This is a genomic window from Arthrobacter sp. E44, from assembly GCF_041877125.1.
GTDB lineage: Bacteria > Actinomycetota > Actinomycetes > Actinomycetales > Micrococcaceae > Arthrobacter.
Map to the genome: position 1 here is coordinate 1 of NZ_JBHDJA010000028.1, position 44,180 is coordinate 44,180.

Sequence of the window (44,180 nt, forward strand, 5' to 3'; positions counted from 1 at the left end):
GCCGGGCATTACGGTGGGACATGAAGACCTCTTAGTCGTTGGCTGTGTGTGGTAACCACCAACCTAAGAGGTCTTCACCTATTCACGATGTAACCAACGTCCTGACTCAGTACAACTAGACGCGGATCCGGTACCCGCGCTTGACCACGGTCTCAATAAGCCTGCCGTCCGGCAGCGACGAACGCAGCCTGCTCACCGTCATGTCCAGCGCGTGCACGGATCCCCGGAGTTCCAGCAGGTCGGAGAGCGATTCACGGGACAGGACTGCGCCGCCTGCACCCAGCAGGGCGCGCAGGAGCAGCAGGGGAGCGGGCGCCAGTTCCACCTGCTGGCCGTCGATGCGGAGGCAGCGGCCGCGGAGCTCGATGTTTCCGGAGCGCGTCTCCAGCCGGCGGACGTGGTTCAGCGCAAGGTGCTCGCACACCAGGCGGATGAGGGCGCCCATGCGGAAACGTTCGGGGATCAGCGGTGTGATGCCGGCGTCCAGGAGCGGCTGCGCGGTCACGGGACCCACCACGGCGGTGGTGACGTTCAGTTTCAGGCTCTCCACCAACTGCTTATACAGGCCCATCTCGTGCGCGGTGCTCCACATGGCATCGACAGCGGGGGCGCTGGTGAAGGTCAGGACGTCGAGGTTTCCGCTGCAGGCAGCCTCGATCAAGCGGGGCAGCCGGTCCTCGCCGTCGGGTTTCACCCAGCGGTACGGCGTGACGGTCAGGACCGTGGCGCCGGACATCCGCAGCCGCTCGATCTGCCGCACGTCGGTGTAGCCGTGCAGCTGCATGGCGACAGTCTTGCCGCGGACGCCTTCAGCAAGCAGCATGTCCACCAGGGTGGCGGTGGTTTCGTCGCTGCTGATGCCGACGTCGGCAAGGCCGGCTGCCCGCACGGCACCGCGGGCTTTGGGTCCCCGGACGAACATGCGGCAGTTCCCGAGGGTTTCCAACAGTTCGTCGCCGATGCCAAAGGAGTCCGCGGCCTCGCACCACCGGCGCATTCCGTAAGCGGTGGTGGCGATACAGAGGTCCGGCTTGGCTGCGATGATGGCCCGGGTGTCTTCTATGAGGCGCATGTCCTCCTGGACGGGAGCGATCTTCAGCGCCGGCGCGTGCAGGACTTCGGCGCCGCGGCGTTCCAGGGCCTCAATGAGGTCCCGGGACCGCCGGTCAGAGGTGACGCCGATACGGAACCCCTCCAGCGGCGACTCGGCGGCATCCGGAGCAGCTTCTGCCTGCGTTGGTTCGGCCTGCGTCTGTTCAACCGGTGCAAGTGCAGTCATGGGGGTCAATCCTTTCATGATCCCAGCAGCGAAGCCGCCAACCTGTCCAGGTCGGCGGCGGCGCCGGCGTGCCCGCGGTTGGCCTCAGCCACCCGCACCACCTCGCCGATGACAAGCACTGCAGGGTTGCTGCAGCCGGCAGCAGCGGAGGTGATGGTGCCCAGGTCCGCGACAGTTGTGCGCTGGCCGGGCCGGTAGCCCCGTTCCACGACGGCCATGGGCATGTCCGGCCGCATGCCGGCGCGGCGGAGGCCTGCCGCCAGCTGGTGGAGGGTGCCGATGCCCATAAGCACCACTATTGTGCCGCCCAGGCCAGCCAGGTGCAGGTGCTCCTTCTCGGTGAGCGGGGCATGCCCGGAAACCACGGTGAACAGATGGCTGACTTCCCGGTGGGTCACCGGGATACCTGCCGCGGCGGGCACCGAGATGGCGCTGGTGACGCCGGACACTACCTGGACCTTGACGCCCGCGGCCACGCAGGCGGCCACTTCCTCGCCGCCGCGGCCAAAGACGTAGGGGTCGCCGCCCTTGAGGCGCACCACGTTGTTGCCGGCCAGCGCGCTTTCCACCATCAGTTTTTCGATGTCCGCCTGGCTGACCTTGTGGTGACCCGGCTTCTTGCCGACGTCGACAAGCTCGGCGGAGGTCAGCAGCGGCAGCTCCTGGTACGGGGCCAGGCGGTCATAGAAAACGACGTCGGCGTCCCGGAGCGCCTTGACGGCCGCCACGGTGAGCAGGTCAGGGGTTCCGGGGCCACCGCCCACCAGGGTGACATTGCCTCCGGGCCCTGCGGCGGGCTCCGCGGCAACGGGGACGCCGGCTTCCCGGCAGCGGCCCAACAATGTGCCCCAGCCGGGCTGTCCGTCCGCGACCGCTGCAACCAGGAACAACTGTTCCGGCAGCCGGGTAAGGGCGGCGCTGTGCGGGGTCTCCAGGCGGTGCACGACGGCGCCCGCGGCTTTGTAGCGGCGCACTGCCTGCCGCGCTGCAGTGGCGGTGCCGGCCACCAGGACGTCCCGGCCGGTGAGGTCGATGCTGAGCTGCATGGTTATGCCTCTTTTTCGGTATTGTCCGTGGTTGACGTGCGGACCGGGATGGCGGCTCCGATCAGGACCTTTCCCTTTTCCTCGGGGGTGGCAGGGCGCATCTGGCCGCGCTCGTCCGGGACGAAGGTGATGGAGTCGTCCTTCTGGTCCGGTGCGTTGACGAAGGAGCGGAAGCGGCGCAACCGCTCGGGGTCCTTCAGGGTGTCCGCCCATTCGTCCACGTAGGTGTCCACGTGCCTGGCCATGGCGGACTCAAGGTCGGCGGCGATCCCCAGGGTGTCCTTGACCACCACGTCCTCAACGTGCTTGATGCCGCCGTCGAGCTCCTCCTGCCACCGGGCCGTGCGCTGCAGGCGGTCGGCGGTGCGGATGTAGTACATGAAGTAGCGGTCGATGTACTTGATGAGGGTCTCGTCGTCCAGGTCCTTGGCCAGGAGCTGGGCGTGGGCCGGGGTGGCGCCGCCGTTGCCGCCGACGTACAGGTTCCAGCCGTCGGCCGTGGCGATCACCCCGACGTCCTTGCCGCGGGCCTCGGCGCATTCGCGGGCGCAGCCGGAGACGCCCATTTTGAGCTTGTGGGGGCTGCGCAGGCCGCGGTAGCGCAGTTCCAGCTTGATGGCCATGGCCACCGAATCCTGCACGCCGAAGCGGCACCAGGTGGACCCGACGCAGGACTTAACAGTGCGCAGGCTCTTGCCGTAGGCCTGGCCGGATTCGAAGCCGGCATCCACCAGTTCCTTCCAGATTTCCGGGAGCTGCTCCAGCCGGGCACCGAACATGTCGATCCGCTGGCCGCCGGTGATCTTGGTGTACAGGCCGTACTTCTCGGCGACGGCAGCGATGACGCCCAGCTTCTTCGGGGTGATCTCACCGCCGGCAATGCGCGGGACCACCGAGTAGGTCCCGTCCTTCTGCATGTTGGCCAGGGCACGGTCGTTGGTGTCCTGCAGCGTGCCGCGGCCGGCGTCCAGGACGTAGGCGCTGTTCTGGCTGGCGAGGATGTTCGCGATGGTGGGCTTGCAGATGTCGCAGCCGGCGCCGGTACCGTACTTGGCCATGATCTCCTCGAAGGAGGTCAGTTCCAGGACCCGGATGGCGTCGAACAGCTCTTGGCGGGACAACTCGATGTGCTCGCACAGGGCCTTGGACACCTCGACGCCGGACTTGGTCAGCTCGGTTTCCAGCAGTTTCTTCAGCATTGGCACGCAGGAACCGCACTGGGTTCCGGCGCGGGTGCAGCCCTTGAGTTCGCCGAGTTCCTGGACCGGCGCATTCCCCTCACACGCTCCGCAGCCGTTGATGGTGTCCCGGATGGTCCCGGCGGTGACGTTATTGCAGGAGCAGAGGGTGGCGTCGTCGGGGAGTTCGGTTTCGGGAGCTTCTCCGCCGCCTGCCGCGGAGAGGAAAGCGCCGGGCTCGGCGGGAAGTTCACGGCCCAGGAGCGGACGCAGGCTCATGTACGGTGAGGCGTCACCCACGAAGATGCCGCCCAGCAGGGTCTTGGCGTCGTCAGTGGTGACGATCTTCTGGTACACACCGCGGGCGGGGTCTGCGTAGACGATCTCCAAAGCGTGTTCGGTCCGGGCGAAGGCGTCCCCGAAGCTGGCCACGTCCACACCGGAAAGCTTCAGCTTGGTGGCGGTGTCGAAGCCCGGGAACGTGGCGTCGCCGCCGTGCAGCCGGTCGGCGACGATCTCGGCCATGGTGTTGGCGGGGGCCACCAGGCCCAGGCACATGCCGCCGAAGTTGGCCACCTCGCCGATGGCCCAGATGCCGGGGACCTCGGTGGCGCAGAAATCGTTGATCGCCACGCCGCCCCGCGGGCCCAGGCTGAACAGCTGCTCCTCGCCCTCGGCCGCGCGGAAGAGCTCGTCGCGGGGCCTGACGCCCACGGCGACAATCACGAGGTCTGCCGGGATGACGCGTTCGTCAGCCATCAGCACGTCGGTGACCTGGCCGTCGTCGTCCGTCAAAATTTCGCTGGGGAACACGCCGCCGTGCACTTCGAAGCCCTTGGCCTCGATCAGGCGGCCAAGGGCCTGCCCGGCGCCCTCGTCCAGCTGGGTGTTCATGAGCCAGGGTGCACCGTTGATGACCACGGGAGTGGCGCCGAGCTGCTCCGTGCCGGCGGCCGACTCGAGGCCCAGGAGGCCACCGCCGATGGTCACGGCGTTGATTTTGCGGCCCAGCTTTTCGGTGAGCTCTGCGATGGCCTTGTTGATGGCCCAGACGTCCTCGAGTGTCCGGTAGACGTGCGCGTGCTGGGCGCCCGGGATGGGCAGGCGGACAGCGTCCGAACCCGTGGCCACCACCAGCTCGTCGTAGACGTAGGAGTTCCCCGCCGCGGTTTCCACCGTCTTCGCCGCGGCGTTGATCTTCACCACGCGTTCGCCGGTCTTTAGGACCAGCGAACCGTGCTCCCACATCCCGGCCGTTCCCAGGGTGAGGTCCACGCCGGTATCGGTGAGGGCCTTGGAGAGCGCCACCCGGTCGTAGGGGAGGTGGGCTTCCTCGGTGAGGACCGTGACATGCCAGCCGTCGAGGCCCCGGGCATGCATGGCGTCCGCAAAACGGTGGGCCGCGGGGCCGCCGCCGGCGACGACGATGCGGCGCGGAGTCTCTGTGCTTGAAGTCTGTTCGGTCACTGTGGGCCTTTCGCATGGGCCGCAGACGGTGCTCTGCAGCTTGTGCCTCCAGCCTAGGAAGGGGCAGTTTCGCCTCAGTTTCCCAATTGTTTCGTCAACTTAACTTCTGCATCACGGATGCATTTCCACCCGGGTTAGGTCTCTTTTACGCGCCGGACATATGTACCGCACCCCTATGAAACACCTGGACCTTAGCGTGGGACACGGCCGCAAAAGCAGCCGCTGCAAGGACAACAGGCACAGGGAAAGGAGCCGGACATGACGGCAACACTGGAACTTGGGGCGCTCGCCGCCGAATCAGACCTCGCTGGATTTGAGACCGGCTGGCACCGTGTCTGCGCGGTTGAGGACCTCGAACCGGCGTGGGGCGAGGCCGCCTTGGTTGCAGGGCGCCAGGTGGCGCTTTTCCGCACCGGCCCGGAGGAAGTCTTCGCCGTGGCCCATGAGGATCCGGCCACCGGAGCCCACGTCATGGCCCGTGGCATCCTGGGCTCCAAGGGTGCCAGGCCCACCATCGCCTCGCCGCTGCACAAGGAGGTCTATGACTTGGAGACAGGGGAGTGCTTCACCAGTCCCGGCCTGCGGCTCGCAGCGTACCCCACCCGCGTCACCAACGGCTTCGTCGAGGTGGGTCTCCAGTAATTCGCCGGAGCCGGAAAAGGGGCGCCGGGACTCTGAACAGTCCGGCGCCCCTTTCGTGCTTAGTGACCTGTTAAAGCCCCAGCGCTTCGCTGACGTCGTGCAGGACCTCGTCCAGGGAAGCCCGGGCCGCCTGGCGTGCGGCCGGCAGCTCCGCGGCGGATCCAACCTGGTGGATGACCTCCAGGTAGCACTTGAGCTTGGGCTCCGTACCGCTGGGCCGGATGATGACCCGGGTCAGGTTCCGGGTGATGTAGAGCAGGCCCTCGGTGGGCGGCAGCTGGGCGGTGCCCTCGGCAAGGTCGGTGAAGACCTCCACCGCTGACTGGCCGAAAGATTCCGGCGGCGAAACGCGCAGGCGGTTCATCATGGCGTCCAGCAGCCCCAGGTCCGCAACCCTGATGCTGAGCTGGTCGCTGGCGTGCAGGCCGTGCTGGAGGTACAGCTCATCCAGGGTGTCGAAGACCGTCTTGCCTGCGGCTTTGGCGGTGGCGGCGAGTTCGGCGATCAGGACCGCGGCGGAGATGCCGTCTTTGTCCTTCACCAAGTCCGGCGCCACGCAGTATCCCAGTGCCTCTTCGTACCCGTAGACCAGGCCGGGAACGCGGGAGATCCATTTGAATCCGGTCAGTGTTTCCTGGTGCGCGAAGCCGGCAGCATTGGCGATGCGGGCCAGCAGTCGGGAGGAAACAATCGAATTGGCAAAGACGCCCCGGCCGTCGGCTTCGTCGCCGGGGGCGCCGTCCGCGAGCCGGGCCACCATGTGCGCGCCCAGCAGTGATCCCACTTCATCGCCGCGGAGCATCCGCCAGGCGCCGGTGTCAGGATCTTTCGCCGCTACTGCAGCCCTGTCGGCATCGGGGTCATTGGCGATGACCAGGTCGGCATCCAGCCGCGCGGCCGCTTCCAGGGCGAGGTCCAGCGCCCCGGGTTCCTCCGGGTTGGGGAAACTGACGGTGGGAAAATCAGGGTCCGGCTCCGCCTGCTCGGCCACCACGGTGACATCCGTGAAACCTGCCGCCTTCAGGACGTCCAGCGCAGTGCCGCCGCCCACACCATGCAGCGGGGTCAGGACGATCTTCAGGTCGCGTGCGGGGAAGCGCTCCGCCATGGCGAGTGCCGCCGTCGTCCGTTCGTACCCGGCGGCCAGCGAGCCGTCCAGGACCGTCCACCCGTCCGCTGCCAGTGCAATTGATTCCAGCGGTCTCACCGCGCTGATGCGCGCAGCGATTTCGGCGTCGTAAGGGGCCACGATCTGGGCACCGTCACCGTCCGCGGCCACGGCATGCCGGCCCAGGTACACCTTGTACCCGTTGTCCTGCGGGGGGTTGTGGCTGGCGGTGACCATGACGCCGCCGTCACAGTCCAGCGCGCGGACCGCGTAGGCCAGCAGGGGAGTGGGGAGGGCGGCCGGCAGCAGAAACGTCTCGATACCGGCCGCGGTGAAGATCGCGGCCGTCTCCTCCGCAAAGACATCGGAGTTATGCCGGGCGTCATAGCCGACGACGGCGCGCGGCCGGGTGCCGGCCGCCGCCTTTGCCACGGCGTCCACCAGGAAAGCGGCGAGTCCCGCCGCGGCGCGGCGCACCACCACCCGGTTCATCCGGTTGGGCCCGGGTCCCAGGGCGGCGCGCAGGCCGGCGGTGCCGAACTGCAGCGTGCCGCGGAAGCTGTCTTCCAGTTCCTGCCGGGCCGCCGGATCGCCGTCGTCGGCAAGGCGGACAAGCTCCAGGAGGGACGCCTTGGTTACGGGGTCCGGGTCCTGGGCAGCCCATTCGCGGGCCTCGGCGAGCAGGCGGAGTTCGGCATCGGCAGTGGTCATGGGCACAACGCTATCGTCATTGCACCCCGCCGTGATGCACCCGGGTGCGTGGTCCTGCTAGAGCCGGGCGATGATGTCGGCCAACAGCCTTGAGATGCGGGGACCCGCAGCCTCGCCGGATTCAAGGACTTCCTGGTGGCTCAGCGGCTGGGGGCTGATGCCCGCGGCGAGGTTGGTGACCAGCGAAATGCCGAATACTTCCATGCCGGCGTGCCGGCCGGCGATGGCCTCCAGCGCCGTGGACATGCCGATCAGGTCGGCGCCGATGCGCTTGGCGTACTGCACTTCCGCCGGGGTCTCATAGTGCGGGCCGGGGAACTGCGCGTAGACGCCTTCGTCCAAGGTGGGATCCACTTCGCGGGCAAGTCCGCGGATCCTTGGTGAGTAGAGGTCCGTCAGGTCCACGAACGTGGCCCCTTCCAGCGGTGAGGCCGCGGTGAGGTTGATGTGGTCCCGGATCAGGACCGGCGTGCCGGGTGCCCAGGCCTCGTTGAGCCCGCCACAGCCGTTGGTGAGGACCAGGGTGCTGCACCCGGCGGCTGCCGCGGTGCGGACGCCATGCACCACGGCGCGAACGCCCTTGCCTTCGTAATAGTGGGTGCGGGCGCCCAGGACCAGGGCGCGCTTGCCGCCCTTGGTCAGCACGGAGCGGATGGTGCCCACGTGGCCCTCGACGGCAGGGGAGTGAAAGCCGGGGACTTCCTCGGCGGACAGGGTGGCGGTGGTCTCGCCGATCAGGTCAGCGGCCTCGCCCCAGCCGGAGCCGAGGACCAGTGCGGTGTCGTGGCGGTCCACGCCGGTCTCCTCGGCGATGTAGTCGGCGGCGGCGCGGGCGGCGGCGAACGGGTCCGTGTTCAGGAAGTCTGTTGTACTCACCAGTACAAGTTATCCTGCCGCCCCTGTTACCCCTGTCACTGCGGCCCGCAGGATGCCCTGTTTTCTTGGTGGTCAGGCGGTAAATGGGCGAGAATGGATGACTGTGACTACGCACCCAGATTTCAGTTCCCCCCGGATCGCAATCCTGGGAGGTGGTCCCGGCGGATACGAAGCCGCCATGGTGGCCGCCTCGCTTGGAGCGACGGTCACCATCGTTGAGCGCGCGGGCCTGGGCGGCTCCGCCGTGCTGACGGACGTGGTTCCGTCCAAGACCCTCATTGCCACGGCGGACCTGATGACGCGCGTTGCCGAGGCCGGCGAGCTGGGCGTGAAGTTCGACGTCGACGGCGGCGACTTTGTGCCCGTGATGCGCGCCGACCTCAAGCACATCAACGACCGCCTCCTTAACCTGGCCCGCACCCAGTCGCAGGACATCCGCGACGGCCTCGAAAAGCAGGGCGTCCGCATCATCGCCGGTTCCGGTCGCCTCCTGGACAGCCACACCATCGAGGTCCTCACCGTTGATGGCACCGAGACGATCGAAGCGGACACCGTCCTGCTGGCTGTGGGGGCGCACCCGCGCGAACTGGAAACGGCCCGCCCGGACGGGGAACGGATCCTGAACTGGACCCAGATCTACAACCTGGATGAACTGCCCGAGGAGCTCATCGTGGTGGGCTCCGGCGTAACCGGCGCCGAATTCGCGTCCGCCTACAACGGCCTCGGCTCCAAAGTCACCCTGGTCTCCAGCCGCGACCGCGTGCTGCCGGGCTCGGACGTGGACGCCGCAGTGGTCCTTGAGGAAGTGTTTGAACGCCGCGGCGTCCGGGTCCTGTCCCGCTCCCGTGCCCAGTCCGTCGAGCGCACGGACGACGGCGTGGTGGTCACGCTCTCGGACGGCACCAAGGTGACCGGCAGCCACTGCCTGCTGTGCCTGGGCTCCATCCCAAACACCGCCGGCATCGGCCTGGAGGAGGCCGGGGTGGCGGTCAGCGACAGCGGCCACATCAAGGTGGACGGCGTGTCCCGCACCACGGCCCCCAACATCTACGCCGCCGGTGACTGCACCGGTGTCCTGCCGCTGGCCTCGGTGGCCGCCATGCAGGGGCGCATCGCGGTGGCGCACTTCATGGGCGACGGCGTCACCCCGCTCAAGCTCCACCAGGTAGCGTCCAACATCTTCACCTCGCCCGAAATCGCGAACGTTGGCGTGTCCGAGGCAGAGATCGAATCCGGCAAGTACCAGGCCGACATCATCAAGCTCTCCCTGCGAAGCAACGCCCGCGCCAAGATGCGCAACGCCAAGGATGGGTTCGTGAAGATCTTCGCGCGGAAGGGCTCGGGCACCGTGATCGGCGGTGTGGTGGTGGGACCCAACGCGTCCGAACTGATCTTCCCCATTTCCATTGCGGTGAAGCAGAAACTGCACGTGGACGACGTCGCCAGCACCTTCACGGTGTACCCGTCGCTGACCGGGTCCATCTCCGAGGCAGCCCGCCGACTGCACGTCCACATGTAAATCTTCCCGGCCACGGGCGGGGCTGGACCCCTCCGGCGCCACCTGCCTAGACTCGAACCAGGCGCGGCCGGGAATTTCCATGAAGTTCCCGGCCGTTCCTGTACCAGCCGTCGACGCAAGGAGGGGCCCATGGAACTGCAGGACATCAAGTGGAACGAGCAGGCGCGGGAAAAGATCCTGCTGGATGCCGACCGGGCACTGCAGGAAGCGGTCCGGGAGGCGGCTTCATCGCTGTCCGGATCCGGTAAGGACAAGGTGTACGAATTCCTGTTCGAGAAGCTGAAGGGCCAGTTCGTGGACTTCCAGCTGGGCCCGGACCTCACCAAGTACGCGGAGGCCGTGGCCGCCGGGGAAGTCGAATAAGGGGAACGGCTCAGTTGCCCGCTGCCGGTCCTGCTTCCGTTTGCAGGACCGGCAGCGGCTTTCCTGGCCACGGTCTGAGGCGCTTCCGGTGAACCGGCAGCGCCAGCTTAAAACGGATACGGGGCGATGTCCGGGCGCATGGTAAGCCACTGGATTTCGGTGAAGGACTCCATGTTGGCGTGGTGGCCGCCGATCCGTGAGCCGTTGCCCGAATCTTTCATGCCGCCGAATGGCGAATTGGCTTCGTCCGACACGGTCTGCTCGTTGATGTGGACCTTGCCGGAGTCCAGCTGGTCGGCAATGGTCATGGCCATGCCGACGTCGCCCAGGATGCCGATGGACAGGCCGTATTCGCTGTCGTTGGCCAGGGCCACTGCCTCCTCCACGGTGGAGAAGCTGGTTACCGGGGCCACGGGACCAAAGATTTCATCCTTCCAGGCCGGACTGTCCTGCTTGAGGTCCACCAGTACGGTGGGCTGGTAGAAGCGTCCATCGTGGGTACCGCCGGCCGCCACGCGGGCGCCGCCCTTCACTGCCTCCTGGACAATGCCGTCCACGCGGTGCAGCTGCCGCTCATCGATGACCGGTCCCAGCGCCACGGTGCCGCTCTTTGGGTCACCGACCGGAAGGTGGGCGGCCTTTTCCGACAGTGCGGCAACGTAGTCGTCGTAGATGTCCTCGTGCACGATATGACGGCCCGCGGCCATGCAGATCTGGCCCTGGTGCATGAACGATCCGAACGCGGCGGCCGACGCGGCCTTGGCCAGGTCCGCACCCGGCAGCACGATCAGTGCGTTGTTGCCGCCAAGCTCCAGGTGGGCACGCTTGAGCAGGCGTCCGGCGGTCTCGCCGATCTTCCGCCCGGCCGCCGTCGAACCCGTAAAGGCGATGACGCGAACTTCCGGCGCCTCCACCACGGCCGCACCGATGTCCGCGCCGCCGGGCAGCAGCGACAGCAGCCCCGGCGGGAGGCCGGCCTCCTCGAAGATCCGCATGAGGGTGACGCCGCCGCAGACAGCGGTCCGGGGATCCGGTTTGAGCAGCACGGCGTTCCCCAGCGCCAGGGCAGGGGCGACGGCGCGGATGGAGAGGATCAGCGGGAAGTTGAACGGCGCGATCACGGAGACGACGCCCACCGGGCGGCGCCTGGCAAAGGACCAGCGGTTCTCGTTGGAGGTGAGCACATCCCCGGCCGGCAGCGAGGGCAGCGCCGAGGCGTCGTAGCATTCGTTCGCGGCAATGTGGGTTTCCAGCCCTGCCTTGGGCGCAATGCCGCCGGATTCCCGGACGATCCAGTCCTGGACCTCCGCGGTGTGCTCCTCCCAGAGCTGCCCGGCGCGGCGCAGCACGGCGGCGCGCTCCTCCGGGTTGCGCGCGGCCCAGTCCTTTTGGGCCTTCGCCGCCACTGTGGCAGCTTCCCGGACGTCCTCCACGGAGGCGACCCCGTAGTTGCCCAGCTGGGCGCCGGTGGCCGGTTCAACGCTGGTTCCGGTTCCGCCGCCGCCCTTGCGCCAGCCGTTGAGGTAGATGTTGCCGTCCCAGGGGGCGGAATCGAGGAGGGACATCAGTGTCCTTTCGTCGTGAACTGCCGCGACTCAATGTCACGGACGGGCGGATGCCGGAACACCCCCCAATCAATGGTGGTGCCTTTACCTTCGCCGCCATGTTCATGCGCCGTCAACTATGGTTCCCTGACCGGGCTTTGCGGGGTTAGGGCAAGGCTGGGTGGGGCCACGGCCGCCGGGTTCCCTGACCGAGCTTGCGAGGTTAGGGCAAGGCTGGGTGGGGCCACGGCCGCCGGGTTCCCTGACCGAGCTTGCGAGGTTAGGGCAAGGCTGGGGAGAAGTGCCGTTCGATAAGGCCCTTGAGGTCCTCGTGGCAGCCGCCGCAGCCGGTGCCCGCGCGCGTTGCCTTCGAAACCTCCGCAACAGTGGCACAGCCATCGGAGACCGCAGCCGTAATGGCAGCCCCGCTCACGCCGGCACACCGGCACACGGTTCCGGCGGGATCCGCCGGGCCGGCGCCCGGCAGCTGGTCCGGACCGTCCAGGCGGAGGAGCAGCGACCGGTCCGCGGGCAGTTCAGCCCCACGTTCAAAGAGCCCCACCAGCTCGGCAGCCGTCCTCGGCATGCCCACTGCCACCAGTCCTTCCAGGACGCCCCCACGCGTGGTCATTTTGACGTACCGGCCGTGCTCCGGATCTGCCCACTGCGAGACCTGCAGGCGGGGCCGGCCGGTGGCTGCCCCGGCCGTGAGAATCTCCTCGTCCCAGGGATCGGCGGAGTTGTCGCCGGCCACGGCCATGTTCATTCCACGGGCCTTCAAGACCACCACGCCGGGCTGCTCCGGCGGCAGGGCGGGCAGCAGCTCGGCTTCCGCGGCTGCCCCTTCGGCCAGCAGGGTGAGGTAGCCGGCCAGCCACTCTGCCTGCCGCCAGCCCGGCCCCACCAGCCCCGACGGACCCTTGGCATTGCGGCACCCCGCGCAGCCCGGGTCCGGGCAGCGGACCTCGGCGCAGTCGCCGATGGCGAAAATGTACGGTTCGTGGTGCGCCCGCAACCGGTGGTCCACCAGGATGCCGGTGCCGGTGGACAGCCCGCATCCTTCGGCCAGTTCGGTCCGGGGACGGACACCGCACGAAATGACCAGGAGGTCGCCGTCAATCGCGGACCCGTCATCGAGCAGCAAAGCCGAGAAGCCGCCGTCGGGCCCGTTGTGCTCCACCCCCGTGGAACGTGCGTTGCCGGCCACCCGTACGCCGCAACGCCGCAGCCCCGCGGCAAGGACCGCTCCGCCGCCGCGGTCGATGCTCCGGCCCAGCGGGTGCGGGCCGTTGTGGACCACCGTCACGGTGGCGCCCTCCTCCGCGGCGGCCAACGCCGTTTCCAGCCCCAGCACCCCGCCGCCCAGCACCACCACCCGCTTGCCGCCGTCCACCGCCTTCCGCAGCACACCGGCGTCGCTCAGGTCCCGCAGCGCCGTAACGCCCGCGGGAAGGACCGGGGTAGCGGGATCCGGGTTGATGCCGGTGAGGTTGGGGATCACCGGGCGGGACCCGGTGGCGAAGACCAGCCGGTCGTAGTGGACCACGAACCCGTCCGAGAGCAGGACCTGCTGCCGCGCCCGGTCCACGCGCTTCACCCGCAGGCCCAGGCGGACGTCCACGCCCTCCTCGGCCAGCCCGGCCGCGTCAGCAAGTGCCAGGGCGTCTGCAGTGGTCCGGCCGACCCCGAGATCCGCCACGAGCACGCGGTTGTAGGCGGCATCGGCTTCCGCGCCCACCACGGTGAGCCGGATCCGGCCTCCGCGCACGGCGGGCAGCAGCTCATCCACCAGCCTGGCGGCTACGGGGCCGAATCCCACGATGACAATCTGCTCGCTCATGAGGCCTCCGTCGTTTGCAGCATGCGGGCGGAATCGGGTGCGGGCACCGGCCGGACCCACACGGTGTTGAACTTGAATTCGGGCATTCCGGAGACGGGATCGGTGGCCGCTTCGGTCAGCCGGTTGGCGCTTTCGGAACCCGGAAAATGGAAGGGCAGGAAAACCGTCTCGGGGCGGATTGCCGTGCTCAGCTCCGCCCGGCACACCACCTCGCCGCGGCTGTTGGCCACGGAGACCAATGATCCCTCGGCGATGGCCATCGCTTCCGCTGCCGCGGGGTGGAGCTGCACTTTCGCCTCGGGCTGGGCGGCGAGGAGCTCCGCCACGCGCCGCGTCTGGGCACCGGACTGGTAGTGCTCCAGGAGCCGGCCGGTGATGAGGGTCATTTCCTTTGCAGCGGGGCCGGGGCTGACAGCAGGCGTACGACGGCGGCGCGGCGCCACCGGGACCAGCTGCGCCTTGCCGTCGGGGTGCGAAAAGCGGTCGGTGAACAGCCGCGGCGTTCCGGAACTGCCGGCCGGGTACGGCCAGTATGCGGGCTCCCCGCGGTCCAGCATGGCGTAGTCGATGCCTGAATAATCAGCGAGGCCACCGGCGGAGGCGAGCCGCAGCTCCTCGAAGACCGTCTCCGGGTCCTCGCTGTAGGTGGAGGGTGCGTCCAACCGCTCGGCCAGGCGGGCCATGATCCACATTTCGCTGCGGGCGCCGGGGGGCGGGGAGACGGCGCGACGGCGGCGCAGCACGCGTCCTTCCAAGTTGGTCAGGGTGCCGTCCTCTTCGGCCCACTGCAGCACGGGCAGGATCAGGTCCGCTTCCGCGGCCGTTTCGGACAGGAAGAAGTCGCAGACCACCAGGAAGTCCAGGCTGCGCAGCCCAGCGATCACGGCATTCGCATCGGGTGCCGCCACCGCAATATTGGAGGCATGGACGAAGAGGCACCGGACGCCGTCGGGCTTTCCCAATGACTTCAGCAGCTGCACGGCCGGCAGGCCGGGGCCGGGGATCAGGTCCTCGGGGACACCCCAGACGGAGGCGACGTGCGCGCGGGCGGCAGGGTCGGTGATTTTGCGGTAGCCCGGAAGCTGGTCCGCCTTCTGGCCGTGTTCGCGGCCGCCCTGGCCATTGCCCTGGCCGGTGAGGGTGCCGTAGCCGCTGCGGGCGGACCCGGGCAGGCCCAGCAGGAGGCTGAGGTTGATGGCGGCGGTGGCGGTGTCGGTGCCGTCGACATGCTGTTCCACCCCGCGGCCCGTGAGGATGTAGCTCCCGCGCGCCCGGGCTCCGGCCGCAAGCATGCGGGCCGTCTGCCGGATCAGCTCCGCCGGGACGCCGGTAATCGACTGGACGCGTTCGGGCCAGAAGGCGTTGACACTGCGGGCCACGGCGCTGTAGCCGGAAGTGCGCTCCTGGACGTAGGCGCTGTCCACGAGGTTCTCGTGGATGACCACGTGGGAGAGGCCGAGCAGCAGGGTGAGGTCGGTGCCGGCCAGCGGCTGGAGGTGGAGTCCGCCGCCATCTGCCGTGAAGGCTGCGGTGGCGGATCGGCGCGGATCAACCACGATCAAGCCGCCGGCGTCGCGGGCGCCCTTGAGGTGCTGCACGAACGGCGGCATGGTCTCGGCAACGTTCGAACCGAGCAGCAGGATGGTGCTGGCGGTGTCCAGCGCCTCGACCGGGAAAGGCAGGCCGCGGTCCACGCCGAAGGCCCGCATCCCGGCAGCCGCAGCGGAGGACATGCAGAACCTGCCGTTGTAGTCGATGCGGGACGTGCCGAGGGCCAGCCGGGCGAACTTTCCCAGCATGTAGGCCTTCTCGTTGGTGAGTCCACCGCCGCCGAACACGCCCACGGCGTCCGCACCGTACCGGGCGCAGGCGTCCTTCACTGCCCGGGCCGCGAGGTCCAGGGCTTGGTCCCAGCCGATGGGGCGGTGCGCGCCGTCGGGACCCTTCAGCAGGGGCTCAGTGATCCTGCCCGCGTGGTTCAGTAGCGATGGCGAGGTCCAGCCCTTGCGGCACAGGCCGCCGCGGTTGGTGGGGAAGTCCCGGCCGGCAACCTCCAGGGCGGGTGCAGGGTTGGATGCAGGTCCGGGCGTGGAACCGGGTGCCGGCGCGGAGCCCGGCCCCGGCTGGGCAGCCGTTGCCAGGCCTGCGGTGGGCGTGAGCGTCATGGCGCACTGCAGGGCGCAGTAGGGGCAGTGCGTGTCGGCGCTTGCGGGCATGCTAGATGTGTCCCATCGCGTTCCGGCCTGCCTTGCGGATGTAGCAGGCCCAGCAGACCACCAGCATCAGGACATACGCGCCGACGAACCCGTAGAAGGCGGGGGTGTAGGAACCGCTGGCGCTGCTGGAGGCGTTCAGGACCTGGGGGATGACGAAGCCGCCGTAGGCCCCGATAGCGGAGATCAGGCCGAGGGCAGAGGACGCCAGCCGCTGCGTGGCCACGGAGCTTGCGCCCTTGCGCGCGGCCCGGCTGGAGGTGGCGAAGATGACCGGAATCATCCGGTAGGTGGCGCCGTTGCCGAAGCCGCTGGCAGTGAACAGCATCAGGAACAGGACCAGGAAGAGCAGGAAGTTCTTCAGCGGCAGCGTCCAGACCATGGTCAGCGTGATTACGGCCATGGCGGCGAAGGCCGAAACGGTCATCCGGGCTCCGCCCATGCGGTCCGCCATGCGTCCGCCGTAGGGGCGGGCCAGCGAGCCCACCAGGGGGCCCAGGAAGGCGAGAGAGAGGGCCACGGTTCCCACGCCGATGGTGGAGAACCCGGGGAAGTAGTCCTTGATCAGCTTGGGGAACACGCCGGCGAAGCCGATGAAGGAACCAAACGTCCCGATGTACAGCAGCGCCATGATCCACAGGTGCGGTTCCTTGAGCGCCGCCACCGATCCGGCCACGTCGCCCTTGGCGCTGGTGAGGTTGTTCATGTATTTGAAGGCCCCAAAGGCTGCCAGCAGGATGAAGGGAACCCACATCCAGCCGGCCATGGGAAGGTTCACGGTGCCGGCGGCCAGCAGGGTGATCACAATGGGAACGGCAAGCTGTGCGACGGCGGCACCGAGGTTTCCGCCCGCGGCGTTCAGGCCCAGCGCCCAGCCCTTTTCCCGGGCCGGGTAGAAGAAGGTGATGTTGGCCATGGAGCTGGCAAAGTTTCCGCCGCCGAAGCCGGCCAGGGCCGCCACAAGGAGCATGACGCCGAATGGGGTCTCCGGGTTGGAGACGCAGAGGGCCAGCCCGGTGGAGGGGATCAGGAGCAGCAGGGCGGACACAATGGTCCAGTTCCGGCCCCCGAAGCGGGGGACCATGAACGTGTAGGGAATGCGGAGCGTGGCGCCCACCAGGCTGGGCATGGAGATGAGCCAAAAGATCTCCGACGTGGAGAAGGTGAAGCCGGCGGCGGGAAGCTGGACCACCACGATGGACCAGAGCTGCCAGACCACGAAGCCCAGGAACTCGGCGAAGATGGACCAGTTCAGGTTCCGGCGTGCGATGGCGCGGCCCGCGGTTTCCCACTGCTCCTTGTTCTCCGCATCCCAGTTGGCGATCCAGCGGCCGGGGCGGAATTCAAGGGCAGGTGAGTCTGTGGCGCGGGCAGGGCCGGGCTGTACGCCGGTTTCGACAGTGCGGTCAACAGTCACGGTTTACCTCCTTCGGGGATGGGGTTTCCTCAAACCTAGGGATGGCTCGTTTCGTGGACAGTCGATGTGTGTTAACGCGCTGTGACTTTTGCCTATCCGGCACAGTCAGGGGGCGTGAGGCGCCGGGGAACAGCCGGATTGTGAGACAGACAACACCCGTCCGGATGCTGGACGTTTCGTCCATTGACTGGACGGAGGCAAGTAAGATCGAACTCTAACTATTCGAGCCGGGTGGCGGTCCTGCCTGTGCCCGGCCGGTCTCACGAAAGTGCTTACCTATGTCATCCACCGATACCACCGCGCTGCCAGGTGCACAGCAGCCGGTGAACTCCCGCGGCCGCGTCATCGTGGCCAGCCTGATCGGCACCACAGTGGAGTTTTACGACTTCTACGTCTACGCCACCGCCGCCGTCCTCGTCTTCCCGAAGCTCTTCTTCCCCAGCGCGAACGAAACCACGCAGCTGCTGAGCTCCTTTGCCGTGTTTGGCGTGGCCTTCATCGCCCGCCCCCTCGGCTCCATCATCTTCGGGCACTTCGGTGACAAGTTCGGCCGCAAGGGCACGCTGGTGGCTTCGCTGCTGACCATGGGTATCGCCACGTTCCTCATCGGCTGCCTTCCCACCGCGCTGGTTCCGGGCTGGGAGTTCCTGGCGCCGGCCCTGCTGGTGGTCATGCGCTTCGCCCAGGGCCTGGCGCTCGGCGGCGAATGGAGCGGGGCCGCGCTGCTGGCCACCGAAAATGCTCCCGCCAACAAGCGCGCCATCTACGGCACCTTCCCGCAGCTCGGCGCCCCGATCGGCTTCATCATCGCCAACGTCATCTTCCTGGTGGCAAGCTACACCCTGGCGCCGGAGGCCTTCGCGGCATGGGGCTGGCGCGTGCCGTTCCTGCTCAGCGCCGTCATGGTCATCATCGGCCTGTACGTCCGCCTCAAGCTGATCGAAACCCCGGCCTTCACCAAGGTCCTGGAGTCCAACGAGGTCGCCAAGCTGCCGCTGGGCCGCGTCTTCAAGACCAGCTGGCGCCAGCTGATCCTGGGTACCTTCATCATGCTGGCCACCTACGTGCTCTTCTACCTGATGACAACGTTCACGCTCACCTACGGCACCAAGCCAACCCTGGAAGGCGCCAAGGCCGCAGCCGAAAAGGCCGGCAAACCGATGAGCGAAGCCGCCGCCGCCGCGTTCGTCCCCGGCCTTGGCTACAGCCGCAACGACTTCCTCTGGATGCTGATTGCCGGCGTCGTCTTCTTCGGCATCTTCACCCTTGTCTCCGGACCGCTGGCGGAAAAGTTCGGCCGCCGCAAGATGCTCCTCGCAGTCACTGCCGGGATCTTCGTCTTCGGCCTGTTGTTCGTTCCGCTGTTCAGCGGCGGCTTCGTGGGCACCATGGGCCTGCTGATCCTCGGGTTCTCGCTCATGGGCCTCACCTTCGGCCCGATGGGGGCGCTGCTGCCCGAACTGTTCCCCACCAACGTGCGGTACACCGGATCCGCCATCAGCTACAACTTCTCCAGCATCCTGGGTGCAGCAGTGGCGCCGTTCATCGCGGTGGCCCTCTGGGAAGCTGCCAAGGGCAGCCCGGTCCTGGTCGGGGTCTACCTGACCTCGATGGCGGTGCTCACCTTGATCGCGCTGTTCCTCACCCGCGAAACCCGGGACGTGGACTACGAGAACAACGTGGCCTGACGCCCTGGTGCAGTCCGGCCCGGTTAGTGGCTGAGATGCCCGGCCCCGCCCCCGCAATAACGGGGTTGGTGCCGGGCATCTGCCTTAAGTGCCGGAGGTAACCGGGCAGGAACGCACGACGGCGGGGCTGCCGCGGCTTGGGTGGTTGGGGCTCAGCGGGCGTAGCGGGCCACGAAGTTCTTCAGCACGGCCATGGGCTCGGTGACGGTGAACTGCCGTGCCGCCGCCATGAGCTCGTCTGCCGACTCCGGCGGGAAGTAGCCGGCATGCCGGTAGATGTCGATCCGGGTCACCAGCCCGTCGGTGTCCAGCTCCGGATGGAACTGGGTGGCGTAAAGATTGGTCTTGACGCGGAACATGTGGACGGGGCAGGAGGCCGCCCGCGCCAGCAGCACAGCGTGCGGGGGCAGCGAGCTGACGGCTTCCTTGTGTCCGGTCAGCGCCGTGAAGGTTTGGGGCATGCCCTGCAGGATGGGGTCCTGCAGTCCCTCCTCAGTCAGTTCCACCTGCACCGCGCCCAGCGGCTCGCCGTAGGTCCGGTCGATCACGGCGCCCTGGTGGCTCCCGAGCGTGCCGACCCCGTAGCAGGCGCCGAGGAACGGGAAGTCAAGGTCCACCAGCTGGTCCAGGAGCGCTGCCAACTCCTGCTCCACGCGGTGCTGGACGGCGCTTTTGTGCTCCGGCGGGTCGCTGGAGGTGAAGGGGCTGCCGCCGACGATCACGCCGGAGTACTTTGAAAGGTCCAGCGAGGGCAGGGGAGCGGCTTCGAGCCGGACGCGGACCAGCTCCCGTTCTTCAAGTCCGCCGTACCTCAGGTAGGCGGCGTACTCGTCCTCCGCGGCGGCATCCTCCGCACGGGAGGCAAGGAGCAGGAAAGGCAGCATGAGTAAAGTCTGCATCCTGGCGGCTGCACCTGCCAGCACCACGCCTGCCGGCCCCAGGACTGCAACCGCCGGGTCGGGCTGTTTGCGGGTCAGGCTATGGGCCGGCTCAGGTTAGGTGCGGGCTCAGGCCGGCGGTTGCGTCAGCGACCGGCGGGACTGGGGCCGGGCCGCCGGGTCCGCGTGGCGGTGCAGCAGCTTCCAGTAGCCCTCCTCGCGGCGGAAGATGCTGGTCACGCGCAGGGCGAACTCCTCCGTGGCTGCAGCCCCGTCAAGCCGTGCCCGGAAATGCTCTGTCTCCACCAGGTAGGCAGTGTCGCGCGCCGTGTAGGAGGTCACGGTGTCGAAGCCCAGCATCTCGCCGTCGCGGAACTGGCGTGCCGCCTGGTCCAACCGGGCTTCCACCTGGGCCCAGCCGCGGGCGATCCCGCCGAACGGGTTGGCCAGCGTGACGTCATCCAGCCGGGAGTACAGTTCCTTGATTGGAGCCGCATTGCCGCGGGTGATCTCGGGAACCGCTTGGTGGTAGCGGTCCACTTCTTCCTGGAAACTTGGTGCGAGCATGGCTGTCGGGCCGCCTTCTAGTCCTCGATGGTGGCGATGATGGCGCCCGCGGACACCGTCTCGCCGGCCGTTGCGGTCAGGCCCGTGATGGTGCCGGAACGGTGTGCGGTGAGCGGCTGCTCCATCTTCATGGCCTCGAGGACCACCACCAGGTCGCCTTCGGACACCACGTCGCCGTGGGCCACAGCCACCTTCACAATGGTTCCCTGCATGGGGGAGGTCAGCGCATTGCCGGTGGCGGCGGCGGGCCCTGCAGAGCGGGAGCGCTTCTTGGACTTGCCCGGCTTGCCCGCAGCTGCTGCGGTTCCCGGCGTGCCCAGGGACGCGGGAAGGACCACCTCAAGGCGCTTGCCGCCTACCTCCACCACCACGCGCTGGCGGTCTTCGCCGGAGCCTTCGCCGTCAGCGGTCCCCTCAGGGGTCCATGCGGGCAGGTTGTTGCTGAATTCGGTTTCGATCCACCGGGTGTGGACCTTGAAGGGTCCTTCGGCGGGTGCGAACGCAGGGTCCGAGACGACAGCGAGGTCGAACGGGATGACGGTGGGGATGCCCTCCACCACCATCTCCTCCAGGGCGCGGCGGGCACGCTGCAGGGCCTGCGGGCGGCTGGCGCCGGTGATGATGAGCTTGGACAGCATGGAGTCGAAGTTTCCGCTGATCACGTCGCCCTGCTCCACGCCTGAGTCCACGCGGACACCAGGGCCGGTGGGGTTTTTCAGAACGCGGAGGGTGCCGGGGGCGGGCAGGAAGTTCCGGCCCGGATCCTCGCCGGTGATGCGGAATTCGATGGAGTGGCCGCGCACCTCGGGGTCGCCGTAGCCCAGTTCCTCGCCGCGGGCCAGCCGGAACTGCTCGCGGACCAGGTCGATGCCGGTCACTTCCTCGGAGACGCAGTGCTCCACCTGGAGGCGGGTGTTGACCTCAAGGAAGGAAATGGTTCCATCCTGGCCAACCAGGAATTCGCAGGTGCCTGCGCCCAGGTAGCCGGCCTCTTTCAGGATGGCCTTGGAGGATTCGTACAGCTTGCGGTTCTGGTCCTCAGTGAGGAACGGGGCCGGGGCCTCCTCCACGAGTTTCTGGTTGCGCCGCTGGAGCGAGCAGTCGCGGGTGGACACCACCACGACGTTGCCGTGGGAATCGGCCAGGCACTGGGTCTCCACGTGGCGCGGGGCGTCCAGGAAGCGCTCGATGAAGCATTCGCCGCGCCCGAAGGCTGCCGTGGCCTCGCGGACGGCGGACTCGTACAGTTCGGGGATTTCTTCCCGGGTACGGGCCACCTTGATGCCGCGCCCGCCGCCGCCGAAGGCGGCCTTGATGGCCACGGGCAGGCCGTGCTGGTCAACGAAGTCCAGGACCTCCTGCGCGGACTCAACGGGATCGGCCGTGCCGGGCACCAGCGGTGCGCCGACCTTTTCGGCGATGTGCCGGGCCTGGACTTTGTCGCCCAGGGCGGAGATCGCCTCGGGGGAGGGGCCGATCCAGGTGATGCCGGCCTCGATCACCCGGGCGGCGAACTGGGCGTTTTCGGCCAGGAAGCCGTAGCCGGGGTGGATGGCGTCGGCGCCGGACTGGCGGGCGGCCTCGATGATCTTGTCCATCACCAGGTAGGACTCGGCGGCGGTGGTGCCGCCCAGGGCGTAGGCCTCGTCAGCGAGCCGGACATGCAGGGCATCGCGGTCCGGGTCAGCGTAGACGGCGACGGAGGCGAGGCCCTCGTCCCGGGCCGCCCGGATGATGCGCACGGCGATTTCGCCGCGGTTGGCGATCAGCACCTTTGTGAGGCTCGGCTGCGTGGTTCCTGCGGACTGCTCCAAATTTGCTGACAAGGCGTCTCCTTCTTTCCTTCAGGGAGCCTAGCGCGGTTTTGAGGGTTCCGCCGATATTACTTGCGGAATCCGCGTGTAAAGCAGCCTTCCTTTGTAGGGAAGCTACAAGGGGGTCCGAAAACCGCCGGTCTTAGCGCGGCGGCCAGAGGTCCGTGATCCGCACATTGGCGGCAGCGAGCAGTCCGCGCAGGGTGGAGACGGAAAGGCCGACGACGGCGTGCGGGTCGCCGTCGACCTTCCGGATAAAGGCCCCGCCCAGGCCGTCGATGGTGAAGGAACCCGCGCAGTGCAGCGGCTCACCGGTGGCGATGTAGGCGTCGATCTCTGCCGGTTCCATGTCCAGGAAGGAAACCTCGGCGGAGGCGACCGCCCCGAGCGTGGCGCCCGAGCCGCGGCCGCCGCTGCCGTCGTCGTCCGTGTCCCTGCAGTCCACCAGCCAGTGGCCCGTGTGCAGCACGCCGGCCCTGCCGCTCATCCGCAGCATCCGTTCGCGTGCGACGTCGGCGGTGTAGGGCTTGCCGTGAGCCTCGCCGTCGAACTCGAAGACGGAGTCGCAGCCAAGGACCAGCGCACCTTCCACCTCCGGCAGCGACGCGACGGCCTCGGCCTTGGCCCGGGCCAGCAGCAGCGCGGTGTCATGCGGGTCGGTGACGCCGTACCGTTCCTGGACGGCGGCTTCGTCGACGTCGGACACCAGCACGGTGTGCCGGATACCGGCCTCGGCCAGGAGCTTGGTGCGGGCGGGGGACTGGGAGGCGAGGATCAGATGGAGCACGGCTTCAGCCTAGTGGACCAGCTCGCCGGCAACCGGTGCAGCCTGGCCGCGGTTGAGCTTGGCGCCCTCCACGTCCACGTCCGGCAGGATCCGGTCCAGCCAGCGGGGCAGCCACCAGGACCTGGCGCCCAGCAGGTACATCACGGCCGGCACGATGGTCATGCGGACCACGAAGGCGTCGAACAGGACGCCGAAGGCCATGGCAAAGCCCAGCGGCCGGACCATAGTGAGGTGGCTGAAGATGAAGCCGGAGAACACGCTCACCATGATGATCGCCGCGGCTGTAACCACAGCTGCCGCGTGCCGGAAGCCCACACGGACTGCCTCCTTGGCGGATGATCCGTGCATGTAGGCCTCGCGCATCCCGGAAGCGATGAACACCTGGTAGTCCATGGCCAGACCAAACAGCACGCCAATCAGGATGATGGGCAGGAAGCTCAGCACGGCACCCGGGTTGGCCACGTCGAAGACGTTCCCCAGCCAGCCCCACTGGTACACCGCCACCACGGCGCCGAAGGCGGCGGACAGGGACAGCAGGAAGCCGCCCGTGGCCAGCAGCGGAACCACGATGGAGCGGAACACCAGCAGCAGCAGGACCAGGGAAAGCCCGACGACGATCGCCAGGTAAGGCGGCAGGGCCTCACCAAGCTTCGTGGAGACGTCCACGTTGCCGGCGGTCTGCCCGGTCAGTCCCATGGCGACGTCGTAGTCGGCCTTGATGTCGCCGTTGAGCCCGCGCAGTTCGGAAACCACCTTGACCGTACTGGCGCTGGCCGGGCCCTCCTTGGGGATGACCTGGAACACGGCGGTGCGGCGGTCTTCGCTGAGCGCCACCGGCACGGCGGCCACCACGTTGTCCACGGCGCGGAGCTTGTCCGCGATGTCGTACTGCAGCTTCTGCGCCTGGGTTGCGTCCAGGTTTGCGGGGAACTCGCCCACCGCCACGATGGGTCCGGTGACGCCTTCGCCGAAGCTGCGCGCGGTCAGGTCGTAGGCCTGGTAGGCCTCGGACTCCACGGGTTCGGAGCCGCCGTCGGGCAGGGCCAGCTGCAGCTGGGTAGCCGGCAGGGCGAGGGTGCCCAGCAGGAGGACGCCGGCAATAAGCGCCACCCACGGGTGCTTGGTGACCAAGCCGCCCCAACCGTGGGTGCTGAGTTCGCGGTCGAGCGCAAGGTCGCTGGCTTCGTGGCCCGGTTCAGCGTTGTGGGCCTCCGACTTGGCCCAGGCCCGCTTGGAGATGATGCGCCGGCCGATCAGGGACAGCATGGCGGGGGTCAGGGTGATGGCGACCAGGACCGCAACGGCCACGGTTCCGGCTGCTGAAAGGCCCATGACGGTGAGGAACGGCAGGCCGGGAACCACCAGGGCTGCGAGGGCGATGATCACCGTGAGGCCGGCGAAGACCACCGCGTTGCCGGATGTGCCGTTGGCCCGGGCCACGGACTCTTCAGGGTCCATGCCAGCCAGGAGCTGGGTCCGGTGCCGGTTGACGATGAACAGGGAGTAGTCGATGCCCACGGCGAGGCCCAGCATGAGGGCCAGCATGGGGGAGATGGAGCTCATGTCGAACAGGCCCGAGAGCGCGAACGTAATGCCGACACCCACGCCGACGCCCATGATGGCCATCAACAGCGGAAGCCCGGCGGCAATCAGCGTTCCCAGCATGAGGATGAGGACCAATGCGGCCACTGCGATGCCGACGATTTCCGCGGTACCGAAGAGGGCCGAGATGTCCTCGGTGATCTCCTTGCTCGCGAATGCCGTCACACCGGCCGAGGAGGTTTCGTGGGCGATCTGCTGCACCTGCTTGCGGACCGTTGGGGCCAGTCCGTTGATGGACGTGTTGAACTGCACCTGGGCCACGGCCGCCTTGTTGTCCTCGGAAACGAAGCGGATCGCGGAGGCTGCCTGGGCCTGGCGCTTGCCGAGTTCCAGCTTGGCCTTATTGGCCTCCAGTTCCTGGGTGCCGGCGTCGAGCTTGGCCTGCCCGGCCGCCAGCGCCGCCTTCTGCTGGCCCAGCTGGGCCTCAATCAGTGCTGCCGGCGCTCCCGCCGCGGTGAGCTGCTGCTCGGCGGCCGCAAGCTGCGCCTTGCCGGCCTCCAGCTGTGTCCGGGAGGCGTCAAGCTGGGCCTGGCCGGCGGCCAGCTGCTGTTCGCCGTCGGTGATGGCCTTGCCGGCCTGGTCCACCTGGGCCTGGGTAGCGAACGGATCCACCGTGCCGCGGACTTCGGGGAGGGTCTGGAGCTTCTTCAGTGCGTCCGTTACGGCCGCCCGGCTCTCCGCTGTGAAGCCGCCGTCGGGCGCTTCGAAGACGATGGTGGCGCTGCCGCCGGACGCCGAGGGCAGCTCCTGCTTGAGCTTGTCCGCGATCCGCTGGGTTTCGGTTCCGGGAATCTGGAAGTTGTTGGACAGGGTGCCGTGGAAGGCCGCGGCCGAACCGCCCACGGCCACCAGCACGGCAAGCCAAAGCGAGATGACAAGCCAGCGCCGGCGGTAGGAGAACTTGCCGAGGCGGTAGAGGAGGAGTGCCATGCGGGAGAGCCGATCTGATCAGGAGGAACGGGTTGCGGATGGGAAAGCAGAGGTGTTGAAGCCTGCGCCCAGCAGGGCCATGGAGTCGATGAGCAGCTGGCGGAGCTCGTCCAGCGAAGCGGGGGATAAGTCCGGGCCGCGGCGGCTGAACCAGACCTCCATGGCTGCCTTGCCGCAGGAGATGATGGAGCCGGCCAAGGCGTGGACGTACAGCTCGTCCTGTCCGCCGGGGGTACCGGCGAGGCGTTCCCGGGCGACCGTGAAGACCTGGGTCCGGCAGTAGTCCCATGCCTCGAGTTCGGGGTAGGACATCAGCGGGCTTTGCTGCGTCAGCGTGAACAGTTCCGCCAGCGGTGCTATGGCCTTGGGGTCGGCCAGGGCCACCAGTGCGGCCTGCGCCGACTCGAGCATGGGTTCCTCTGCCGGGCGGAGGCGCAGAATCTGTATGGCCTTGTCCAGGAAGCCGTGGACGATGGACGCCAGGGCGGCGTCGGTGCTGCTGAAGTAGTTGAAGAAGGTGCGGCGTGAAATGCCCGCGGCGTCGGCGATGTCCTCCACCGTAAAGTTGCCGGGGCCCTTGGAACGAAGAAGTCCCAGCGCGGCGTCCGTGATGGCCTGGCGCGTGGCTGCCTTGTTGAGCTCCCGGCGCGATGGGGTAGCCGGCTCAGCGCCTGGCGAAGAAAGGGGTATTGCCACAGCCCTTACACTACGTGCAACTTTGCACTGCATGCAAGTTGTGAGACTCCCGAGGGCTGGGGGTCCAACCGGATTCACAGGAGAACGAAAGGTTCCGAACAGCCGCTCCTGATCCTTCCCAGTGAAGCTTGGTGTGTCTCGCCAAGAGGTGTACCACCAGCAGCCGTCACGCGACGGCGAATCAGGAGACAAAAGATGAAACGCACGAAGAAGATGACCCTGGGCCTGTCAGCGGCAGCGCTGGCGCTCGGTGCCGGAATCGGCGTTGCCGGGATGGCCTCTGCCACCACTACGACGCCCACTCCCACGCCCAGCTCGAGTTCCAGCGCTTCGGCCGACGGAAGCACCGGCGCTGCCCAGGACGGGATGGGCAGGCACGGCGGCCGCGGCGGTCACGGCTTGGAGCAGGCCTCCACGCTGGCAGCGAAGCTCGGCGTGGACGAAGCCAAGGTGAAGGAAGCCCTGAAAACCTTCCGCGAGGCCAACAAGCCCAGCACGCCGCCGGCTGAGGGGCAAAAGCCGGATGCGGCTGCCCGCGAGGCTGCGCTCGCCAAGTCCCTTGCCACATCGCTGGGCATTGATGAGGCGAAGGTGACAGCGGCCCTCCAGGAGATCCGCAGCGAGGAGCAGTCCGAGCATGCCGCTGAGCTCAAGAGCCGGCTGGACAAGGCGGTCACGGACGGGAAGCTGACACAGGCCGAGGCGGACGCGGTGACCAAGGCTGTCCAGAGCGGAGTAATCGGGGGCGGCGGCCGCTAACCCAGCGTGCTGCGGAGTCCTTAACCCAAAAAGAGCGTCCCCGGGTAATCTCCCGGGGACGCTCTTCTATATCTGGTGCCCGTTACGCCTTTGCATCCTGCAGTTCGCGGGGTGCGGTGTCAGCAGTGGTGCCGTCGGTCGCGGTGGCCACGGCGTCGCTGTCGTCCACAAACGGCGTGCCGTTGCGGGGCGCGTTGTACAGCGACTCATCCAGGATGCCCTGTCGCTTGGCCACGATGGTGGGGACCAGCGCCTGGCCTGCAACGTTCACAGCGGTGCGGCCCATGTCCAGGATCGGGTCGATGGCGAGCAGGAGTCCGACGCCGGCCAGCGGCAGTCCCAGCGTGGAGAGCGTGAGGGTGAGCATCACCACGGCGCCGGTGGTGCCGGCGGTTGCCGCGGATCCGAGGACCGAGACCAGGGCGATCAGCAGGTACTGGCTGAAGTCCAGGTGGATGCCGAAGAACTGGGCCACGAAGATGGCCGACACGGCAGGGTAGATGGCCGCGCAGCCATCCATCTTGGTGGTGGCGCCCAGCGGCACGGCGAAGGAAGCGTAGGCGCGGGGGACGCCCAGGCTGCGCTCGGTCACGCGCTGGGTGAGCGGCAGGGTTCCCACGGAGGAGCGGGATACGAAGGCCAGCTGGACGGCGGGCCATACGCCGGAGAAGTACTGCCTGATGGACAGGCCGTGGCTGCGGATCAGGATGGGGTAGACCACGAACAGCACCAGGACCAGGCCTGCGTAGATGGCCACGGTGAACTTGCCGAGCGAGCCGATGGTGTCCCAGCCATAGACGGCGACGGCGTTGCCGATCAGGCCGATGGTGCCCAGCGGTGCGATGCGGATGATCCACCAAAGGACTTTCTGGATGACGGCGAGGGCCGAGGCATTCAGCTTCAGGAAGGGCTCTGCAGCCTTGCCCACCTTGAGGGCGGCGACGCCCACGGCGATGGCGATGACCAGGATCTGCAGGACGTTGAAGCTGACGGAGGTGGTGACGGCGCCGGAATCGCCGACGGTGGAGCTGGCACCCAGGCCCAGGAAGTTCTTGGGGAAGAGGCCCACGAGGAAGGCCCACCAGTCACCGGACTTGCCGGTGTACTTGGCGTCCCCGCTGATGCCGGTGTTGGCTCCGGGCTGCAGCAGGACGCCCAGGCCCATGCCGATCAGCACTGCGATCAGGGACGTGATGGCGAACCACAGCAGCGTGTTCCATGCCAGCCTGGCCGCGTTCGATACCTGGCGCAGGTTGGAGATGGAGCTGACCACGGCGGTGAAGATCAGCGGAACGACGGCGGTCTGCAGCAGGGACACGTAGCTTGAGCCGATGGTCTGCAGTGTGGCGCCGAGCGCGTTGGGGTTGGCCTTGGTGCTGCCGGTGTATTTGGCCAGCAGTCCGAGGCCGAGGCCCACGATAAGGGCGGCGATAATCTGGAAGCCGAACGAGCCCGCCCATTTGGGCAGCTGGAATCCGGTCTTCCCTGCGGGAGATGGGGTGCTTGTCTGAGTGCTCACCAGAACAAGCTAGACCCCATCCAATACCACGTCGAACCAACATTGAGAAATGTTACGTGCATGATTTGCGCCGAGATCTGGAAAAACCGCGAGAACGTAAGGCAGACAGTCGCATTTGTTACTTATTCCCAGCGCCGGTGTGCTTAACATCTCGCTGGTTCCGCGGGCAAAAGGCCCGCTGCCTTCCGGCAGCTTGCTCCCCACCGGCTCCCTAACCTCGCAAACTCGGCCAGGGAACCCTGCCGGCGTGGGCCCAGGCGTGAGGAACGAGCAGCGCGCAGAGGATGTCGCCCTTCCGCCCCTGGAGGGGCGAGCTAGGACAGCAGCGCCCGGCGAAGGGTATCGAGTCCAACGGAGCCGATGTTGAGGGCCTTGGTGTGGAACTCCTTGAGGTCGAACCCGGGCCGTGATTCCAGTTCGGTGCGGATCTGTTCCCAGAGGCGCTGGCCCACTTTGTAGGAGGGGGCCTGGCCAGGCCAGCCGAGGTAGCGGGTGAACTCGAAGTTCAGTTGGCCCTCGCTGATGGGGAGGTTTTCCTTGAGGAAGTCGTAGCCCTTGTCGGCGGTCCAGGTGCCGGAGCCCCAGCGTTCGGGGATTTCCAGTTCGAGGTGCACGCCGATGTCGAAGACCACCCGGGCTGCACGCATGCGCTGCATGTCCAGCATGCCCATGTGGTCGCCCGGGTCTTTCAGGTAACCGAGTTCCTGCATGAGCTTTTCGGCGTAGAGGGCCCAGCCTTCGCCGTGGCCGGAGGTCCAGCAGACGTTGCGACGCCACTTGTTCAGCAGTTCGCGGCGGTAGGTGGCAGTGGCCACCTGGAGGTGGTGGCCGGGGACGCCCTCGTGGTACACGGTGGTGGTTTCAGCCCAGGTGGTGAACGTGTCCTCGCCGGCGGGGACGGACCACCACATGCGGCCGGGGCGGCTGAAGTCGTCGGAGGGGCCGGTGTAGTAGATGCCGCCTTCGTCGGTGGGGGCGATCCTGCACTCGAGCTTCTTCATGACGTCCGGGATGTCGAAGTGCACGCCGGCGAGTTCGGCCACGGCTTTGTCGGAGAGGCCCTGCATCCATTCCCGCAGTGCCTCGGTGCCTTTCAGTTGGCGGGCGGGATCGTTGTTGAGGATTTCCTTGGCTTCGGAGATGGTGGCGCCTGCCTTGATGGTTGCCGCAACCTGTTCCTGCTCGGCGATGAGGCGGTCCAGTTCCTGCACGCCCCACGCGTAGGTTTCCTCCAGGTCCACCTCGGCGCCCAGGAACGAACGGGAAGCCAGGGCGTAGCGGCCCCTGCCTACGGCGTCCTTCTCGGGAGCAGCGGGGAGCAGTTCGGTGCGCAGGAATTCCGCCAGTCCGGTGTAGGCACGCCGGGCGGCGTCAGCGCCGGCGTCGAGCTTGTCCTGCAGGGCTGCGGGCAATGGCCCGGCAGAGGTGGAGGCCTGCGCCGCCAGCTTGGCGAAGAAGCCGTCTGCCGCGGCGTACTTCGCCACCTGCTCGATGACGATCCGCACCTGGCGTGCAGCTGCCACCCTGCCGGCGTCCTTGGCCAGGCGCAGGGATTCGGTGTAGCCGCTGATGGCCGCAGGCACGTTGTGCGCGCGCCCGGCAATGTGTTCCCAGTCCTGCTCGGTGTCGGTGGGCATGAGGTCGAAAATGGCCCTGATGTCCTGGGCCGGGGAGGCGATGTTGTTCAGCTCCGCGTACTCCCACCCGGAGGCGTGGATAAGGAGCTGCAGGCCCAGCCGCTCCCGCATGGCGTCCAAGGTGACGGCGTCCACGTCGTCCTCAGGCTCCAGGCCTTCCAACGCGGCCAGGGCATCACGTGCCGCCTCTGCGAAACCTGCGATGCCGGCGGGGGAGAAGTCCTGGTACTCCGTCTCATGTCCGGGCAGGCCAAGGGTGGTGGCAAACGTCGGGTTGAGCCTGATGAGGGTGTCTGTGTAGTTGTCCGCGACGGCGTCGATCCGGGTATGCGGGCGCGCGGCGGAAGAGGTGTCTGTAGTCACACCCAGAGCCTAACGGGGCAAGGTGGGCAACGTCAGCATGCCCCGCCGGGGTCGGCGCTCCTGTCAGCCCTGGCTGCGCTTCCAGGCGCCCGGCCCGGGCGTGGGGGCGAGGCGGAGCTGCTGCCGGCGCACCCAGTGGCGCACGCTGGGGCTCTTGCGGGGAGCAGGGCTCTCGCCACCCAGGGAGAGCACGACGGCGGTCAGCGCGGCCAGTTCCTCGGCGTTCGGCTGTCCTTTGACAACAGAGAGCAGGGGAGCGGCTTGGGCATCATGGGTGTCGGCTGGGCCTGCGCCCGCAGGGCTTTCAGTGGGCGTCACAGCGGGATGTTCCCGTGCTTCTTGGCGGGGAGGCTGGCCCGTTTGTCGCGCAGGGCACGCAATCCCTTGATGATCTGGATGCGGGTGTCCGAGGGGGCGATGACCGCATCCACGTAGCCGAGTTCGGCAGCCTGGTAGGGGTTGAGGAGTTCTTCCTCGTACTGGCGGATCACTTCGGCCCGGCGGGCCTCAACATCGCCGCCGTCCTGGGCGACGGCTGCCAGATCGCGCCGGTACAGGATGTTCACCGCGCCCTGCGCACCCATGACGCCGATCTGCGCCGTGGGCCAGGCCAGGTTCAGGTCCGCGCCAAGCTTCTTGGAACCCATGACAATGTAGGCGCCGCCGTAGGCCTTGCGGGTGATGACGGTGAGCTTGGGGACGGTGGCCTCGGCGTAGGCGTAGAGGAGCTTGGCCCCGCGGCGGATAATGCCCTGGAACTCCTGGTCCTTGCCGGGAAGGAACCCGGGAACGTCCACCAGGGTGATGATCGGGATGTTGAAGGCGTCGCAGTGGCGGACAAAGCGGGCGGCCTTTTCGGAGGCGGCGATGTCCAGGGTGCCGGCGAACTGCAGCGGCTGGTTGGCCACGATGCCAACGGTGTGCCCCTCCACCCGGCCGTAGCCGATCATCACGTTGGGGGCGTACAAGGCCTGCATCTCGAGGAAGTGCCCGTCGTCGACGATCTGTTCCACCACGGCGCGCATGTCGTAGGGCTGGTTGGCAGAATCCGGGACCAGCGCATCCAAGGCGAGGTCGTCGTCGTCAATTTCCAACTCCTGCTGGTGTCCCAGCACGGGCGCCTCGGACAGGTTGTTGGAGGGCAGGAAGTCCAGCAGTTCGCGCACGAACTCGATGGCGTCGGTTTCGTCCGAGGCCAGGTAGGTGGAGGTTCCGGTGGTGGCATTGTGCTGCCGCGCTCCACCCAGGGTTTCCATGTCCACGTCCTCGCCGGTGACAGTCTTGATGACGTCCGGGCCGGTGATGAACATGTGCGAGGTCTTGTCCACCATCACCACATAGTCGGTGAGGGCGGGGGAATAGGCCGCGCCGCCGGCGGAGGGGCCCATGATGAGCGAGATCTGCGGCACCACGCCGCTGGCATGGACGTTGTTGCGGAAGATGTCGGCGAACATGGCCAGCGAGGCAACGCCTTCCTGGATGCGGGCGCCGCCGCCGTCCAGGATGCCGACGACGGGGCAACCGTTCCGGAGCGCGAACTCCTGGACCTTGACGATCTTTTCGCCGTTGACCTGGCTGAGTGATCCGCCGTAGACGGTGAAGTCCTGGCTGTAGACGGCAACCAGCCGTCCATCCACGGTGCCGTAGCCGGAGACCAGGCCGTCGCCCAGCGGCTTCTTCTTCTCCATGCCGAAGGCGGTGGAGCGGTGGACAGCCAGGGCGTCGAACTCGACAAATGAGTCCTCGTCCAGCAGGAGGGCAATGCGCTCACGGGCGGTGTTCTTGCCCCGCGCGTGCTGCTTTTCGATGGCTTCGGGGCCGGAGGGCTGTTCGGCGCGCGCCTGGCGGTCGCGGAAATCGGCAATCTTCCCCGCGGTCGTTGTCAGATCGTGGCTCATCAAGTGTCTCCGGCTCTGTAGCAGGTCAATTCCGTTGGCTGGTACGTCGGGCTGCGCGGCGCTTTAAGTAGCATCCACACAAAAGACGAACCCTGCTGGCAAGTCTAGTGACGCTTTGGACGCCCACGGCTGTAGGGAACCTACAATTTTCTGCCGTTCCAGCCGCCTCCCATCAATGTTACTCACCGGTAACTTAGTTGGGCTACAGTGGTGCCATGACCCCAAGCGACGATGCTTTGCATGCTCCCGACAGCCCCTACCGGGCGGCAGGTTCCCTGGCCGGACGGACCATCCTGATTTCCGGCGGCAGCCGCGGGATCGGGCTCGCCATAGCCAAAAGGGCGGCGCGCGACGGCGCCAACATCGTGCTCCTGGCCAAGACGGGGGAGCCGCATCCCAAGCTGGAGGGTACGGTCTACACCGCTGCCGAGGAACTGGTGGCCGCGGGTGGCCAGGCTCTGCCACTGGTGGGTGACGTGCGCAGGGATGACGACGTGGCCGGCGCGGTGGATGCCGCGATGGAGCGGTTTGGCGGCATCGACGTCGTCATCAACAATGCGTCAGCCATCGACCTGTCCACTACGGACGCCGTCGACATGAAGAAGTACGACCTGATGCAGGACATCAACGTCCGCGGCACCTTCCTGCTGTCAAAACTGGCCCTGCCGGCGCTGCGGGCCTCGGAGCAGGGGCACATCCTCACGCTCTCCCCGCCGCTGAACCTGCACCCCTCCTGGGCGGGCAAACACCTCGCCTACACCATGGCCAAATACGGGATGAGCCTGACCACCCTGGGCCTCGCCGAGGAGTTGAAGGCGGACGGGATCCGGGTCAACTCCCTGTGGCCCTGCACCCTGATCGACACCGCTGCCATCCGCAACATGCCCCACGGCGAAAGCATGGTCCTGGCCGCGCGGGGCCCGCAGATCATGGCCGACGCCGCCCATGCGGTCCTCACCGGCGCCAACCTCGGTGCCGGCACGCCGCCGTCGGGCAACTTCTACACGGACGAGCAGGTCCTGGCTGCTGCCGGCGTGGCGGACTTCCGCCCCTACAGCCTGGGGGCGCCCGAGGACCAGCTGGTTCCCGACATCTTCCTGTAGCGGCGCCACCGGCGCGGTGTTCCGCTCGGTAGGATTTAGGTATGGACGACGCACACGCACCGGGCACCCCCCTGAACCGAGGGGACCTGGCCGACCAGCGCTTCCTGTCCGCCACGGGGATACCCCGGATCGATGTGGTGGACTCCACCGGTTCCACCAATGCTGACCTCCTGCGCGGTGCCACGGTGGATCCCGCGGCCTGGCCGGACCTCTCCGTCCTCACCGCCGAGTACCAGACTGCCGCCAGGGGCCGGCTGGACCGGCACTGGGAAGCTCCGCCGCTGAGTTCGGTGTCCGTCTCGATAGTCCTGCGCCCGGTCAACGCGGACGGACGGCCGCTGCCTACCCAGAGCTACTCCTGGCTCTCTTTGATCGCGGCCCTCGCGCTGCGGGAGACACTTTTGGAAACCGCCGGCATCCCGGCCGAGCTCAAATGGCCCAACGACGTCCTGGTGCGCGGCAGGAAGATCGCCGGCATCCTGGCACAGCTCGGACCGATGGCGGACGGCAACGTGCCCCCCGTCATCCTGGGCACCGGCCTGAACGTCACCCTGCGCGAAAGCGAACTTCCCGTTCCCACCGCCACCTCCGTGGCCCTCGAAGGTGCCGGCACCACAGACCGCACAGCCCTGCTGAAGAGCTACCTGTCCCACTTTGCGGTCCTTTACCGCAGTTTCTGCAATGCCGACGGCGACCCCACAGCGGGCATGGCGGGTGGGCCCTCGTTGCACAAAAGGGTGGAGGCCGTCATGGTCACGCTGGGCAAGCAGGTGCGCGCCCAGCTTCCCGGCGACCACGAAATTATTGGACACGCCTCCCGGCTGGACGACTACGGCTCGCTGCTGGTGGTGGACCGCGACGGGCGCGAGCACGTGGTGACGGCGGGAGACGTGGTGCACCTGCGGCCCTGGACAGCGCCGGACGCGCCCAACCAAGGCGGTTATGCGTAAAACCCTCGTTCCCGGGGAGCAGGTCATCGTCACAACCCGTCCGCAGCCGAGGAGGCTGGCCGGGGCTGCGGTGGCCTTCGTGCTGGCCCCGGCGCTGGCTGCCTACGCAAGCGCCTGGATCATCCGCGGCGGCGCGGCACGCCTGGCGCCAGCGATCGGCCGGCAATGGACGCCGTGGCTCGTCACCGCCTGCGTCCTCGCGGCTGCAGCGGTATGGCTGGGCTACTGCCTGCCGCGCCTGCTCCGCTGGCAGGGCACCCGCTACACCCTGACCAGCCAGCGGATGGTGGCCCGGTACGGCCTGCTGAACCGGAGGGACCAGCAGGTGAACCTCGCATCGGTCCGTAACCTGACGGTCCACGAATCGGTGCTGCAGCGATTGGTGCGCTCCGGGAATATATCCTTGGAAACCGGGTACCAGGGCGTGGTGACCTTTCGTGACGTGCCCGAGGTTGCAAGGTTCCGTGACTTTATCCTCGATGCCATCGGGGAATTGCCGGATGAAAGCGGGGCCCAGCCGGGCGGCGCCACGTATTACCCCGCCGGTGCGTTTCCGGAGGATATGAGAGAAGGTGGACGGGATGACCGATGAGGACCAGCAGGAACGCGTCGACAGCATCGCACCCGGCACCGCCGGCTTTGATCCTGCCCCTTTTGGATCCGCCGCTTTTCGGCCTGCCGCTTCTGATACCGGCGCGGACTCCTCCGCCGACCCGTCGGGGTCCGAAACCTTTTCCGACCCCGTGATGCCCGCCGTCGACCGGCACCCGCCCACCGGCGCGATGTCCGCCGAGCGCCTTGCCATGAAGGCCCTCGAGGCCCGCCTCCTGGGCGGGGAACGCAAGCTGCGCCGTCGTGAAGTTGCGGCCGGCGCCGGCCTTTCACTCCTCTCGGCCCGCAAACTCTGGCGCGCCCTGGGCTTCCCGAATCTCGGCGACGAGGACGTTGCCTTCACCGAGCGCGACCAAGCGGCCCTGTCCACCGTGGTGGACCTGGTCCGCACCGGCAAGCTGACCGAGGAAGCGGCCATCTCGATCACCCGCTCGATCGGGCAGATGACCGACCGCATGGTGGTCTGGCAGATCGAGGCCCTGGTTGAGGACATGGTCCACGAGCAGGGCGTCACGGATGCCGTGGCCCGAAAACGGCTGGTCAATGAGCTCCCCGCGTTGGTTGACCCGCTCGAGGAAGTCCTGGTGTACTCCTGGCGCCGACAGCTCAACGCCGCCGTCCAGCGTCTCGCCCTCCGGGCTGAAGCAGGCTTACAGGCGAGCGAAGAAGGCCGGGAAGGCGACGAGGATGACGCGCCGCTGCCCCTGGCCCGCGCCGTGGGTTTCGCGGACCTGGTTTCTTACACCAGCCTGTCCCGCCGGATGAACGAAAAGACACTCGCACGGCTGGTCCAGCGCTTTGAAAACAAGTGCGCCGAGATCATCTCCGTGGGCGGCGGACGGCTGGTCAAGACAGTGGGCGATGAAGTCCTCTATATCGCCGAAACCCCTGCGGCCGGCGCCGAGATTTCCCTGGCGCTCGCCGAGGCCTTCACCGAGGATGAGATTCTCCCGGAAGCCCGGGTGGCCATGGTGTGGGGCAGGATCCTGTCCCGCCTCGGTGACATTTATGGTCCCACCGTCAACCTCGCAGCACGCTTGACTACCCTCGCCGATCCCGGCACCGTCCTGGTGGACTCCATGACCGCCTCTGCCCTGGAGCACGATGAGCGCTTCGTCCTGATCCCGCAGGACCCCGAAAACGTCCGCGGGTTCGGCGAGATCAACCCGGTACGCCTCACGCGCGGCCGCGGCAAGGGCTTGGTGTTGGACTAAGCCCTGGTGAATCCGGGGCGCGGCGTCTTGGTTCCGGCGTCCTTGTCACTGTTTATCCACTTGTTGGTGAATTAGCGGTACTGTTGTGCTGCCCGGCGTCCATGGAAGCCGGGTCCGGCTGTGAGCCAGAAATCTGGGGGAGATTCTACGAATGAAACGCCGCGGACAAACGCGCGCCCAAAGCACTGCTGCCGGCCTGCCCAAGCGCCGGTTTTCGCGCCCCCGGTGGTTCCCTGGTACTGCGTTTGGTGCTGTGGTGGCTGTTGTGGTGACGGGTGCTGTGTTGTATCCGGGGTTTAAGACCACTGAGGTGGAGTTGAATGACGGTGGCGTGTGGGTGGTGTCGAAGTCGAAGAATGCTGTGGGGCGGTTGAATTATCCGTCGCGGGTGTTGGATGGGGCGGTGACGCCGGCGTCGACGACGTTTGATGTGTTGCAGCATGCCGGTGAGGTGTTTGTTGATGATGAGACTGGTTCGACGTTGAATCAGGTGTCGCCGGCGAATATGCGTCTTGGTGGGGATAAGCAGTTGCCGGGGGCGGCTGATGTGAGTTTTGGTGCGCGGACGATTTCGGTGACGGATGCTGCGTCGGGGAAGGTGTGGGCGGTGTCGCCGTCCACGGTGAATGGTTTTGATAAGGAAGCGTCCGAGCCGGTGATGGTGGGTTCGGAGGGGATTGTGTCGGCGGTGGGTGCCGATGACCGGATTTATTCTGCGGATCCGAAGACCGGGATGGTGACGGTGACGGGGGTGGATGCCAGTGGGGCGGTGACGTCGTCGGAGTCCAGTGCCTGGGATGGTCTTAAGGGTGCGGGGGATTTGCAGATGACGGTGGTGGGGGACCGGCCGGTGGTGTTGGATGCTGCGGCGGGGAACCTGTTTTTGCCTGGTGGTAAGAAGTTGGCGTTGGAGAATGCGCGGGAGGCGAGGCTGCAGCAGGCCGGGCCGGGCAGTGATGTTGTGGCGGTGGCGACGCGGTCGGCGTTGTTGGAGCAGCCGTTGGGTGGGGGGACTGCGAGGACGGTGACCTTCGATGGTGAGGGTGTTCCGGCTGCTCCGGTGCAGTTGGGTGGTTGTGTGCATGCGGCGTGGTCGGGGGCGAATAAGTATGTCCGGGATTGCGTCAATGATGGGGACGATAAGAAGGTGGACGTGCCTAAGGCGAGTGCGTCGCCGTCGTATGTTTTCCGGGTGAACCGGGATCTGGTGGTCCTCAATGATGTGAATTCGGGCAATGTGTGGCTGGTGAACCAGAACATGCAGCTGGTCAACAACTGGGACGACGTCATCCCGCCCAAGGAAACCTCCGATGACGCGGACAAGGACTCCGCCGACGAAGTCCAGCAGACGGTCCTGCCGGACCGCACCAAACCCAACAATGCCCCGGTGGCCAAACCGGACCAATTCGGCATCCGTGCCGGCAAGACAACCATCCTGCCGGTGCTGGACAACGACTCCGACCCCGACGGCGACGTCCTCACCGTCGGCACCCCGGAAGGGGTGAAGGCGGGTGCCGTGTCGCCCATCTACGGCTCGACAGGCCTGCAGATCGCCGTACCCGCTGACAAAACAGGCAGCGAGACCTTCAAGTACACGGTGGACGACGGCCGGGGCCTTTCCGCGTCGGCGGACATCACCCTCAACATTGTCCCGCCCGGCACCAACACGGCGCCGCGGCAGAAACCGAACCGGAACACCACGCTGGTGGTCCAATCGGGCAAGGCCGTCACGCAAAATATCCTTCCGGACTGGATGGACCCTGACGGCGACGACCTGTTCGCCGTCTCCGTGTCCAGCAGCGACCCCCTGGACCAGGCCCGCATCCGCCCCGACGGCCAGCTCACCTTCCAGGATTCCGGCTCCGGTCCCGGCCGGAAGGTCCTGACCGTTTCGGTCTCGGACGGACAATCCACAGCGGAGGGGAAGATCACTGTGGATGTCAGGAGCCCCGGCGCCCTGCCGCCCATCGCCAACGCCGACCACGTGGTGGCAGTAGCAGGCAGCGACACCGTCATCACGCCGCTGAAGAACGATTCGGACCCCCAGGGTGGGACCCTGCGGCTGGCGCAGGCCAGCCCCGACGCTGAATCCACTGCCACCCTCAACCCGGACCAGCAGACCTTCACCTTCAACTCCCGCACCCTCGGGGCGCACTACGTCAGCTACCTGGCGACCAACGGTCCCGCCAGCGCACAGCAATTGGTGCGCGTGGATGTGGTGCCGGGCACCGACGAGGGAGCGCCCGTTGCCGTCCGCGATACCGCACTGCTGCCCACCGGCGGCGACGTCCTGGTAGACGTCCTTGGCAACGACTTCGACCCGTCGGGCGGGGTCCTGGTGGTGCAATCCGTGACCGCCGACGCTGGACTGCCGGTGAGCGTCGCGGTGCTTGACCACTCCGTGGTGAGGATCACCGACATCCGCGCCGAAGGCCAATTGACCGTGCGGTACACCGTGTCCAACGGCCGCTCCTCCGCCATCGGCGAGATTGCCGTGCTGATGGTCCCTGCCCCGGCCAAGCTCCAGGCACCCCAGGCAAAGCCGGACGAGGCCACGGTCCGGATCAACGACGTCGTCACCATCCCTGTCCTGGCCAACGATTCCGACCCCAACGGCTCCAAGCTCACCCTGCTGCCCGATCTTGCCCAGCAGCCTGACGCTGCCGACGGGCGCATGTTCGTGGCGGGCGACCAGCTACGGTTCATCGCCGGGCCCGAGGCAAAAACCGTCTATGCCATCTACAAGGTGCAGAACGCATCCGGGCAGGTGGACTCCCAGCAGGTCACCATCCGCATCCGCGCCCGCGACGATGACCGGAACACCCGGCCCGAGCCGCGCAACCTGACCGCCCGCGTCGTGGCAGGAATGACGGTCAAAGTACCCGTGCCCCTGGACGGCATCGACGCCGACGGCGACTCCGTCCAGCTCATCGGCATCGACAAGGCACCGGCCATGGGAACAGCCGTGGTGCGGGACGGCTACCTGGAATTCACCGCCGCGGGCGATGCTGCGGGCACCGACAGCTTCACCTACCGGGTCCGCGACCGGATCGGTGCCGAGAACACCGGCACCGTCATTGTCGGCATCGCCCCGCTGGAAGCCAACAACCAGAGACCCATTGCCGTGGACGACGCCGTCGACGTCCGGCCCGGCCGCAAAGTGGCCGTGGAGGCCCTGGCCAATGATTCAGACCCCGACGGCGATCCCCTCAGCCTGGTTTCCGACGGTTTCGAGGCCGCACCCGAACTTCAGGTCGAGGCAACGGACGGCGCCAAGGTGCTTTTCACCGCTCCCGCGGCCGCCGGCAACGAAAGCATCAGCTACCGCATCCAGGACGACAAGAAGGCCTCCGCCAGTGCGGTGATCCGCATCCGGACCAGCCCGGACGCGGAGCTCAAACGGCCCGTGGCCAAGGATGACCGGGTCACGGTGGCCGAAACCCTTGGCAAGACCGCAGTGGATGTACCCGTCCTGAAGAACGACTCCGATGCCGACGGCGTGGCCGCAGACCTTAATATCAGCCTGCCCGACGGCAACCCCAATGCCCGCGTGGGCGGCTCCGGCAACCTCGTGGTGACGCTGACCGCGGAGGACCAGCTGATCCCCTACACCGTGACCGACGTGGACGGCCTCACCTCCACGGCCCTCATGTGGATCCCCGGCCAGGGTGCGCAGTACCCCACCCTGGCCAAAACGGAGCCGGTCGAAGTCATGTCCGGCAAGGACATCACCCTGGACCTCGCCGAATACGTCCGGGTCCGCAACGGCCGCACCGCCAGGGTCACCGTGGCTGATTCGGTGCGGGTCCAGGGCGGATCGCCGGAGGGCGTCATCCAGTCCGACGGCAAGGCCCTGCGTTACACCGCGAAAGCCGATTATGTGGGCCCCGGCTCCATCACGTTCGAGGTGACGGACGGCTCCGGACCGGACGATGGCGATGGCCTGAAAGCCACGCTGGTAATCATGACCAAGGTGATCCCGGACCCCAACGCCAACCACCCGCCCACCTTCAGCGGCACTTCGGTGGACGTTCCGAAAGCCGAACAGGCAACGGTTGACCTGGCCGGGCTGGCCAAGGATGTGGATGAACGGGACAAGGACAACCTCCGCTTCGAACTGGACGGGACGCTTCCGGCCGGGTTCAAGGCAAAGGTCGACGGCGCCACGCTCGCCATCACTGCCGACGGTTCCCTTGGGATCGGCGTCACTGGAAATATCCAGGTGAAGGTCACCGACGGCAGGTCACCCGCCGTGGGCGCCACCATCACCGCCCGCCACGTCGCCTCCAACCGGCCCCTGCCCGTGGCCAACGATGACGTGGTGGACAAAGCCAACGCGGGGAAGACGGAACAGGTCAACGTCCTGGCCAACGACTTCAATCCGTTCCCGGACACACCCCTGCGGATCATTGGCGCCACCGTGGAGACCGGAGCCGCGGCCGGACAGCCGGCGGTGGCAGGCGACAGCATCACCGTTACCCCGGCTGACGGGGACAAGGGCGTCATGGTGGTCCGCTACACCGTGGGGGACAAAACGGGCGACCTGTCACGCCAGGTCGACGGGCGCCTGCGGCTCACCGTCCGCGGCAAGCCCGATGCGCCTTCGGCGCCCAGCGCCACTGACGTCCGCAGCCGCACCGCCGTGCTCAAGTGGGCGCCGCCCTCGGACAACGGCGCCCCCATCACCGGGTACACGGTCCGCTCGAACAACGGTTTCGAACAGAAGTGCCCCACCACCACCTGCACGTTGAGCGGACTCACCAACAACGTGAAGTACGTGTTCACGGTGCTGGCCACCAACGAGGTGGGGGATTCCGCTGCTTCCCCGCAGTCCAACGAAATCCGGCCTGACGAAAAGCCGTCCCCGCCGGAGGCGCCCACGGTCAAGGCCGGAGACAAGACCATGGCCATCACCTGGCCCGCTGCCAAGACAGAGGGCTCGCCGGTGAAGCACTACAACCTGGAGATTTCACCGCCGCCGGCCAGTGGGGTTGCCGTCAAGAACGAGGTAGCCGGGCTGAACTACACCTGGACCGGCCTCACCAACGGTGTGAAGTACAAAGTGCGCGCGCAGGCTGTCAACGAACTCGGCCCGTCCGACTGGGGGACCTACTCCGCAGAAGACAACCCGGCCGGCCTGCCCGCCGCACCTGCCGCACCGTCGTCCGCCGTCGCATCCTCCGTGGGCACCCAGAACCAGCTGCGGGCCACCTGGGCCGAACCCAACACCAATGGCGACCCCATCAGCACCTACTACGTCACCATGAGTGGCGGAAACGCCGCGGACCAGACGCAGGCCGTGCCAGGCAACGTCCGTACCGCCAACTTCACCGCCAACAACTCCGAGGCCGCTTATACCTTCACCGTGCAGGCGGAGAACAAGGCCGGCAAGGGCGCAGTCAGTCCGCAGTCGGCGCCCCGTCGCGCCACCGGCAAGCTCTCCACTGTCTCCGGAGTGACCGCCACGCCGGCGAATACCGGGGGAGCAGGACGTGCGGTGACCGTGGACTTCCGCAAACTGACCGCGGCGGAACGCAACGGCTCTGCCGAGAACGAGGTCAGTTACACCTACAACGCCAGCAATGGCGCCCGCGGGCCCATTACGCCAGGGCAGATCATCAGCGGTTTCAGCAATGGAACCGCCGTCAGCATCACCGTGATCGCCAACTCCACGGTGGCACCGAGCTCGGACAGCAGCGCACCCGCCACCACCACGCCCTACGGATCCCCGGGCACGCCCTCGGCTTCCGGACAGGACGGGGCCGTCAACCAGAAGTCGGCAACCCTCAACTGGTCCTCACCGTCCACCAGCACCAATGATGTGGCGCAGACCAAGATCAGGATCAACAACGGCGGGTGGGAGAACGTGGCCGCCTCCGGCAGCAGGACGGTCAACACGGCCAACTTCGGCGACACCGTCACCATCGCAGTCCAGACCTTCAACTCCATGGGTACCGGCAGCGCAGTGGCCACGGCCAGCGCCAACGCGGGCAAACAGGGGCTCTGGGAAACCAGGATCAAGACCTCCGACCCCAACTTCGTCCGGAGCTGCACGTTCACGCTGGGCGGGTCCAACTACCGGCCAAGTCCCTACTTCGACTGTGACGGCGTCAACGCCGACAGCCCGCCGTGGTTCTACAAGGCTGACCAGGACCGCATCATGGTGGCGTGCTACATCGACCAAAGCGACAACTGGTCCGGCAACGGCATCGTCCGTTGGTGGCGGGTGGAATCCGGTTCGGCACGCAACGTTGGCCGCTACGTCATCGCCGGACACACCACGCTGGCCGATCCCGCCGCGCTTGGGGCACCGCATTGCTAGGCCCCATGCCCGGTGGCGGCCCGGGCAGATGTCCCGGGACTGTCGGAATAACGGTGGATCCGCGGTTGGCCTGACACGCCGGGTGTTGCCTGGCGGGGAGGACTGATCATGAGCGGAACCATGGATCCCATGGCGACTGATTTGGATCAGCAAGAGTTAGCGCAGCAGTTCCTGGCCCAGGCGAGGGAGCAGGGCATCGACCTCGTCGGGCCTGACGGGCTGTTGAACCGGTTGACGAAGAACGTCCTGGAGACCGCTCTGGAAGCGGAAATGGACGAACACCTCGGCTACGAAAAACACGACGTGTCCGGGCGCGGGAGCGGGAACTCCCGCAACGGCACCCGCACGAAAACCGTGCTGACCGAGATCGGGCCCGTGGAGATCGACGTGCCGCGCGACACCGGCTCCACGTTCGATCCGCAGATCGTGAAAAAGCGGCAGCGCCGGCTGACCGGTGTTGACGAGATTGTGTTGTCACTGAGCGCGAAAGGGCTCACGACCGGGGAGATCGCGGCGCACTTCGCCGAGGTGTTTGGCGCCAGGGTCTCCAAGGACACCATCTCGCGGATCACGGAGAAGGTCATCGGGGAGATGACCGAGTGGCAGAACCGGCCCCTGGACCGGGTCTACCCGGTGATGTTCATCGACGCGATCCACGTCAAGGTCAGAGACGGGCAGGTCACCAACCGGCCGGTCTACGTCGCGATCGGCGTCACCCTCAACGGTGAACGCGACATCCTCGGGCTATGGGCCGGGGACGGCGGCGAAGGGGCCAAGTTCTGGCTCTCTGTGCTGACCGAAATCAAGAACCGCGGTGTCGAGGACGTCTGCATCACGGTCTGTGACGGGCTCAAGGGCCTGCCCGAGGCCATCACTACCGTCTGGGCCCTGGCGGTGGTCCAAACCTGCATCGTGCACCTGGTCCGCAACACCTTCCGGTATGCCGCCCGGCAATACTGGGACGAAATGTCCAGGGACCTCCGCCCGGTCTACACAGCACCCTCCGAGGCCGCGGCGAAGGAACGCTTCGTCGAGTTCTCCGGCAAATGGGGCAAGCAGTACCCGGCGATCATCCGGCTGTGGGAGAACGCCTGGAGCGAGTTCGTGCCATTCCTGGACTACGACGTCGAAATCCGGCGGGTCATCTGCAGCACCAACGCCATCGAATCCCTCAACGCCCGCTACCGGCGCGCGGTCAGGGCCCGGGGCCACTTCCCCACAGAGCAGGCGGCCCTGAAATGCCTCTACCTCGCCACCCGGGCACTAGACCCCACGGGCAAAGGCAGGGCACGATGGGCCACACGATGGAAGCCGGCGCTCAACGCCTTCGCCATCAGCTTCGACGGAAGAATCAACTAAATGCCAACCGTGGATCCACCGAAAATCGGACAGTCCCGATGTCCCCATCGCGGGTTTTGCGCGGGTTCGGTACTCTGTCCCGGGGGAAAGCAAGCCTGCTGCCTGTCCTGCGAACAGGCCGCCATTCGGCTACATAATCTGAGGGAAAAGTAACGCTGGGGACTATCTCATTAACGGTGTATCCGGCGGTTTCCTTTAGTAGTTTTCAGCTGCCGGGAATCGGTCGCTGAAGGTGATGGCGAAGGCGTTCAAAGCGGGCTTCCAACGCACGGCCCATCG

General features: G+C 67.1%; 31 protein-coding genes. 11 read left to right on the forward strand and 20 right to left on the reverse strand.

The window, feature by feature from the left end:
* Positions 1–115: 115 nt before the first annotated feature.
* The 3 genes from ACETK3_RS18950 to nirB are packed head-to-tail and all read right to left on the reverse strand — an operon-like array spanning position 116 to position 4,970.
* On the reverse strand, positions 116–1,279 hold the full coding sequence (locus ACETK3_RS18950; RefSeq protein WP_236801754.1) for a uroporphyrinogen-III synthase: 1,164 nt from the start codon (positions 1,277–1,279) through the stop codon (positions 116–118).
* A gap of 14 nt (positions 1,280–1,293) precedes the next feature.
* A complete protein-coding gene (gene cobA / locus ACETK3_RS18955; protein WP_236801755.1) occupies positions 1,294–2,325 on the reverse strand; it encodes a uroporphyrinogen-III C-methyltransferase in 1,032 nt (343 codons plus the stop codon).
* Positions 2,326–2,327: 2 nt separating this feature from the next.
* Positions 2,328–4,970 (reverse strand): nitrite reductase large subunit NirB, encoded by a 2,643-nt coding sequence (nirB, locus tag ACETK3_RS18960; RefSeq protein ID WP_373993363.1) that lies wholly within the window; start codon positions 4,968–4,970, stop codon positions 2,328–2,330.
* 258 nt (positions 4,971–5,228) lie between these two features.
* Between nirB and nirD the strand changes: the two genes are divergently transcribed.
* Positions 5,229–5,612, forward strand: coding sequence for a nitrite reductase small subunit NirD (gene nirD / locus ACETK3_RS18965; RefSeq protein ID WP_237430151.1), 384 nt, complete (start codon positions 5,229–5,231; stop codon positions 5,610–5,612).
* Between the two features lie 70 nt (positions 5,613–5,682).
* On the opposite strand, the gene ACETK3_RS18970 is transcribed toward nirD, so the two are convergent.
* Both ACETK3_RS18970 and ACETK3_RS18975 read right to left on the reverse strand, forming a co-directional pair.
* The gene (locus ACETK3_RS18970; protein ID WP_237430152.1) at positions 5,683–7,431 is read right to left on the reverse strand and encodes a phospho-sugar mutase; all 1,749 of its coding nucleotides are present in this window, start codon (positions 7,429–7,431) and stop codon (positions 5,683–5,685) included.
* A gap of 57 nt (positions 7,432–7,488) precedes the next feature.
* Positions 7,489–8,307: a purine-nucleoside phosphorylase gene (locus tag ACETK3_RS18975; protein WP_142130615.1), complete on the reverse strand. Its 819-nt coding sequence runs from the start codon at positions 8,305–8,307 to the stop codon at positions 7,489–7,491.
* Between the two features lie 103 nt (positions 8,308–8,410).
* Between ACETK3_RS18975 and ACETK3_RS18980 the strand changes: the two genes are divergently transcribed.
* Positions 8,411–9,826: an NAD(P)H-quinone dehydrogenase gene (locus ACETK3_RS18980; RefSeq protein ID WP_306970433.1), complete on the forward strand. Its 1,416-nt coding sequence runs from the start codon at positions 8,411–8,413 to the stop codon at positions 9,824–9,826.
* A gap of 129 nt (positions 9,827–9,955) precedes the next feature.
* Entirely contained in the window at positions 9,956–10,189 is a 234-nt protein-coding gene (locus ACETK3_RS18985) for a hypothetical protein (protein ID WP_373993364.1), read from the forward strand.
* Positions 10,190–10,296: 107 nt separating this feature from the next.
* On the opposite strand, the gene ACETK3_RS18990 is transcribed toward ACETK3_RS18985, so the two are convergent.
* The 4 genes from ACETK3_RS18990 to ACETK3_RS19005 form a co-directional block, all read right to left on the reverse strand.
* The gene (locus ACETK3_RS18990) at positions 10,297–11,754 is read right to left on the reverse strand and encodes a benzaldehyde dehydrogenase (RefSeq protein WP_373993365.1); all 1,458 of its coding nucleotides are present in this window, start codon (positions 11,752–11,754) and stop codon (positions 10,297–10,299) included.
* Between the two features lie 259 nt (positions 11,755–12,013).
* The gene (locus ACETK3_RS18995; protein ID WP_373993366.1) at positions 12,014–13,573 is read right to left on the reverse strand and encodes an FAD-dependent oxidoreductase; all 1,560 of its coding nucleotides are present in this window, start codon (positions 13,571–13,573) and stop codon (positions 12,014–12,016) included.
* Positions 13,570–15,789 (reverse strand): molybdopterin oxidoreductase family protein, encoded by a 2,220-nt coding sequence (locus ACETK3_RS19000; RefSeq protein WP_373993367.1) that lies wholly within the window; start codon positions 15,787–15,789, stop codon positions 13,570–13,572. The genes ACETK3_RS18995 and ACETK3_RS19000 overlap by 4 nt, the downstream gene beginning before the upstream one ends.
* 1 nt (position 15,790) lies before the next feature.
* Entirely contained in the window at positions 15,791–17,203 is a 1,413-nt protein-coding gene (locus tag ACETK3_RS19005; RefSeq protein ID WP_236801768.1) for an MFS transporter, read from the reverse strand.
* Positions 17,204–17,481: 278 nt separating this feature from the next.
* On the opposite strand from ACETK3_RS19005, the gene ACETK3_RS19010 reads away from it, so the two are divergent.
* Positions 17,482–18,891 (forward strand): MFS transporter, encoded by a 1,410-nt coding sequence (locus ACETK3_RS19010; protein WP_373993368.1) that lies wholly within the window; start codon positions 17,482–17,484, stop codon positions 18,889–18,891.
* 152 nt (positions 18,892–19,043) lie between these two features.
* Here ACETK3_RS19010 and ACETK3_RS19015 read toward each other — a convergent pair whose 3' ends face one another.
* From ACETK3_RS19015 to ACETK3_RS19040, 6 genes are all read right to left on the reverse strand, one after another.
* Positions 19,044–19,775: a glutamine amidotransferase gene (locus ACETK3_RS19015; protein ID WP_373993369.1), complete on the reverse strand. Its 732-nt coding sequence runs from the start codon at positions 19,773–19,775 to the stop codon at positions 19,044–19,046.
* Positions 19,776–19,898: 123 nt separating this feature from the next.
* Positions 19,899–20,336 (reverse strand): nuclear transport factor 2 family protein, encoded by a 438-nt coding sequence (locus ACETK3_RS19020; protein ID WP_236801771.1) that lies wholly within the window; start codon positions 20,334–20,336, stop codon positions 19,899–19,901.
* Positions 20,337–20,353: 17 nt separating this feature from the next.
* Complete coding sequence (locus ACETK3_RS19025) at positions 20,354–22,162, reverse strand: biotin carboxylase N-terminal domain-containing protein (RefSeq protein WP_373993370.1); 1,809 nt, start codon at positions 22,160–22,162, stop codon at positions 20,354–20,356.
* A 130-nt stretch (positions 22,163–22,292) separates the two neighbouring features.
* Complete coding sequence (locus ACETK3_RS19030; protein WP_373993371.1) at positions 22,293–22,937, reverse strand: nucleoside triphosphate pyrophosphatase; 645 nt, start codon at positions 22,935–22,937, stop codon at positions 22,293–22,295.
* Between the two features lie 9 nt (positions 22,938–22,946).
* Positions 22,947–25,469 carry an MMPL family transporter gene (locus ACETK3_RS19035; protein WP_373993372.1) on the reverse strand — a complete coding sequence of 841 codons (2,523 nt, stop codon included), beginning with the start codon at positions 25,467–25,469 and terminating at the stop codon, positions 22,947–22,949.
* An 18-nt stretch (positions 25,470–25,487) separates the two neighbouring features.
* A complete protein-coding gene (locus tag ACETK3_RS19040) occupies positions 25,488–26,198 on the reverse strand; it encodes a TetR/AcrR family transcriptional regulator (RefSeq protein ID WP_373993373.1) in 711 nt (236 codons plus the stop codon).
* A 162-nt stretch (positions 26,199–26,360) separates the two neighbouring features.
* Here ACETK3_RS19040 and ACETK3_RS19045 point away from each other — a divergent pair, with 162 nt between their 5' ends.
* Entirely contained in the window at positions 26,361–26,924 is a 564-nt protein-coding gene (locus tag ACETK3_RS19045) for a hypothetical protein (protein WP_236801774.1), read from the forward strand.
* Between the two features lie 82 nt (positions 26,925–27,006).
* Here ACETK3_RS19045 and ACETK3_RS19050 read toward each other — a convergent pair whose 3' ends face one another.
* The 4 genes from ACETK3_RS19050 to ACETK3_RS19065 form a co-directional block, all read right to left on the reverse strand.
* Positions 27,007–28,443, reverse strand: coding sequence for a dicarboxylate/amino acid:cation symporter (locus tag ACETK3_RS19050; protein WP_237430156.1), 1,437 nt, complete (start codon positions 28,441–28,443; stop codon positions 27,007–27,009).
* A 314-nt stretch (positions 28,444–28,757) separates the two neighbouring features.
* Entirely contained in the window at positions 28,758–30,443 is a 1,686-nt protein-coding gene (locus ACETK3_RS19055) for a DUF885 domain-containing protein (protein WP_236801776.1), read from the reverse strand.
* Positions 30,444–30,506: 63 nt separating this feature from the next.
* Positions 30,507–30,761, reverse strand: a complete 255-nt coding sequence (locus ACETK3_RS19060; protein ID WP_236801777.1) for an acyl-CoA carboxylase subunit epsilon — start codon at positions 30,759–30,761, stop codon at positions 30,507–30,509.
* Positions 30,758–32,341 (reverse strand): acyl-CoA carboxylase subunit beta, encoded by a 1,584-nt coding sequence (locus ACETK3_RS19065; protein WP_236801778.1) that lies wholly within the window; start codon positions 32,339–32,341, stop codon positions 30,758–30,760. The genes ACETK3_RS19060 and ACETK3_RS19065 overlap by 4 nt, the downstream gene beginning before the upstream one ends.
* Before the next feature lie 215 nt (positions 32,342–32,556).
* Here ACETK3_RS19065 and ACETK3_RS19070 point away from each other — a divergent pair, with 215 nt between their 5' ends.
* The 4 genes from ACETK3_RS19070 to ACETK3_RS19085 are packed head-to-tail and all read left to right on the forward strand — an operon-like array spanning position 32,557 to position 36,220.
* Positions 32,557–33,444, forward strand: a complete 888-nt coding sequence (locus ACETK3_RS19070) for an NAD(P)-dependent oxidoreductase (protein WP_236801779.1) — start codon at positions 32,557–32,559, stop codon at positions 33,442–33,444.
* Positions 33,445–33,485: 41 nt separating this feature from the next.
* A complete protein-coding gene (locus ACETK3_RS19075) occupies positions 33,486–34,394 on the forward strand; it encodes a biotin--[acetyl-CoA-carboxylase] ligase (protein WP_236801780.1) in 909 nt (302 codons plus the stop codon).
* Positions 34,387–34,986 (forward strand): PH domain-containing protein, encoded by a 600-nt coding sequence (locus ACETK3_RS19080; protein WP_236801781.1) that lies wholly within the window; start codon positions 34,387–34,389, stop codon positions 34,984–34,986. Before ACETK3_RS19075 ends, ACETK3_RS19080 begins: the two co-directional genes overlap by 8 nt.
* Complete coding sequence (locus ACETK3_RS19085; RefSeq protein ID WP_373462197.1) at positions 34,976–36,220, forward strand: adenylate/guanylate cyclase domain-containing protein; 1,245 nt, start codon at positions 34,976–34,978, stop codon at positions 36,218–36,220. Before ACETK3_RS19080 ends, ACETK3_RS19085 begins: the two co-directional genes overlap by 11 nt.
* 708 nt (positions 36,221–36,928) lie before the next feature.
* Here the strand turns inward: ACETK3_RS19085 and ACETK3_RS19090 are convergent.
* Positions 36,929–37,348, reverse strand: coding sequence for a hypothetical protein (locus tag ACETK3_RS19090; RefSeq protein WP_373993374.1), 420 nt, complete (start codon positions 37,346–37,348; stop codon positions 36,929–36,931).
* A gap of 25 nt (positions 37,349–37,373) precedes the next feature.
* Here ACETK3_RS19090 and ACETK3_RS19095 point away from each other — a divergent pair, with 25 nt between their 5' ends.
* A complete protein-coding gene (locus ACETK3_RS19095) occupies positions 37,374–42,542 on the forward strand; it encodes an Ig-like domain-containing protein (RefSeq protein WP_373993375.1) in 5,169 nt (1,722 codons plus the stop codon).
* A gap of 120 nt (positions 42,543–42,662) precedes the next feature.
* Complete coding sequence (locus ACETK3_RS19100; protein WP_373993376.1) at positions 42,663–43,901, forward strand: IS256 family transposase; 1,239 nt, start codon at positions 42,663–42,665, stop codon at positions 43,899–43,901.
* Positions 43,902–44,180 lie beyond the last annotated feature (279 nt).

What these genes read in the sequence shown, in the direction of transcription:
- ACETK3_RS18995 (WP_373993366.1), bottom strand. Translation starts at nt 13,573, where the DNA reads ATGAGCGAGCAGATTGTCATCGTGGGATTCGGCCCCGTAGCCGCCAGG.
- ACETK3_RS18970 (WP_237430152.1), bottom strand. Translation starts at nt 7,431, where the DNA reads ATGACCACTGCCGATGCCGAACTCCGCCTGCTCGCCGAGGCCCGCGAA.
- ACETK3_RS19010 (WP_373993368.1), top strand. Translation starts at nt 17,482, where the DNA reads ATGTCATCCACCGATACCACCGCGCTGCCAGGTGCACAGCAGCCGGTG.
- ACETK3_RS19080 (WP_236801781.1), top strand. Translation starts at nt 34,387, where the DNA reads ATGCGTAAAACCCTCGTTCCCGGGGAGCAGGTCATCGTCACAACCCGT.
- ACETK3_RS18950 (WP_236801754.1), bottom strand. Translation starts at nt 1,279, where the DNA reads ATGACTGCACTTGCACCGGTTGAACAGACGCAGGCCGAACCAACGCAG.
- ACETK3_RS19045 (WP_236801774.1), top strand. Translation starts at nt 26,361, where the DNA reads ATGAAACGCACGAAGAAGATGACCCTGGGCCTGTCAGCGGCAGCGCTG.
- cobA (WP_236801755.1), bottom strand. Translation starts at nt 2,325, where the DNA reads ATGCAGCTCAGCATCGACCTCACCGGCCGGGACGTCCTGGTGGCCGGC.
- ACETK3_RS19000 (WP_373993367.1), bottom strand. Translation starts at nt 15,789, where the DNA reads ATGCCCGCAAGCGCCGACACGCACTGCCCCTACTGCGCCCTGCAGTGC.
- ACETK3_RS19035 (WP_373993372.1), bottom strand. Translation starts at nt 25,469, where the DNA reads ATGGCACTCCTCCTCTACCGCCTCGGCAAGTTCTCCTACCGCCGGCGC.
- ACETK3_RS19070 (WP_236801779.1), top strand. Translation starts at nt 32,557, where the DNA reads ATGACCCCAAGCGACGATGCTTTGCATGCTCCCGACAGCCCCTACCGG.
- ACETK3_RS19065 (WP_236801778.1), bottom strand. Translation starts at nt 32,341, where the DNA reads ATGAGCCACGATCTGACAACGACCGCGGGGAAGATTGCCGATTTCCGC.
- ACETK3_RS19015 (WP_373993369.1), bottom strand. Translation starts at nt 19,775, where the DNA reads ATGCTGCCTTTCCTGCTCCTTGCCTCCCGTGCGGAGGATGCCGCCGCG.
- ACETK3_RS19040 (WP_373993373.1), bottom strand. Translation starts at nt 26,198, where the DNA reads ATGCAGTGCAAAGTTGCACGTAGTGTAAGGGCTGTGGCAATACCCCTT.
- ACETK3_RS19085 (WP_373462197.1), top strand. Translation starts at nt 34,976, where the DNA reads ATGACCGATGAGGACCAGCAGGAACGCGTCGACAGCATCGCACCCGGC.
- ACETK3_RS19075 (WP_236801780.1), top strand. Translation starts at nt 33,486, where the DNA reads ATGGACGACGCACACGCACCGGGCACCCCCCTGAACCGAGGGGACCTG.
- ACETK3_RS18990 (WP_373993365.1), bottom strand. Translation starts at nt 11,754, where the DNA reads ATGTCCCTCCTCGATTCCGCCCCCTGGGACGGCAACATCTACCTCAAC.
- ACETK3_RS19020 (WP_236801771.1), bottom strand. Translation starts at nt 20,336, where the DNA reads ATGCTCGCACCAAGTTTCCAGGAAGAAGTGGACCGCTACCACCAAGCG.
- nirD (WP_237430151.1), top strand. Translation starts at nt 5,229, where the DNA reads ATGACGGCAACACTGGAACTTGGGGCGCTCGCCGCCGAATCAGACCTC.
- ACETK3_RS18985 (WP_373993364.1), top strand. Translation starts at nt 9,956, where the DNA reads ATGGAACTGCAGGACATCAAGTGGAACGAGCAGGCGCGGGAAAAGATC.
- ACETK3_RS19100 (WP_373993376.1), top strand. Translation starts at nt 42,663, where the DNA reads ATGGATCCCATGGCGACTGATTTGGATCAGCAAGAGTTAGCGCAGCAG.